Origin of the sequence: Photobacterium damselae, from assembly GCF_003026815.1 — a bacterium.
Classification (GTDB): domain Bacteria; phylum Pseudomonadota; class Gammaproteobacteria; order Enterobacterales; family Vibrionaceae; genus Photobacterium; species Photobacterium damselae.
The window spans coordinates 115,344-173,014 of sequence record NZ_PYOG01000004.1 but is presented as its reverse complement, the minus strand read 5'-3'; the positions used below and the strand labels follow the sequence as shown (position 1 = coordinate 173,014).

General features: G+C 44.1%; 46 protein-coding genes and 1 other RNA gene (1 of these 47 only partly in view). 30 read left to right on the top strand and 17 right to left on the bottom strand.

Annotation, left to right across the window (positions count from 1 at the left end; all coding sequences use genetic code 11):
- The 16 genes from rsmI to lpxC form a co-directional block, all read left to right on the top strand.
- On the top strand, window positions 1-845 hold the 3' portion of the coding sequence (rsmI, locus tag CTN07_RS06390) for a 16S rRNA (cytidine(1402)-2'-O)-methyltransferase (RefSeq protein ID WP_005303744.1). Its footprint begins 16 nt before the window's first position; only the last 845 of its 861 coding nucleotides appear in the window; its start codon lies off the left edge, out of view; it ends in the stop codon at window positions 843-845.
- A gap of 113 nt (window positions 846-958) precedes the next feature.
- An RNA gene (gene rnpB / locus CTN07_RS06385) (RNase P RNA component class A) lies at window positions 959-1,388 on the top strand.
- A 224-nt stretch (window positions 1,389-1,612) separates the two neighbouring features.
- Window positions 1,613-2,560 (top strand): 16S rRNA (cytosine(1402)-N(4))-methyltransferase RsmH, encoded by a 948-nt coding sequence (gene rsmH, locus CTN07_RS06380; RefSeq protein WP_005303747.1) that lies wholly within the window; start codon window positions 1,613-1,615, stop codon window positions 2,558-2,560.
- Window positions 2,557-2,880, top strand: a complete 324-nt coding sequence (gene ftsL, locus CTN07_RS06375) for a cell division protein FtsL (RefSeq protein WP_036764783.1) — start codon at window positions 2,557-2,559, stop codon at window positions 2,878-2,880. Before rsmH ends, ftsL begins: the two co-directional genes overlap by 4 nt.
- Before the next feature lie 2 nt (window positions 2,881-2,882).
- The gene (locus CTN07_RS06370; protein WP_005303753.1) at window positions 2,883-4,613 is read left to right on the top strand and encodes a peptidoglycan glycosyltransferase FtsI; all 1,731 of its coding nucleotides are present in this window, start codon (window positions 2,883-2,885) and stop codon (window positions 4,611-4,613) included.
- Window positions 4,614-4,637: 24 nt separating this feature from the next.
- Window positions 4,638-6,155 carry a UDP-N-acetylmuramoyl-L-alanyl-D-glutamate--2,6-diaminopimelate ligase gene (gene murE / locus CTN07_RS06365; protein WP_107183685.1) on the top strand — a complete coding sequence of 506 codons (1,518 nt, stop codon included), beginning with the start codon at window positions 4,638-4,640 and terminating at the stop codon, window positions 6,153-6,155.
- Window positions 6,152-7,534, top strand: a complete 1,383-nt coding sequence (murF, locus tag CTN07_RS06360) for a UDP-N-acetylmuramoyl-tripeptide--D-alanyl-D-alanine ligase (RefSeq protein WP_005297568.1) — start codon at window positions 6,152-6,154, stop codon at window positions 7,532-7,534. The genes murE and murF overlap by 4 nt, the downstream gene beginning before the upstream one ends.
- Entirely contained in the window at window positions 7,531-8,613 is a 1,083-nt protein-coding gene (gene mraY / locus CTN07_RS06355) for a phospho-N-acetylmuramoyl-pentapeptide-transferase (RefSeq protein ID WP_005297570.1), read from the top strand. The genes murF and mraY overlap by 4 nt, the downstream gene beginning before the upstream one ends.
- A 3-nt stretch (window positions 8,614-8,616) precedes the next feature.
- Window positions 8,617-9,960, top strand: a complete 1,344-nt coding sequence (gene murD, locus CTN07_RS06350) for a UDP-N-acetylmuramoyl-L-alanine--D-glutamate ligase (RefSeq protein WP_005297572.1) — start codon at window positions 8,617-8,619, stop codon at window positions 9,958-9,960.
- On the top strand, window positions 9,954-11,258 hold the full coding sequence (gene ftsW, locus CTN07_RS06345) for a cell division protein FtsW (protein WP_005297574.1): 1,305 nt from the start codon (window positions 9,954-9,956) through the stop codon (window positions 11,256-11,258). Before murD ends, ftsW begins: the two co-directional genes overlap by 7 nt.
- The gene (gene murG, locus CTN07_RS06340) at window positions 11,245-12,309 is read left to right on the top strand and encodes an undecaprenyldiphospho-muramoylpentapeptide beta-N-acetylglucosaminyltransferase (RefSeq protein ID WP_080551702.1); all 1,065 of its coding nucleotides are present in this window, start codon (window positions 11,245-11,247) and stop codon (window positions 12,307-12,309) included. The genes ftsW and murG overlap by 14 nt, the downstream gene beginning before the upstream one ends.
- Before the next feature lie 15 nt (window positions 12,310-12,324).
- Window positions 12,325-13,785, top strand: coding sequence for a UDP-N-acetylmuramate--L-alanine ligase (gene murC, locus CTN07_RS06335; protein ID WP_036763197.1), 1,461 nt, complete (start codon window positions 12,325-12,327; stop codon window positions 13,783-13,785).
- A 272-nt stretch (window positions 13,786-14,057) separates the two neighbouring features.
- Window positions 14,058-14,849, top strand: a complete 792-nt coding sequence (locus CTN07_RS06330; RefSeq protein ID WP_005297580.1) for a cell division protein FtsQ/DivIB — start codon at window positions 14,058-14,060, stop codon at window positions 14,847-14,849.
- The gene (ftsA, locus tag CTN07_RS06325) at window positions 14,849-16,108 is read left to right on the top strand and encodes a cell division protein FtsA (protein ID WP_005297582.1); all 1,260 of its coding nucleotides are present in this window, start codon (window positions 14,849-14,851) and stop codon (window positions 16,106-16,108) included. The genes CTN07_RS06330 and ftsA overlap by 1 nt, the downstream gene beginning before the upstream one ends.
- Before the next feature lie 35 nt (window positions 16,109-16,143).
- Window positions 16,144-17,292: a cell division protein FtsZ gene (ftsZ, locus tag CTN07_RS06320; protein ID WP_005297584.1), complete on the top strand. Its 1,149-nt coding sequence runs from the start codon at window positions 16,144-16,146 to the stop codon at window positions 17,290-17,292.
- A gap of 274 nt (window positions 17,293-17,566) precedes the next feature.
- Window positions 17,567-18,484: a UDP-3-O-acyl-N-acetylglucosamine deacetylase gene (gene lpxC / locus CTN07_RS06315; protein WP_036763200.1), complete on the top strand. Its 918-nt coding sequence runs from the start codon at window positions 17,567-17,569 to the stop codon at window positions 18,482-18,484.
- Window positions 18,485-18,589: 105 nt separating this feature from the next.
- Here lpxC and CTN07_RS06310 read toward each other — a convergent pair whose 3' ends face one another.
- Window positions 18,590-19,060: a DUF721 domain-containing protein gene (locus CTN07_RS06310; RefSeq protein ID WP_036763202.1), complete on the bottom strand. Its 471-nt coding sequence runs from the start codon at window positions 19,058-19,060 to the stop codon at window positions 18,590-18,592.
- 470 nt (window positions 19,061-19,530) lie between these two features.
- Between CTN07_RS06310 and secA the strand changes: the two genes are divergently transcribed.
- Complete coding sequence (gene secA / locus CTN07_RS06305; RefSeq protein ID WP_005297588.1) at window positions 19,531-22,251, top strand: preprotein translocase subunit SecA; 2,721 nt, start codon at window positions 19,531-19,533, stop codon at window positions 22,249-22,251.
- A 161-nt stretch (window positions 22,252-22,412) separates the two neighbouring features.
- On the opposite strand, the gene mutT is transcribed toward secA, so the two are convergent.
- The 8 genes from mutT to CTN07_RS06265 all read right to left on the bottom strand — a co-directional run bounded on the left by mutT (window position 22,413) and on the right by CTN07_RS06265 (window position 29,234).
- On the bottom strand, window positions 22,413-22,820 hold the full coding sequence (gene mutT, locus CTN07_RS06300) for an 8-oxo-dGTP diphosphatase MutT (protein ID WP_005297590.1): 408 nt from the start codon (window positions 22,818-22,820) through the stop codon (window positions 22,413-22,415).
- Window positions 22,821-23,046: 226 nt separating this feature from the next.
- Window positions 23,047-23,256: a DNA gyrase inhibitor YacG gene (gene yacG / locus CTN07_RS06295; protein ID WP_005297592.1), complete on the bottom strand. Its 210-nt coding sequence runs from the start codon at window positions 23,254-23,256 to the stop codon at window positions 23,047-23,049.
- Window positions 23,257-23,264: 8 nt separating this feature from the next.
- Window positions 23,265-24,002: a cell division protein ZapD gene (gene zapD / locus CTN07_RS06290; protein ID WP_005297594.1), complete on the bottom strand. Its 738-nt coding sequence runs from the start codon at window positions 24,000-24,002 to the stop codon at window positions 23,265-23,267.
- 67 nt (window positions 24,003-24,069) lie between these two features.
- Window positions 24,070-24,672 carry a dephospho-CoA kinase gene (gene coaE / locus CTN07_RS06285; protein ID WP_005297596.1) on the bottom strand — a complete coding sequence of 201 codons (603 nt, stop codon included), beginning with the start codon at window positions 24,670-24,672 and terminating at the stop codon, window positions 24,070-24,072.
- A gap of 1 nt (window position 24,673) precedes the next feature.
- Window positions 24,674-25,552: a prepilin peptidase gene (locus CTN07_RS06280; protein ID WP_005297598.1), complete on the bottom strand. Its 879-nt coding sequence runs from the start codon at window positions 25,550-25,552 to the stop codon at window positions 24,674-24,676.
- 182 nt (window positions 25,553-25,734) lie between these two features.
- Window positions 25,735-26,961 carry a type II secretion system F family protein gene (locus CTN07_RS06275; RefSeq protein WP_005297600.1) on the bottom strand — a complete coding sequence of 409 codons (1,227 nt, stop codon included), beginning with the start codon at window positions 26,959-26,961 and terminating at the stop codon, window positions 25,735-25,737.
- A gap of 65 nt (window positions 26,962-27,026) precedes the next feature.
- Window positions 27,027-28,718 carry a type IV-A pilus assembly ATPase PilB gene (gene pilB / locus CTN07_RS06270; protein WP_005297602.1) on the bottom strand — a complete coding sequence of 564 codons (1,692 nt, stop codon included), beginning with the start codon at window positions 28,716-28,718 and terminating at the stop codon, window positions 27,027-27,029.
- Window positions 28,719-29,234: a pilin gene (locus tag CTN07_RS06265; RefSeq protein WP_005297604.1), complete on the bottom strand. Its 516-nt coding sequence runs from the start codon at window positions 29,232-29,234 to the stop codon at window positions 28,719-28,721.
- A 387-nt stretch (window positions 29,235-29,621) separates the two neighbouring features.
- Between CTN07_RS06265 and ampD the strand changes: the two genes are divergently transcribed.
- From ampD to lpdA, 5 genes are all read left to right on the top strand, one after another.
- The gene (gene ampD, locus CTN07_RS06260) at window positions 29,622-30,200 is read left to right on the top strand and encodes a 1,6-anhydro-N-acetylmuramyl-L-alanine amidase AmpD (protein ID WP_005297607.1); all 579 of its coding nucleotides are present in this window, start codon (window positions 29,622-29,624) and stop codon (window positions 30,198-30,200) included.
- A gap of 359 nt (window positions 30,201-30,559) precedes the next feature.
- Window positions 30,560-31,333, top strand: coding sequence for a pyruvate dehydrogenase complex transcriptional repressor PdhR (gene pdhR, locus CTN07_RS06255; protein ID WP_005297609.1), 774 nt, complete (start codon window positions 30,560-30,562; stop codon window positions 31,331-31,333).
- Between the two features lie 80 nt (window positions 31,334-31,413).
- A complete protein-coding gene (gene aceE, locus CTN07_RS06250; RefSeq protein WP_005297613.1) occupies window positions 31,414-34,074 on the top strand; it encodes a pyruvate dehydrogenase (acetyl-transferring), homodimeric type in 2,661 nt (886 codons plus the stop codon).
- Between the two features lie 12 nt (window positions 34,075-34,086).
- Window positions 34,087-35,964 carry a pyruvate dehydrogenase complex dihydrolipoyllysine-residue acetyltransferase gene (gene aceF / locus CTN07_RS06245; RefSeq protein ID WP_005297615.1) on the top strand — a complete coding sequence of 626 codons (1,878 nt, stop codon included), beginning with the start codon at window positions 34,087-34,089 and terminating at the stop codon, window positions 35,962-35,964.
- 177 nt (window positions 35,965-36,141) lie between these two features.
- Window positions 36,142-37,572 carry a dihydrolipoyl dehydrogenase gene (gene lpdA, locus CTN07_RS06240; protein WP_005297617.1) on the top strand — a complete coding sequence of 477 codons (1,431 nt, stop codon included), beginning with the start codon at window positions 36,142-36,144 and terminating at the stop codon, window positions 37,570-37,572.
- Window positions 37,573-37,655: 83 nt separating this feature from the next.
- On the opposite strand, the gene CTN07_RS06235 is transcribed toward lpdA, so the two are convergent.
- The 3 genes from CTN07_RS06235 to CTN07_RS06225 all read right to left on the bottom strand — a co-directional run bounded on the left by CTN07_RS06235 (window position 37,656) and on the right by CTN07_RS06225 (window position 42,391).
- Window positions 37,656-38,201 (bottom strand): hypothetical protein, encoded by a 546-nt coding sequence (locus CTN07_RS06235; RefSeq protein WP_036763203.1) that lies wholly within the window; start codon window positions 38,199-38,201, stop codon window positions 37,656-37,658.
- Between the two features lie 12 nt (window positions 38,202-38,213).
- Window positions 38,214-40,280, bottom strand: coding sequence for an LruC domain-containing protein (locus tag CTN07_RS06230; protein WP_005297619.1), 2,067 nt, complete (start codon window positions 40,278-40,280; stop codon window positions 38,214-38,216).
- Window positions 40,281-40,471: 191 nt separating this feature from the next.
- Window positions 40,472-42,391 carry a methyl-accepting chemotaxis protein gene (locus tag CTN07_RS06225; protein WP_005297620.1) on the bottom strand — a complete coding sequence of 640 codons (1,920 nt, stop codon included), beginning with the start codon at window positions 42,389-42,391 and terminating at the stop codon, window positions 40,472-40,474.
- A gap of 400 nt (window positions 42,392-42,791) precedes the next feature.
- On the opposite strand from CTN07_RS06225, the gene acnB reads away from it, so the two are divergent.
- Complete coding sequence (gene acnB, locus CTN07_RS06220) at window positions 42,792-45,389, top strand: bifunctional aconitate hydratase 2/2-methylisocitrate dehydratase (RefSeq protein WP_005297623.1); 2,598 nt, start codon at window positions 42,792-42,794, stop codon at window positions 45,387-45,389.
- 110 nt (window positions 45,390-45,499) lie between these two features.
- Here acnB and CTN07_RS06215 read toward each other — a convergent pair whose 3' ends face one another.
- From CTN07_RS06215 to CTN07_RS06205, 3 genes are all read right to left on the bottom strand, one after another.
- Window positions 45,500-46,633: a glycerate kinase gene (locus CTN07_RS06215; protein WP_005297625.1), complete on the bottom strand. Its 1,134-nt coding sequence runs from the start codon at window positions 46,631-46,633 to the stop codon at window positions 45,500-45,502.
- A 10-nt stretch (window positions 46,634-46,643) separates the two neighbouring features.
- Entirely contained in the window at window positions 46,644-47,909 is a 1,266-nt protein-coding gene (locus tag CTN07_RS06210) for a GntP family permease (RefSeq protein ID WP_036763204.1), read from the bottom strand.
- 131 nt (window positions 47,910-48,040) lie between these two features.
- On the bottom strand, window positions 48,041-49,198 hold the full coding sequence (locus CTN07_RS06205) for a sugar diacid recognition domain-containing protein (protein ID WP_005297629.1): 1,158 nt from the start codon (window positions 49,196-49,198) through the stop codon (window positions 48,041-48,043).
- Window positions 49,199-49,253: 55 nt separating this feature from the next.
- Between CTN07_RS06205 and CTN07_RS06200 the strand changes: the two genes are divergently transcribed.
- The 6 genes from CTN07_RS06200 (at window position 49,254) to CTN07_RS06175 (ending at window position 55,460) form a co-directional block, all read left to right on the top strand.
- Window positions 49,254-49,622, top strand: a complete 369-nt coding sequence (locus CTN07_RS06200; RefSeq protein ID WP_036763210.1) for a YacL family protein — start codon at window positions 49,254-49,256, stop codon at window positions 49,620-49,622.
- A 181-nt stretch (window positions 49,623-49,803) separates the two neighbouring features.
- Entirely contained in the window at window positions 49,804-50,142 is a 339-nt protein-coding gene (locus CTN07_RS06195) for a P-II family nitrogen regulator (protein ID WP_005297633.1), read from the top strand.
- Window positions 50,143-50,205: 63 nt separating this feature from the next.
- Window positions 50,206-51,435 (top strand): ammonium transporter, encoded by a 1,230-nt coding sequence (locus tag CTN07_RS06190; RefSeq protein ID WP_005297635.1) that lies wholly within the window; start codon window positions 50,206-50,208, stop codon window positions 51,433-51,435.
- Between the two features lie 190 nt (window positions 51,436-51,625).
- A complete protein-coding gene (locus tag CTN07_RS06185; RefSeq protein WP_005297636.1) occupies window positions 51,626-52,639 on the top strand; it encodes a Fe(3+) ABC transporter substrate-binding protein in 1,014 nt (337 codons plus the stop codon).
- Between the two features lie 155 nt (window positions 52,640-52,794).
- A complete protein-coding gene (locus CTN07_RS06180; protein ID WP_005297638.1) occupies window positions 52,795-54,420 on the top strand; it encodes an ABC transporter permease in 1,626 nt (541 codons plus the stop codon).
- Between the two features lie 2 nt (window positions 54,421-54,422).
- On the top strand, window positions 54,423-55,460 hold the full coding sequence (locus CTN07_RS06175) for an ABC transporter ATP-binding protein (protein ID WP_036764789.1): 1,038 nt from the start codon (window positions 54,423-54,425) through the stop codon (window positions 55,458-55,460).
- A gap of 73 nt (window positions 55,461-55,533) precedes the next feature.
- On the opposite strand, the gene CTN07_RS06170 is transcribed toward CTN07_RS06175, so the two are convergent.
- Window positions 55,534-56,130, bottom strand: coding sequence for a TetR/AcrR family transcriptional regulator (locus CTN07_RS06170; RefSeq protein WP_005297642.1), 597 nt, complete (start codon window positions 56,128-56,130; stop codon window positions 55,534-55,536).
- 220 nt (window positions 56,131-56,350) lie between these two features.
- Here CTN07_RS06170 and hpt point away from each other — a divergent pair, with 220 nt between their 5' ends.
- A complete protein-coding gene (gene hpt, locus CTN07_RS06165) occupies window positions 56,351-56,887 on the top strand; it encodes a hypoxanthine phosphoribosyltransferase (protein ID WP_005297644.1) in 537 nt (178 codons plus the stop codon).
- A gap of 74 nt (window positions 56,888-56,961) precedes the next feature.
- On the opposite strand, the gene can is transcribed toward hpt, so the two are convergent.
- The gene (gene can / locus CTN07_RS06160; RefSeq protein ID WP_005297646.1) at window positions 56,962-57,633 is read right to left on the bottom strand and encodes a carbonate dehydratase; all 672 of its coding nucleotides are present in this window, start codon (window positions 57,631-57,633) and stop codon (window positions 56,962-56,964) included.
- Between the last annotated feature and the right edge of the window lie 38 nt (window positions 57,634-57,671).

Genomic DNA, 57,671 nt, shown 5'->3' with positions numbered 1-57,671 from the left:
CATGCTCGGTAGATGTTGCTACCTTGTACATTGTGCCGACGCCAATCGGTAACTTAGCTGATATTACACAGCGAGCTCTTGACGTATTGGCTAACGTAGACCTAATTGCAGCAGAAGATACTCGTCATACTTCGCGGTTGTTGTCCCATTTTTCTATCTCAACCCGCACCTTTGCACTTCACGATCATAATGAGCAGCAAAAAGCTGACTTTTTAATTGAGAAGCTTCAATCAGGAGTAAGCATTGCATTAGTATCGGATGCAGGCACTCCATTAATCAGCGATCCAGGATACCATTTTGTCAATCGTTGTCGTCAAGCGGGTGTTAAAGTTGTCCCACTTCCTGGACCATGCGCCGTTATTACAGCACTAAGTGGCGCAGGTTTACCATCAGATCGCTTCAGTTTTGAGGGTTTTCTCCCACCAAAAAGCAAAGGCCGTCGCGATTGCTTCCAAAACTTGGCTGATGATGAACGAACATTGATTTTTTATGAGTCACCACACCGAATCACTGATTCTTTAGCTGATATGTTAGCTGTGTTAGGCCCTGAACGCCAAGTAGTGTTAGCGCGAGAGTTAACAAAAACGTATGAAACGATTTATGGTGCGCCACTGGGTGAGCTAATTGAGTGGCTAAATCAAGATACCAACCGTCTTCGTGGTGAAATGGTGTTATTGGTTGCAGGACACCGTCCTCAAAAAGACGATTTACCGGCCGATGCTTTGCGCACGCTAGGTTTGTTAGTGAAAGAACTGCCACTTAAAAAAGCTTCGGCATTGGCGGCAGAAATTCATAACGTGAAGAAGAATGCGCTGTATAAGTGGGGTTTAGAAAACCTCGATTAAATATGTCGCTGTTTTGTGCAAATTTAAATCAGTTGGGTGTTTTTTGCTCTTACTGTGGATTTGCTTCGGTTTTCACTAGCAAGTGTGAACTAAGTCTTATACAATAGCGCTTCGGAGTTGGCTGGGTAATCGCTGCTTTGTTGCCGTCCTTCAGGAGACTGACATTGAGGTCCGCAAGGAAACTGATGTTGAAGTCCGATGGGAGACGAACAAAGGGGAGGAAAGTCCGGGCTCCATAGGGCAGGGTGCCAGATAACGTCTGGGGGGCGTGAGCCTACGACCAGTGCAGCAGAGAGTAAACCGCCGATGGCCTTTTTAGGTACAGGTAAGGGTGAAAGGGTGCGGTAAGAGCGCACCGCGCGTCTAGTAATAGTTCGTGGCACGGTAAACTCCACCCGGAGCAAGACCAAATAGGTCCCTACATAGCGCGGCCCGCGTTTGGGGACGGGTAGGTTGCTTGAGCCTGTGAGCAATTGCAGGCCTAGATGAATGATTACCACTGCGTAAGCAGAACAGAACCCGGCTCATAGGCCGACTCCCTTCATTCATGAAAAGCGGTGTTTGTATTTACAAGCACCGCTTTTTTTCTATCTGAAATTTCAATACTGTACTTATTCTGCTAGAAATATCAGAGCGATGTTATATCTCTGTGGGAAATACTGTCATATACTTGACAAATTTTTTATCGGATACGTACACTTCAATACAATTTCTGGCTAGGACCTTAGGTGTCTTAGTAAGACTTCACTTTTGCAGAATTTACTTATATGTCTGAACAATTTGAGCATGTATCTGTCTTACTTCACGAATCAGTAGACGGATTAGCAATTAAACCTGATGGAATCTATATCGATGGTACTTTTGGCCGAGGTGGTCACAGCCGTCTGATTTTATCTAAATTGGGCGAAAATGGTCGTCTTTATAGTATCGATCGCGATCCTCAAGCGATTGCTGAAGCTCAGAAGATCGATGATCCTCGCTTCAATATTATCCATGGGCCTTTCTCGGGCATGGAAAAGTATATGGAAGAGCGTGATCTTATTGGTCGTGTTGACGGCATTTTACTCGATCTTGGTGTGTCATCACCTCAGCTGGACGATGCTGAGCGTGGCTTTAGCTTTATGCGTGACGGCCCTCTTGATATGCGTATGGATCCAACTTCGGGTCAAGCGGCTTCTGAGTGGCTAGCAACTGCAGATGCATCTGATATTGCATGGGTACTTAAAGAGTTTGGTGAAGAGCGTTTTGCAAAACGTATTGCACGAGGCATCGTTGAGCACCGTGAAGATCCAGAGAAAGAGCCTTTAACTCGCACATTACAGCTGGCGAATTTGATTGCTCAGGTCTCTCCATTTAAAGACAAGCATAAGCATCCTGCAACTCGCAGTTTCCAAGCTATTCGTATCTATATCAATAGTGAGTTGGATGAGATTGCAACAGCCTTAAATGGTGCGGTGAATATTCTTGCTCCAGGTGGTCGTTTATCGGTAATCAGCTTCCATTCGCTAGAAGATCGTATGGTTAAGCGTTTTATGCGAAATAAGAGCAAAGGCCCAGAGATCCCAGCAGGTTTACCGCTTACTGAAGAGCAGATCAAAGCACTAGGTAGTGCCGATCTTAAATTAGCAAGTAAAGCGATCAAACCATCGCAAAATGAACTCGGTTACAATGCCCGTGCCCGCAGTTCAGTGTTACGTTTAGCTGAGCGTCTATGAATAAGAAAGAGACTGAAGCCTCAATAAATCTATCCAAAGTTATCGGTAAAGATTTAATCACAGTTGGATGTGTTCCTCTGGTTTTAGCCATTTGTATCCTAGCTTCTGCATTGGGCGTGGTATTAATCACGCACCAATCTCGTCAATTGATCTCGCAGCAAGAGCAACTCTTGATCCAGCGAGATCAGTTGGATATCGAATGGCGTAACCAGTTACTAGAAGAAAATGCTTTGGCTGAGCACAGTCGTATTGAGCGTTTAGCTGAGCAAGAGCTAAAAATGGAGCGTCCAACTACCACCAATGAAGTAGTTATTAAATAAGTATGAAGTTTTTTAAACGCTCAACGAGAAAAAATTCGAAAGCAAAGAAAGCGTCATCGGCATTTATTCCATGGCGCTTTGGTGTTATTTGCGGCTTCGTAATTTTAGGTTTAGCGGCATTGATTGCCCGTACCGCATACATTCAAGTTTTAGAGCCAGGTCGCCTGATCCAAGAAGGTGATATGCGCTCACTTCGTGTCAAACCTCTCCCTTCTGCCCGTGGCATTATTTCCGATCGAAATGGTGAACCTCTTGCCGTTAGTGTACCGGTGCAAGCGGTGTGGGCTGATCCGGTTAATATTTTTAAACACGGTGGACTAAGCGATGTCGACCGTTGGCATGCCCTTGCCGATGTTCTGGATTGGAATCGACAAGAGCTGATCCATTACATAGATAAAAACAAGAAGCGTCGCTTTATTTATCTTGCGCGCCAAGTTAGCCCTGCCATGGCAAACTATGTCAATAAACTGAAGTTACCTGGTATTGGTCTAAAAGATGAATCTCGTCGTTTTTACCCATCGGGTGAAGTTAGTGCTCAGTTAATTGGTGTGACGGGTATTGATGGTCATGGCCTAGAAGGGATTGAGAAATCTTATGATGGTTGGCTAACGGGTGAACCGGGTCGTCGTACCGTTCGTAAAGACCGTTATGGCCGCGTAGTTGAGAATATCTCGGTAGAAAAACGCCAGCCGGGTAAGTCTTTGCAACTGAGTATCGACCAACGAATTCAAGCTGTTGCTTACCGAGCAGTAAAAGAAGCAGTTCGAGATCTTCCCGCAACATCGGCCAGTGTCGTTATGGTTGATGTGCGTACTGGCGAAATTCTTGCCATGGTTAATGCACCGTCATTTAACCCCAATAACCGCAACGATCGTGAATCGTACAAGATGCGTAACCGTGTAATTACTGACTCCTTTGAGCCTGGTTCTACGGTAAAACCACTTGGTGTGTTAACAGCCTTAGATGCCGGCATTGCCAACGAACATACCTTGATAAATATTCCTGGTAAGCATTTCCGCCTTGGTAGTAAAACCATTACTGACGTATCGCGCATTGAACACCAGGCTACTATGGCGCGTATCCTTCAGAAATCCAGTAACATCGGTATGACTAAGCTTTCTTTGGCAATGCCGATTGAGAACTTAATTAGCATGTACCGTCGCGTCGGTTTAGATGAGCCGTCAGGTATCAACCTTGAAGGTGAAATTGTAGGTCACTTTCCAAATCGCCGACGTTGGTCTGATATTGAACGTGCAACTTTTGCCTATGGTTATGGTTTGTCCGTAACTCCAATTCAGCTGGTTCATGCCTACGCGACACTGGGGGCTTATGGTATTAAGCGTCCATTATCTATCTTGAAAACCGAGAAAGTGGTACCGGGTAAGCAAGTTGTTGATCCTCATCTGGTGAAAAAAGTCTTGCTGATGCTAGAAGGCGTTGCCGATAAAGCGGGTGGCGGTGGTGGCTGGCGAGCTTCGGTTCCTGGTTATCGCGTCGGGGTAAAAACCGGTACCGCGAAAAAGGCTATTGCAGGTGGTTATGGTAATGACTACTTCGCCTACACAGCAGGTATCGCACCGATCAGTAATCCTCGTTTAGCAGTTGTAGTGTTGGTTAACGAACCTAAAGGTGACAAATTCTATGGTGGTGCGGTTGCCGCTCCTATTTTGTCTAAGGTTCTTGGTAGTGCACTGCATATTTTAAATGTACCGCCAGATGCGGATACAAAATAGAATTAATTATTAGGAGCAGAGGGTATGACAACGATTTGTTCAGGTGTTCGAGTTAGCACCTTGTTGTCTCCATGGATTGCAGAATCTGACTTACCAGAAGCTCTTCAGCTTTTGGATGTGACTGAACTTACACTTAATAGTCGTAAAGTGACCATAGGTTCAGTCTTTGTTGCGGTAAAAGGTCATCAAGTTGATGGTCGTCGTTTTATTGATGATGCTATTGCCTCGGGTGCATCACTGGTATTGGCTGAAGCGGATGGGGTTGCCGAGCACGGTACGATTACTCGTAATCAGCAAGCGTATGTGATTTATCTTACCCAGCTAAACGCTATGCTATCTCAATTAGCAGGCCGTTTTTATCACCATCCTGATCAACAGTTGGCACTTTATGCTGTTACAGGGACTAATGGTAAAACCACCATCAGTCAGCTATTGGCGCAATGGGCTAATTTGCTCGGCTATCAAGCAGGAGTAATGGGTACAACGGGTAATGGTTTGCTCAATAACCTTCAGCCAGCGGCAAATACAACAGGCAGTGCGATTGAAATTCAGCAAACCTTAGCTCAGCTGGTTGACCTTGGTGCTGATTTTGCTGCAATGGAAGTCTCTTCTCATGGTTTGGTGCAGCATCGTGTGGCAGACCTGCACTTTAAAGCGAGTATTTTTACCAACCTGAGCCGAGATCATCTTGATTATCATGGTGATATGGCAAGTTATGCACAAGCGAAGCAATCTCTGTTTACCCAGCATGATTGTGGTAAAGCGATCATTAATGCCGATGATGCAGTTGGCCGTGAGTGGTTACTTTCTCTACCTAATGCGGTAGCTGTCGCAACAGATGCTGAAGCTGTTGTAGCACACGCAGGGCCTAAGCTTTGGGCGACAGCAGTTATTTATAGCACTCAGGGCGTAACGGTAAGTTTTGACTCAAGCTGGGGGGCTGGCGTATTTACCGCTCCTCTAGTTGGTTCATTTAACGCATCCAATCTATTATTGGCGTTGGCAACGTTACTGGCAACGGGACATGATTTGGCAAAACTTTTAGCAACAGCTGCAGAGCTAAGTGCTGTGATTGGCCGAATGGAAGTTTTTCAATCATCTGACAAGCCAATGGTTGTAGTTGATTATGCTCATACACCTGATGCTTTAGAAAAAGCACTTCAAGCATTACGAGTGCATTGTGATGGCAAACTGTGGGCAATTTTTGGCTGTGGTGGCGATCGTGATGCTGGTAAACGCCCGATGATGGCACAAGCGGCAGAACGTTTAGCGGATATTGCGGTATTGACCGATGATAACCCGCGTAGTGAACAGCCAAGTGCAATTATGAAAGATATGGTAGCTGGGTTAACTCAACCTGAACAAGCTCATATTATTCATGATCGTCGCAGCGCTATTGCGTTTGCTGTTGAGCAGGCTCAGACAAATGACATTATCTTAGTGGCTGGTAAAGGCCATGAAGATTACCAAATTCTTGCAGATCGCACGATTCATTACTCAGATCGTGAAACTGTGGCTGAATTGATTGGATTACCGCTATGATCTCTGTTTCTCTTGCCTCTCTCGCTCAAGCGGTTGAGGGGCAATTAATCGGTTCTGATACCACTATTTCAGAAGTATCAACCGATACCCGTAATATTGCAGCTCAGACCTTATTTGTTGCGTTAAAAGGTGAGCGTTTTGATGCTCATGATTTTTGTCAAACCGCAAAAGATAACGGTGCTGTCGCATTATTAGTTAGTCGTCACTTACCTGTTGAGCTGCCTCAGATCCTAGTTAAGGATACTCGCATTGCGTTAGGTTTACTGGGGGCTTGGCTAAAAGCACAATTAACCCAACAGTGCGGACTACAAACTCTCGCCTTAACAGGAAGTTGTGGTAAAACCACGGTAAAAGAGATGTGTGCTGCTATTTTAGCAACCAAAGGAAAGGTACTGGCAACGGCGGGTAACTTTAATAACGATATTGGAGCCCCTCTAACGTTACTTCGTTTAACGCCTGAGTATCAGTACGCCGTTATTGAATTAGGCGCAAATCACCTTGGTGAGATCTCATATACCACCAATTTGGTTAAGCCTGATGTTGCGCTGATTAACAATCTTGCCGCCGCACACCTAGAAGGTTTTGGCTCATTAAAAGGTGTAGCAAAAGCTAAGGGTGAAATCTTTGAAGGATTAGCCAAAGGTGCAACGGCTGTGATCAATTTAGCATCTAACGACCGTGAGCTTTGGGCCCCGTTATTGGCTGATAAAAATGTCATTACCTTTTCATCAGAAGAGCAAGCTGACTTTTTTGCTAGTGATATTGAGCTTGATAGTGACGGCTATCCGCATTTTGAGCTCCACTCTCCGCAAGGTTCGGTTGCCATTCACTTATCCCAGTTAGGATTGCACAATGTATCTAATGCGCTTGCTGCTGCCGCATTAACCTCAGTATTGGGGGCTACGCTCGCAGAAATTAAGCAAGGATTAGAAACTGCGACTAATGTTAAAGGTCGAGTGGCGGTTTCTCAACCAATGGTGGGTTTACGTGTTATCGATGATACCTATAATGCCAGTGTCGCATCGGTAAAAGCTGCCATTGATTTATTAGCAAGTTATCAAGGCCAACGTTGGTTTATTTTGGGTGATATGGCTGAGCTGGGTGAAGAGAGTGAAAATCTTCATCGTGAGGTTGGTTTATATGCGCAAACTAAAGGGTTGGATAAGGTAATGACCTTTGGTAAAGCAAGTGCCGTTGTGAGTGAGTTAAATCACGGCCAGCATTTTGCTGATAAACAACCATTAATCGCTATGGTTAATGAATTACTTAATGATCAAATCAATCAACAAAACCCTTTAGAGGTTACAGTGCTAGTGAAAGGAGCACGCAGTTCTCGCATGGAAGAAGTGGTTACCGCACTGCAGGAATATAAACAATGATTTATTGGTTAGCGCACGTACTTGAGTCTACGTTCCCGTTTTTTCGACTTTTTGAATATCTAACTTTCCGCGCCATTATGAGCATCTTGACAGCTCTTGTTCTATCGCTATGGATGGGACCGCGCCTGATTGCTCGTTTACAAATGCTACAAATTGGCCAGGTTGTTCGTAATGAAGGCCCTGAGTCTCACTTTAGTAAGCGTGGTACCCCGACAATGGGCGGGATTATGATACTGGCCGCAATTACCATTACGGTTTTATTGTGGGCGGATTTAAGTAATCCCTATGTTTGGGCCGTTCTATTTGTTCTGCTTGGCTATGGTGCAGTTGGTTTTGTCGATGACTATCGTAAAGTTGTTCGTAAAAATACCGATGGCCTGATCGCGCGCTGGAAATATTTCTGGCAGTCGCTGATTGCGATTATTGTCGCATTTGCACTATATGCCTACGGTAAAGATACTGCTGCAACTCAGCTAGTGGTTCCTTTCTTTAAAGATATTATGCCGCAATTAGGCTTGTTCTATATCATTTTGACCTATTTCGTTATCGTCGGTACTAGTAACGCGGTGAACCTAACGGATGGTCTTGATGGTCTTGCAATTATGCCAACTGTTATGGTTGCAGGTGGTATGGCCTTTATTGCATGGGCAACGGGTAACTACAACTACGCAGAATACCTTCATATCCCTTATGTTAAAGATGCCAGTGAGCTGGTTGTCGTATGTACTGCGATTGTTGGTGCAGGTCTTGGTTTCTTGTGGTTTAACACCTATCCAGCGCAAGTCTTTATGGGCGATGTAGGCTCATTAGCATTGGGTGGTGCTTTAGGTACAATTGCGGTACTTATCCGCCAAGAATTCCTACTAGTACTAATGGGTGGTGTCTTTGTTATGGAAACCGTATCGGTCATTCTTCAGGTCGGTTCATACAAACTTCGTGGTCAGCGTATTTTCCGTATGGCTCCGATTCATCACCACTACGAATTAAAAGGTTGGCCAGAGCCACGAGTTATCGTTCGCTTTTGGATCATCACTCTGATGTTAGTATTAATTGCGCTTGCTACTTTGAAGGTACGTTAAAAAATGAAAGGCTTGGTGGATGTGAACAAGGTTGTTGTTATCGGTCTTGGTATGACAGGACTGTCGGTGGTAAATCATTTGTTAAGGTTGCCGCAATCGCTTGATATCAAAGTGATCGACACGCGAAACACACCACCAGGTCATGATCAACTGCCTGCCGATGTTGAGCTGTGCTGTGGTCAATGGAATATGGAATGGCTATTGGCTGCCGATCTGATTGTTGCCAGCCCCGGTATTGCCTTGGCGACACCTGAATTGGTCACAGCAGCTCAAGCAGGCGTTGAGATTGTGGGTGATATTGAGCTGTTTGCCCGTGAGGTGACAAAACCTGTGGTTGCGATTACTGGTTCTAACGGTAAAAGCACGGTAACGAGCCTTGTGGGTGAGATGGCAAAAGAAGCGGGCATTGATGTCGGTGTTGGTGGCAATATCGGTTTTGCTGCGCTTGATATGTTGGCTCAAAATCATGAGCTTTATGTTCTTGAATTATCCAGTTTTCAGTTAGAAACGACCTCTTCATTACACCTTGCCGCCGCTGTTTATCTAAATCTTTCTGAAGATCATATGGATCGTTATCAAGGTTTAGAGGATTACAGTCAGGCTAAGATGCGTATTTTCCATCATGCCAATCTAGCCGTTTATAATCGAAATGACTTAGCGACAAAGCCAACCGATTTCACGGGGGCTATGACCAGTTTTGGCTTTGATGATCAAGATTATGGTTTGGTACTGATTGATGACCGTGAGTGGTTGGCAATCAATCAGCAGCCTTTGATGCCAGCTGATGAGATTGCTCTGGTTGGTCGTCATAATGTGGCAAACAGTCTTGCAGCATTAGCACTGGCCGATGCTGCAGGAATTGATCGCGAGGCCGCTTGTCGTGCTCTTCGCCGTTATACTGGTTTAGCTCATCGTTGCCAACTTGCCGTAACTAAGCATGGCGTTCGTTGGGTAAATGATTCCAAAGCTACCAATGTTGCCAGCACTGAAGCGGCACTTAACGGCTTAAACTTAGCTGGTAAGCTGCACCTATTGGTGGGTGGTGATGGTAAAGGTGCTGATTTTTCGGAACTAAAAACGGTTCTCGCTGACTTAAATGTACAACTTTATTGCTTCGGCCGTGATGGCTATCAATTTGCAGAGCTTGTTGATAACGCAATCTTGGTTGAAACTATGGCTCAAGCTATGGAGCTCGCTGCATCTACCGCACAATCTGGCGATATGATCTTGCTTTCTCCTGCCTGTGCAAGTTGGGATCAGTTTGCAAACTTCATGGCTCGAGGTGATGCCTTTATTGAACTTGCCACTGAGCTGCAAGATAAAGTAGCAGGAGCCGCTTCATGCTAAATATGATCCGTAATGGGATCTCCTCTGTCGGTGATTGGTTTGTCAAACCGGCAAAACCATGCCTGTATGATCGTCAATTAGTGTGGATTGCTATCGCATTGATGATCACAGGTTTGGTCATGGTAACATCCGCTTCCGTACCCGTTGCAACTCGTCTAACAGGGATGCCTTTTTACTTTGCATTTCGTCATGCTTTCTTCTTAGCGTGTTCGTTAGCTATCGCATCGGTTGTTATGCAAATCCCTATTGAGCGTTGGCATAAATACAGTATTCCTATGCTGTTAACCTCAATTTTCCTTCTTATCGTTGTATTGGCTATTGGTCGCTCTGTAAACGGTGCGGCCCGTTGGATCCCATTGGGTATCTTTAACTTACAGCCTGCCGAAGTTGCAAAACTCTCTTTATTTATGTTTGTCTCTGGCTATCTGGTCCGACAAAATAAACAAGTGCGAGAGACTTTCCTTGGTTTCCTTAAACCTTTACTGGTTCTCGGTATTCTCGGTTTCTTATTGCTGCAACAGCCTGACTTAGGTTCGTTTGTGGTAATGTTTGTCGGTACCGTTGGTATGCTATTTATTGCCGGCGCTAAGCTATGGCAGTTCTTGGTAATGATCGCATCAGCTTTAGTTGGTATTGGCTTGTTGATTGCCTTTGAACCGTATCGTATGCGACGCGTCACCTCGTTTCTTGACCCATGGCAAGATCCTTTCGGTAGTGGTTACCAGCTGACACAATCTTTGATGGCATTTGGTCGTGGTGAGTGGTGGGGCCAAGGCCTTGGTAACTCAATTCAGAAGCTTGAATATTTACCAGAAGCACACACCGACTTCGTATTTGCTGTTTTGGCTGAAGAGTTAGGTCTTGCGGGCGTTATTGTGGTCTTGCTCCTGCTATTTGCATTGGTTGCAAAAGCACTGATTATCGGTCGAAAGTGTCTTAAGTCTGGCCAGTTATTTGGTGGTTATCTTGCCTTTGGCTTTGCGTTTTGGTTTGCATTCCAAACCTTAGTTAACGTTGGCGCAGCCGCAGGTATGGTACCAACTAAAGGTCTAACCTTACCGCTTATCAGTTATGGTGGTTCGAGTCTGTTTATTATGGCGGCAGCGGTTGCTATCTTGATTCGAATTGATCATGAGCAACGTTTAGCAGAGCGCCTATCGCCAGAAGACACTGAAGAAGATGATCAGGTAATTTCAGAAGACAATCCGCAAATTGCTGATAATAATTTAGTGCTAGTAGATGAATCTGAAACCAAGTCTGAAGACCAGCAATTAAAGAAGAATGATGAAAAAAAATAAACGCTTATTAGTGATGGCTGGTGGTACTGGCGGTCACGTATTTCCGGGATTAGCTGTTGCCCAACGCTTACAACAAGAAGGTTGGGAGATCCGTTGGTTAGGCACCGCAGATCGAATGGAAGCTGATTTAGTACCTAAACACGGTATTGAAATTGATTTTATTAAGGTAAAAGGCCTTCGTGGTCAAGGTATTGCTCGTTTACTTACCGCACCATTTAAAATCGTTGGTGCTATTTTGCAAGCGCGCAAATACATTAAAGCTTGGCAACCTGATGTGGTTCTTGGCATGGGTGGCTATGTAAGTGGTCCAGGTGGTGTCGCGGCATGGTTATCGGGAGTACCTGTTGTACTGCACGAACAAAATGCAGTAGCTGGTTTAACTAACCAGTGGCTTTCTAAGATTGCCAGTGCGGTGCTGCAAGCTTTCCCTGGTGCCTTTAAAGATAAAGAAGTTGTGGGTAACCCGGTCCGTCATGATGTGACTGTTCTACCGCCGCCAGCTGAACGCTTTAGTGAGCATCAAGGACCTATTCGTATCTTGGTGATGGGGGGCAGTCAAGGTGCCCGAATTCTGAACCAAACTATGCCAAAAGTTGCGGCGCTATTAGGTGATAAAGTAACTATCTGGCACCAAGCCGGCAAAGGTGCTGCTGAGCAGACAGAAGCAGATTATCAAGCCAATAATGCCGGCTCACATAAAGTCACAGAGTTTATCGATGATGTCGCTGCTGCATATTCTTGGGCAGATATTGTCGTTTGTCGCTCTGGAGCTCTTACTGTTTCAGAGCTTTCTGCTGCAGGCGTTGGTGCTATCTTCGTACCGTTTATGCACAAAGATCGTCAGCAAGCGCTTAATGCTGAACATCTGGTAGAATGTGGCGCAGCAAAAATGATTGAGCAAATGGATCTGACCGCAGAAGGATTGGCTCAGCAACTTGAACAACTTGATCGCCCAGCCCTAGAGCAAATGGCGCAAGCTGCTCGTGATGCTGCCATCTTAGATGCTGATATCCGTGTCGCGAATGTAATTAAATCCCTAGCAAAAAATTAAGATGAGAACAGAGTGATGGGTAAACTGGATAACCAACAATTAGCAAAAATTCGAACTATGGTACCAGAGATGCGCCGTGTGGAGCGTATTCACTTTGTTGGTATCGGTGGTGCGGGTATGAGTGGCATCGCTGAAGTATTACTTAATGAAGGCTACTGTATTAGTGGCTCAGATCTGTCGGCTAATCCGGTAACAGATCGTTTAAGTGGCAAGGGTGCACAAATTTTCTTTGGCCATGCGGCAAGCAATGTTGAAGGTGCCAGTGTTGTTGTCGTTTCAACCGCTATCTCACAAGAGAATCCTGAATTAGTTGCTGCGCGTGAATTACGTATTCCTGTTGTTCGTCGAGCTGAGATGCTGGCTGAACTGATGCGCTATCGTCACGGTATTGCGATTGCCGGTACCCACGGTAAAACAACAACAACGGCTCTAGTGACACAAATTTATTCTGAAGCCGGTTTAGATCCAACATTTGTGAATGGCGGTTTAGTAAAAAGTGCGGGTACTAATGCTCGCTTAGGCTGTAGTCGTTACTTAATTGCCGAAGCCGATGAAAGTGATGCGTCATTTTTACATCTGCAGCCAATGGTGTGTGTAGTCACTAACATTGAAGCAGACCACATGGATACCTATGGCGGTGATTTTGAAGTGCTTAAGCAGACCTTCATTGATTTCCTTCATAATCTACCATTTTATGGTTTGGCTGTGATGTGCATTGATGATCCTGTGGTTCGTGAACTGCTACCACGTGTTGGTCGTCCAATGCTGACTTATGGTTTCTCTGAAGATGCTGATGTTCGTCTAATGGATTATCAGCAGTGCGGTCAGCAAGGTTTCTTTACTATTGTTCGTAAAGATAAGCCAGAGCTTAAAGTTACACTAAATGTTCCAGGCCGCCATAATGCATTAAATGCCACTGCTGCTGTTGCTGTTGCGACAGAAGAAGGGGTTGATGATGATGCAATTATCCGTGCTTTGGCTGAGTTCCAAGGTACAGGTCGTCGTTTTGATCATCTTGGTGAGTTTGAAACGGGTAACGGCACTGCAATGCTGGTGGATGATTATGGTCATCACCCAAGTGAAGTGGATGTCACTATTCAAGCAGCTCGTGCTGGCTGGCCTGATAAGCGCTTAGTGATGGTGTTCCAACCGCACCGTTATAGTCGAACTCGCGATCTCTACGATGATTTTGCTAATGTTCTTGAGCAAGTTGACGTTCTCTTGATGTTAGATGTTTATGCTGCGGGCGAAGCGCCGATTGCTGGTGCCGATGGTCGTGCGCTATGTCGAACGATTCGTGGCCGTGGTAAATTAGATCCGATTTTTGTTGCTAACAAAGAGGCATTACCTGCCGCTCTTGCCAATATTATTCAAAATGATGATTTGGTTTTGACACAAGGTGCGGGCGATGTTGGCAAAATAGCGCGTCAGTTAGCTGAATTAAAGCTCGATATCGCTGCAATGCAAGGTGAATAACTTCGCTTGTTGAGGAGAGTAAACCTCAATATTTATCGGTTTTAATCTGAATTAAGCGGTAATACAGGTGTCTTATCGCTTTCTTTCGGGAAAAATGAACAATTAATTGTTAGCTAGTATCAAGAAATGCTCTGATGAGTATTGGTTTGAAGCGGGTTGCTCGGTTATAATCCACTAACTTTGCTTGGTACTTCTTCATTTGAGTCTATAGCAAGAGTTTAAGAGCAGAACATGCTTGCTAGCGATAAATCGACAGGGCAAGTAGAGATATTATGACGGCAGCAGTCGTGAAAAGAATTTCGCTAAAATCGCCAAAAACGTTATTAAAGCGCTTTGGGGGTTTGGCTTTCTTTATTTCTGTCATTGCGTTTACGATTTGGCTGGTCACAGCAACTAAAGATTGGATGACAGATGCAAACCGCCTTCCTCTTTCACAGTTAGTTGTGCAAGGGGATTTGAAGTATCTAACCAATAATGATGTTAGAGAAGCGATTTTGCAAATGGGTCATATGGGAAGCTTTATGACTCAGAATGTAGACAGTTTACAACACGCTGTTGAAGAGCAACCATGGGTTGAGCAAGCAACAGTACGAAAGCAATGGCCCGATACCATTAAGACGTTTGTTATTGAGCGCCAACCTGCAGCTGAATGGGATGGCAAATATCTGGTTGATGAGCATGGCGTAGTATTTAAAGCGTTAGCCTCAACAATCAAAGATAAAACGTTAGTGGATCTGGTCGGCCCGGAAGGTAGCAGTGAAGAAATGCTAGCTGGACTTCGGGAAATGCAACCAGAATTACAACATGCTGGGTTTGATGTTGTTAAGATTTCGCTTAATAAACGTCGGGCATGGCAAATATTGTTATCAAATGGTATTCAGCTCAAGTTAGGGCGTGAAGCTCGAATGGAGCGACTTGAACGATTTATTCGTCTTTACCCAACCATAGAGAAACAGGGTAAGGATATCGAGTACATTGATTTGCGCTACGATACAGGCGCAGCAGTCGGTTGGAAAATGACTTCGGATCAAGAATCTCCGAAACGGAATGAGAGCGTGCGCTAATGACTAAGGCGGCAGATAAAAAACTCATCGTTGGTCTTGATATTGGTACCTCCAAAGTATGCGCTTTGGTGGGAGAAATTCTACCTGATGGTAATGTGAATGTTATTGGGGTGGGTAATAGTCCATCTAAAGGCATGGATAAAGGTGGTGTAAACGACCTTGAATCTGTGGTGAAATCAGTTCAGCGAGCAATTGATCAAGCTGAGTTGATGATCGATGACTTCCAGATATCTTCGGTTTATCTATCTCTATCAGGTAAGCATATTCGTTGTCAGACAGAGAAAGGTATGGTGCCGATCTCTGATAAAGAAGTGACCCAAGATGATGTCGATAATGTTATTCATACGGCAAAATCGGTCAAAATCAGCGATGAACATAGAACTTTACATGTAATTCCTCAAGAATTTGCTATTGATTATCAAGAGGGTATTAAAAATCCTGTTGGTTTGTCTGGCGTTCGAATGGAAGCCAGTGTTCATATGATCACCTGCCATAATGATATGGCGCGTAATATTGTGAAAGCAGTAGAACGTTGTGGTCTTAAAGTGGAACAATTGATTTTTTCAGGCCTTGCAGCAAGCCATGCGGTGTTAACGCCGGATGAGCGCGAACTGGGTGTTTGCGTGATTGATATCGGTGGCGGCACCATGGATATTGCAGTTTGGTCAGGTGGTGCATTGCGTCATGCAGAAGTGATTCCGTATGCAGGTAATGTTGTCACCAGTGATATTGCTTATGCTTTTGGTACACCGCCGGGTGACGCTGAAGAAATTAAAGTGAGATACGGCTGTGCACTAAGTGAATTGGTGAGCAAAGATGCGAAGGTGGATGTCCCAAGTGTGGGTGGTCGACCTTCTCGTAGCTTGCAAAGCCAAACGCTAGCGGAAGTAATCGAACCTCGATACACTGAGCTGTTGGGGTTAGTTAATCAGAAGCTCGTTGTAATACAAGAACAATTGCGAGAAACGGGTGTAAAGCACCATCTTGCAGCTGGTATCGTATTAACCGGCGGTGCTGCTCAGATGGAAGGCTTGATTGAATGTGCTGAACGGGTTTTCCGTAATCAAGTACGTATTGGTCAACCTCTTGAAATACACGGGTTGACTGACTATGTTCAGTCTCCGCATTTTGCGACTGCAGTAGGTTTACTGCATTACGGAAAGGACAGTCAGACATTTGATGATAGTGATGTTGAAACTAAGCGCTCAGTGACCGGTTTCTTCTCACGATTCAGTGGTTGGCTACGAAAAGAATTTTAAATACCTGATGCGAACAGGATAGACGGAGAGAACAAATGTTTGAACCGATGATGGACATCTCTGACGAGGCAGTAATTAAAGTCGTTGGCGTTGGCGGCGGTGGCGGTAATGCTGTCGATCACATGGTACGTGAATCAATCGAAGGCGTGCAGTTTATCAGTGTTAACACTGATGCCCAGGCTCTTCGTAAAAGCAGTGTAAGTACAGTTATTCAAATCGGTGGTGATATCACTAAAGGTTTGGGTGCTGGTGCAAACCCTCAAGTGGGTCGTGACTCTGCGTTAGAAGATCGTGAAGCGATCAAAAAAGAACTTGAAGGTTCTGACATGGTATTTATCGCTGCCGGTATGGGCGGTGGTACAGGTACTGGTGCAGCACCTATCATTGCTGAAATTGCTAAAGAGCTTGGTATCTTAACTGTTGCAGTTGTCACTAAGCCATTTAGCTTTGAAGGCAAAAAGCGTATGGCTTTTGCTGAGCAAGGTATTGAAGAGCTTTCTAAACATGTGGACTCGTTAATTACGATTCCAAATGAGAAGCTACTTAAAGTACTTGGTCGTGGTATCACTCTACTTGATGCTTTTGCTAAAGCAAACGACGTACTGAAGAACGCTGTTCAAGGTATTGCTGAGCTAATCACTCGTCCTGGTATGATCAACGTCGACTTTGCTGACGTTCGTACTGTGATGTCTGAAATGGGCCACGCAATGATGGGTAGTGGTATGGCATCTGGTGATGATCGTGCTGAAGAAGCGGCTGAAATGGCTATCTCAAGTCCACTTCTAGAAGATATCGATCTTGCTGGCGCTCGTGGCGTATTGGTTAACATCACTGCTGGTCTAGATATGCGTCTAGATGAGTTTGAGACAGTGGGTAATACGGTTAAAGCGTTTGCTTCTGATAACGCAACTGTGGTTATCGGTACATCTCTAGATCCAGACATGACTGATGAGCTACGTGTAACTGTTGTTGCAACAGGTATCGGCAAAGATACTAAGCCTGATATTACGCTAGTGACATCTTCTAAGCCGCAGCCAGTTGTTCAAGAGCGTCCAGCTCAAACAGCGGCTCCTGTTGTTGAAGAGAAGCCAGCTGTTGAAGGTCAAGCAGCAGCTCAGAAGAAACCACAGGCTGAACACGACTATTTAGATATTCCAGCATTCCTTCGTAAACAAGCAGACTAATTTTTAGCTCGGCTATTAACGAAAGATTGAGATATGCCGTTTTTCTTGCTTTAAAGAAAAACGGCAACTAGAACTAATTTGGATTTGTTTTTATTTAACTTGTTTTGCGCTATTAAAATAGTGTTATCAATCGATAAAACAAATTATTTGGGTTATTTCTAGAGTCGTGGTATAGTTTTCGTCCACTTAACATAATATCTATGTTAGGTCGAGGTTGTATTACCACAGAATAAGCTAAATAGAAGTCAGCTTATAACCGTTGAGAAAAAGGCAAATGATTAGACAACGTACACTTAAAAGCATTGTGCAAACGACTGGTGTGGGTCTCCACTCTGGACGTAAAGTTACGCTAATTCTGCGCCCAGCAGCAGCTAACACTGGCGTGATCTACCGTCGTACCGACCTAAATCCACCAGTAGACTTTCCTGCAAATGCCGACTCTGTTCGTGACACTATGCTATGTACAGCATTAGTTAACGAAGCAGGCGTTCGCATCTCAACTGTTGAGCACTTGAATGCGGCACTTGCTGGTATGGGTATCGATAACGTGATTATCGAGGTTGATGCTCCAGAAATTCCAATTATGGATGGTAGCGCAAGCCCATTTATTTACTTGTTGCAATCTGCAGGTATTGAAGCGTTGAATACGCCAAAACGTTTTCTTCGTATCAAAAAACCTGTTCGCGTTGAAGATGGCGATAAGTGGGCGGAATTGGTTCCTCATAACGGTTTCCGCTTAGATTTTGCTATCGACTTTAATCACCCTGCGATTGGAACAGATCAGCAGCGTTTAACGTTTGATTTCTCAAGCAAGTCTTTTGCAAAAGATGTCAGTCGTGCACGTACTTTTGGCTTTATGCGTGATATCGAGTACCTACAGTCACAAAACTTGTGTTTAGGTGGTAGTTTCGATAATGCTATCGTGTTGGATGAATATCGCATTCTAAACGATGATGGCTTGCGTTTTGATAATGAATTAGTGACTCACAAAGTATTGGATGCCATTGGCGACCTTTATATGTGTGGCCATAATATTATCGGTGAAATGCGCGCTTATAAGTCTGGTCATGCACTAAACAATAAGCTCCTTCGTGCAGTACTAGCTGACCAAGAAGCTTATGAGTGGACAACATTCGAAGACGAAAAAGAAGTGCCTGTTACGTTTGCTCAACCAGGAATGGTATTGGCATAACTGTAATGCAGAATTTAAAAAAACGCCGAGCTTAGCTCGGCGTTTTTGTTTCTACCTATCTGTCTTTCCAAGTTACCTTGTCGCTATAACGCTTATCGCGATGACCTAGTTAGAACCTTCTTTATTTTTCTTAGCCAATTGTGCCAATCTTTCTAATCGTGCTTTTACTTTCTCTGACGCATGTTCAGCAGCTTGTAACAGATGACTAGCGGCTACATCACTAATGGGTTTTTGAACAATATCTGGCGTTTTGTTGTGCTTAGCAACTTGAACTGCCGCAAGGTTAGGATTGACCTTAACTTGAATATCAACCAAGTTGGGCAACAGCTTTTCACGTAATTTAGTGATGAGGCTATTTCGCTCGTAATTAAGACGCATAGACCAAGCTGCAGAGGCGATTTCTATAATGAGTATCCCTTGGCGATAATTACTGACTCGGCAGTGCTCGGCACAATTTAAATGAGCTTTGACGGCATCATTTAAGCGACTTAATGCAAGGGCTCGTTCTTGAATATTGCCAACCAACTGGTTGCTATCAAGTAAGTCGGCGGCTGTTTGCGGGCGGTGATCTCTCATTGATAGGTCATTCCTGAATGAAAACGAGGATAGGCTCTAATTTTTCGTGACATTAAGCAAGTCAGTTACTTTTATCATAGTCGATATAACGAATTTGCCTTATCATAACGGTTTAAGAGAAAATCTGCTGTTAATTCTTATTGGACTCAGATATCGAACACCAAGGTGAAAGATAAGATTTCAAGCCATTGAAGCGATTTTCTCTGTGATATTGTGGTCAATCCCCTTGAAAATAGGGGGTATAGGCACAATATCAATTTTTAATTGTCTAAGCTGCTTCAAGATGCAATTATTCAATATGAACCTTGTATCTTGAAGTTGCTCGGGTATACACACTTGTTTCAGGTATAAGCCTCGGATTTATTAATGCCGATTTTGTGGGATATGGATTTATTGTCCCGAATGAATGAAACCTTATTTAGCGACTCAGCAATATAACGCTGACATAACAAAGAGAAAACGGCATCGCCATGTTATCAAAACTACTGACAAAAATTATCGGTAGCCGTAACGACCGCACTCTGCGTCGTATGCGCAAAATTGTTGATCAAATCAATAAGCTAGAACCTCAATTTGAAAGCCTACAAGATGAAGAATTAAAAGCAAAAACTGCTGAATTCCGTTCTCGTCTTGAACAAGGTGAAACCTTAGACCAACTACTTCCTGAAGCCTTTGCGACGGTACGTGAGAGTTCTAAGCGTCTATATGGCATGCGTCACTTTGATGTGCAGCTTATCGGCGGTATGGTTCTTAACGATTGTAAAATTGCCGAGATGCGTACAGGTGAAGGTAAAACACTAACGGCAACATTGCCAGCTTACCTTAACGCGCTAACAGGCAAAGGCGTTCATATCGTAACTGTGAACGACTACCTTGCTTCTCGTGACGCCGAAACTAACCGTCCACTATTTGAATTCCTTGGTATGACTGTTGGCGTAAACGTGCCAAACATGCCTCCTCATGCGAAAAAAGAAGCGTATGAAGCAGACGTTTTATACGGAACAAACAACGAATTTGGTTTTGACTACCTTCGTGACAACATGGCATTCCGTCCAGAAGATCGTGTTCAACGTGAGCGTTTCTTTGCCGTAGTCGATGAGGTGGACTCCATCCTTATCGATGAAGCTCGTACTCCTTTGATTATCTCTGGTCCTGCTGAAGACAGTTCTGAGCTGTATATCCGCATGAATACACTGATCCCTAACTTGGAAAAACAAGATAAAGAAGACAGTGAAGAGTACCGCGGTGAAGGTCACTACACAGTAGATGAAAAATCAAAACAAGCGCACTTAACTGAAAACGGTCAAGAATACGTTGAAGAGCTATTGATCAAAAATGGTCTAATGGCTGAAAACGATACACTGTACTCACCGGCTAACATCAGTTTGCTTCACCACGTTAATGCCGCATTGCGTGCACATGTTCTGTTTGAACGTGATGTTGACTATATCGTACAAGATGGCGAAGTGGTTATCGTTGATGAACACACTGGCCGTACTATGCCAGGTCGTCGTTGGTCTGAAGGTCTTCATCAAGCTGTAGAAGCGAAAGAAGGCGTTAAGATCCAAAACGAAAACCAGACTTTGGCATCTATTACATTCCAGAACTACTTCCGTCTATACGAGAAGCTATCTGGTATGACAGGTACTGCAGATACTGAAGCGTTCGAATTCCAGTCAATTTACGGTCTAGATACCGTGGTTATTCCAACCAACCGCCCAATGGCTCGTCTTGACCATGGCGACTTGGTGTACATGACCGAAGCAGAAAAATTTGCGGCAATTGCGGAAGATATCAAAGAGCGAGTCGCTAATGGTCAGCCATGTCTAGTGGGTACTGTATCGATTGAAAAATCTGAGCTACTGTCTAACGCGCTGAAAAAAGCGGGTATTAAGCACAATGTCTTGAACGCTAAATTCCACGAAAAAGAAGCGGAAATTGTTGCTCAAGCGGGTTACCCAGGTGCCGTAACGATTGCAACTAACATGGCGGGTCGTGGTACCGATATCATGCTTGGTGGCTCTTGGAAGGCAGAAGCTGAAAAGTTAGAGAACCCAACAGATGAGCAGATTGCGAAACTAAAAGCGGATTGGCAAGTACGTCACGATGCAGTACTCGCATCTGGTGGTCTACACATCATCGGTACTGAGCGTCATGAATCTCGTCGTATTGATAACCAGCTTCGTGGTCGTTCTGGTCGTCAGGGTGATGCAGGTTCTTCTCGTTTCTACCTATCAATGGAAGATGCTCTAATGCGTATCTTTGCTTCTGATCGTGTATCTAACATGATGAAGAAGTTAGGTATGGAAGAAGGCGAAGCGATTGAGCACCCATGGGTAACTAAAGCTATCGAGAACGCACAGCGTAAAGTTGAAGGTCGTAACTTCGATATCCGTAAACAGCTACTTGAATTTGATGACGTTGCCAACGATCAGCGTAAAGTTGTATACGAACTTCGTGATGAACTAATGTTTGCTGATGATATCAGTGACATGATCGAGCATAACCGCGAAGACGTACTGAATGCGATCATTGACGCTTACATTCCACCGCAATCTCTAGAAGAAATGTGGGATATCGATGGCCTAGAAGATCGTCTACGTACAGATTACGATCTGGATCTACCAATTAAACACTGGCTAGAGACAGAAGATAAGCTGTATGAAGAAGCACTTCGTGAGCGTATCGTTGAGAAAGCGGTTGAGCTATACCGTGAGAAAGAATCTGTTGTTGGTCCTGAAGTTCTACGTAACTTCGAGAAGACTGTGATGCTACAGAACTTAGATACTCTGTGGAAAGAACACTTAGCAGCAATGGATCACCTACGTCAGGGTATCCATTTACGTGGCTATGCACAGAAGAACCCTAAGCAGGAATACAAGCGTGAATCGTTTGAACTGTTTGAAGAGATGCTTGATAACCTGAAGAGTGATGTGATCTCTATCCTTAGTAAGGTTCGCGTTCAGCAGCAAGAAGAAGTTGAACGTATGGAAGAAGAGCGTCGCCAAATGGCAGAAGCACTAGCGCAAAAGCAGCAATTCCATCACCAAACTTCAGATGAAGCATTAGCGGATGAAGAAGACGGTACTCAAGGTACTTACGAGCGTGAAGAGCGCAAAGTAGGTCGTAATGAGCCTTGCCCATGTGGTTCTGGTAAAAAGTACAAGCAGTGTCACGGTAAGATCAACTAAGATCGAGTGAACAAACAAAAGGCCGCGTAAGCGGCCTTTTTTGTCTTTATCTATTGTCATTCCACGCGTAGTAAAACGAAATTGATAATAACTAGGGTCATTGAAATAAGAGATTCCCTATCTCACTCGTTTGCACTCGCGGTAGGGAATGACCTTTAACCTTAGCCCAATACGGTTAGAATCTTCTCTAATACCACATCATTTGCTGCTGGGAACGGGTAGTCTTTAAGCTCAGAAATGGCAACCCATTGTCCAGGTTGGCCTTCTTTACCATATGCTTCTCCGCTGAACTGGCGGATCACAAAGAAATCAAAAGTGAGCGCTTTGTCGGGATAGTCATGTTCTAAGGCAATAAAAGGCTCAATATGGGTTGCAGTGATACCCACTTCTTCTTGTAGCTCTCGAATTACCGCTTGTTCTGCCGTTTCATTGGCTTCTACTTTACCGCCTGCAAATTCCCAAAAACCACCTTGATGGGCATTGGCTGCGCGACGAGTAATAAAGATCTTATCGCCTGTTGGATTTAAGATGATGCCCGCTGCAATCCAAACGCGTTTTTTATCTGTCATAAAAGGTCCTGATATATTTTAGAAGGGAAGAGCAGGAAAAGAAGGAAAATAAGGTTTTAGGGAATAGGAAAGCTGGGAAAGAAGGGGCTAGGTTCTAGTAAGAGCAAAAAGCTTGACATCAAGAGTATGAGATCAAAATTTTTAGCACCTAGCACCTAGCACCTAGCACCTAGCACCTAGCACCTAGCACCTAGCACCTAGCACCTAGCACCTAGCATCTAGCACCTTAATACATATCCTCAGACCAACCGTCTGAATCTGACATATCTGGCGCACCAGGAATTGCTTTTTCTTCATCAGCCCATTCACCAAGATCAATCAACTGACAGCGCTTAGAGCAGAACGGGCGGAAAGGGCTTTGCTCACCCCAAACTACGTCTTCTTTACACGTTGGGCATTTCACCACAGTGACGGGCGCTTCTTTTTTCTCTGTCATGGTTTTCCTCAGCAGATGGCGAGTTTAAATTCGATAGTTTCGGCCACTTTTCCCTCTTCTGTGAATGGCAGAAAACGGATAGCGAAGCGGCTACGATGGCCCGATATCATAGGGTAAACATCATAGCTTGGGCAAATTTCTAAGCGAAGTAAGTTTGCATCTGAGGTGTCGTACTGGAAAAAACCATTACGAGATACTTGTGGCTTATATTGGCTTGAATCTCGAATTAAGCGCAGCCACAGGTTAAGAGCTTGGCTTAAACAAGAGAGATGACCTAACCACTGTTTTAAATCTTGTTGGCGACGCTCCAATGGTAGATGAAGCCAATGGTGCAGTGTTGGCAGATCAAAGCTACAGCTACCACCGGGAATAGAAAAACGCTGCTTAATACCACTTAAGAAACGGTCATCTCTAAGCTCTTGGCCTAAACGACAGGATGCCAGCAATTTGCGTTGGATCTGCTCCATTTCATCGATCACATTTTGCAGTGCTTGTTGATCAACGCCATCGAGATTCAGCCAGTTTTTGAATTTGTTACGTTGCTTTTCCAGATCTTTAGCGAGATCAGCTTTGACTTGTACTTGATCTAAAATTTCAAGTAACTCAAATAGGGCGCGAAAGAAAATTTGGTGTTGCCATGGGTCATGCAATTGACAGCTATGAGTCATTTGATGAAGCAAAAACTCAAGGCGTAAATAGATGCGTACTTTTTCATTAAGAGGGTGTTCAAATCGGGTATTTTGCATACTATTGCCATCAGGTCATGAGACCATAGTGATATAAACAAAAGAGACTAAGCTTAGTCACGAAATCCTACTGTGACTGGCTCAGAGCTAAATAATATTGATGTAGTTTTTCTACTTGTGGATACAGGGCTTGTTCATCGTCATTATTGGTGATCACATCATCGGCTGCCGCTAATCGTTCGCTGCGACTGGCTTGTGAGGCTAAGATCTTTTTCACCTGTTCCAATGGCACTTTATCACGTTGCTGGGTGCGTTGTATTTGAACTTGCTCATCAACATCAACAACCAACAAACGCTGAGTCAGTGCTTGTAAATTATTTTCTACCATCAACGGCACAATCAATAAACAGTATGGCGAGGTCGAGGCTTGGATTTGAGCCAGCATTTGTTGCCGAATCATAGGATGCAACAGCTGGTTTAGCCATTCTTTTTGTTCGGGTTTACTGAAGATCAATCGGCGCAATTGGGCTCGATCAAGCTCCCCGTTTTCTAATGTAATATCAGCGCCAAATTTATCGATAATAGCCGCTAGACCTATACTGTTAGGCGCAACAACATCTCGGGCAATCATATCGGCATCAATCAAGTCAACACCATAGCGGGCAAACAGATTGGCAACCGTAGTTTTACCGCTGCCGATCCCGCCTGTTAAACCAACCACAAAGCTCATATTACATTCCTAAAATATTGCTGACATACCAAGTGATGATCGAGTGTCCCCACAATAGACTGATCCAGCCTGCAATCGCAAGATAAGGACCAAAGGAAAATGGGGTTTGGTGATCACTTTTTTGTACTTTCAATAAGATAATGCCACAAATTGCACCGGCAAGAGAGGATAGCAGAACCACAACAGGTAGCATTTGCCAGCCAAGCCATGCTCCTAAAGCGGCTAACAGTTTAAAGTCGCCATAACCCATACCGTCTTTTTTGGTTAATAATTTAAAGATCCAAAAGACGCTCCACAAACAGAGATAGCCTGCAATTGCACCAATCACAGAATCTTGTAGCGATACAGGACTAATGCCTAATAGAGCGAGAAAAATACCAGCCCAAAGTAGTGGTAGGGTGATTTGATCGGGCAGTAGCATCTTATCAATATCGATAAAAGTCAGAGCAATTAAGGCGAAAGTGAAAAAGATTACTGCAACCGCCCACCAAGTTGGCGGAAATAGGATCGCAACCGTACCACACAATGCTGCAGTTAACAGTTCAATCATCGGGTAACGTCGGCTAATCGGCGCGTGACAAGATTTGCACTTCCCCTTTAATGCCAGCCAACTAATAACAGGAATATTTTCTACAGCACTAATGAGATGACCACAATGAGGACAACGAGAACGCGGCACGCTTAAATTAAATGTGTCGGTATTTAGCTTCGCATCGGCTTTGATTAAATCCGGAAACGCTTCGATACATTCGTTACGCCATTGACGCTCCATCATAATGGGTAAGCGGTAGATCACCACATTGAGAAAGCTGCCTACCAATAAGCCAAAAATGGTAGCAAAAACAGGAAATAGCCAAGGGTAGTAACTGAAAATAGCCATGGAAAAAATCTCATTAACGGTGAATGGAACATTGTAAGAAAAATCTTGCAAGCTGCCTAGCAATGGCGGGGATTTATCTTATCTCAATGCTTGCTTACTGGCTGAAATAAAATAAAAAAATGCGGCAAAACAGAAATAACCGTGTTTGCCGCAATACTAGGTAGAACAAGAAGGAATAGGAATTAACCAATAACGCTCATTAGGGTGAAGATCGGCATATACATTGCCACGAGTAAACCACCGATCAGAACGCCAAGCACAATGATGATCAAAGGCTCTAAAATTTGGCCGAGGTTATCAACGATATTATCGACATCGTTTTCATATAGGCTTGCCATTTTATTGAGCATATCATCAAGAGAGCCAGACTCTTCCCCGATCATGGTCATCTGCAACATAAGCTCTGGAAAAACATTGCATTGGCGCAAAGATAAATAGAGTGGCATCCCCGCCGCTGCACTGGTATGCGCTTCCATAATGGCCTCTTCAATATGTAAGTTGCCTGCGGTTTTTCCAGCCGACTGTAGCCCTGTTAGTAGGGGAATACCGGCACTAAAAGTGGTTGCAAGGGTTCGAGCAAAACGGGCAATAGTTGCTTTGAGTATGACGTTACCGATAATGGGCAGGCGTAAGCTTAACCGAGCAATACGTAACCGAAACGAATAGGACCGTTTATAGCTATAACGATAAAGCACGAGAGTAAGCAGCAAACCTACAGCTAAGTATCCCCCATAGTTAATTAGGAAATCCGAGGCTTTTAATACTTGGCGAGTAAACCAAGGAAGTTCAGCGCCAAAACTGCCAAAAATAGCGGCAAATTGAGGGATAACGAAGACCAGCATTAAGATAGTGACACTGATGGCCGTTAGCATCACCATGGATGGGTAAATCATCGCCTTAATCACTTTTTTTCGCATCGCCTCGCTTTTTTCTCGATACGTGGCTAAGCGAACAAATACTTGACCAAGATACCCGGTTTCTTCCCCGGTTGCGACTAAGTCACAGTAGAAATTATCAAACAGCGGCGAACTTGATTTTAGCGCTTTTGACAGTGAGGCACCGGCTTCTACTTGGGTGTTGACCTGAGTTAATACCGCGCGCACTTCTGCTTTATGATGGCTACTGGCCATTAGCTTCAGAGCTTGCACTATCGGAACTCCAGATTCGATCATGGTCGCAAGTTGGCGAGTAATGGCCGTTACATCGCTGCTTTTCATCTGATTGCGGATTTTATCGAGCGTAGAGGGATTGGTGCGCTTGATCTTTTTTACTTGGATCATCTGCTCGGTCAGTTGCGCTCGCACTTCTTGTTCTTGAAAACCTAGGGTTACGCCTGTGATTTTCTTGCCGCCTTGGTTTACTCCTCGCCAGCGATAATAACGGATTTTATTAGCGGCTAACTGTGCCATAGCGCTCCTTCCTAACGATATTCAATAGAGATTGGCTTCCTGCAATACAGTTCTTTTTATCAAGATTAAAAATGCAGGACGCGCTGTAATTCTTTTAAACTGGTGATGCCAAGACAGAGCTTTTCTATTCCCGATTGTTGTAGCGTTAGCATCCCTTCTTCTACTGCGATATTTTCTAGCTCCAAGGTGGTCGCGCCATCAACCAGAGCTTGAGCCAGCCGACGACTAAACGGCATCACTTCATAGATACCGACGCGACCTAAATAGCCTTTATTGCAGTCATCACACCCTGCTGGATTGGCTTTATATAAGGTAGTGCCAGTCGGAATGCGCAGTTTGTCTTGCATAAAGCCGTCAATCTCATCCACTTGTTTACAGTGAGGGCAGAGCCGACGACCTAAGCGCTGAGCAATAATCAGAGTCAGTGATGAGGCTAGGTTAAAGTCTTCAATGCCCATATTGGTTAAACGGGTGATGGTTTCGGCAGCAGAATTGGTGTGCAAGGTCGATAGCACTAAGTGTCCAGTTTGCGCTGCTTTAACGGCAATAGAGGCAGTTTCCAGATCGCGGATTTCACCTACCATCACTACATCGGGGTCTTGACGTAAAAATGAGCGCAACGCTTCAGCAAACCCCAATCCTGCTTGATTGTTAATGTGAACCTGATTAATGCCGGGTAAGTTGATCTCTACCGGATCTTCTGCGGTAGAAATATTGCGCTCTTCGGTATTTAAAATGCTAAGGCCGGTATAAAGCGAAACGGTTTTGCCACTGCCCGTCGGCCCTGTCATTAAGATCATCCCTTGCGGCTGTTGCAGTGCATTAAGATAAGCGGCTTTTTGTTGTTGGTTGTAACCTAAAATATCAATGTCTAAGTTGGCACTGGAGCTATCTAAAATACGCAGTACCACTTTTTCACCCCATAAAGTGGGCAGGGTAGAAACCCGCAGATCTACGGCTAAATTGGCTGTGAGCTTGAGTTTTATGCGTCCATCTTGCGGTTGGCGTCGCTCGGCAATATTTAGGCGCGACATCACTTTGAGTCGGGTAGAAAGACGACGAGAAAGATGGGCTGGTGGTGTTGCGTGCTGGTGTAAGATGCCATCACAACGAAAGCGGATCCGATAGCTGGTCTCATATGGTTCAAAATGGATATCGGAGGCTTTTTTACGTACTGCATCGAGCAGTACTTGGTTGATATAGCGAGTAACAGGTTCGTTTTCTTGGCCTAGATCTGTGGTTTGATCCAGCTCATCATCACCAATATCGACTAAGTTATTCAGATCATCATCGCTGACATCACGACTGGCCATGTTGGTGGTTTCGCCCAACTCGCGGCCATAAATACGACGGATAGCCGATTCGAGCTGTTTGTTTTCTAGCAGTAGCGGTTCAATATTACGTCCGGTGGCAAAACGGAACTCATCTTGCCCGTCGATATTGCATGGATCGCTGACCCCTAAAAACAGTGTGTCCACATTTTGGGCGAGGGGCAGTGCGCGATGACGTAATACCAGATCGCGTTGATAGACCGCTTTACAACAAGCTTCAAAATCGTAGTCATGGACTGAAACGAGGGTGAGACCAAATATGTGGCTAAGGTGTTGGGCCAGTTCACGATCGCTAAAGATGCCCAGATGGATCAGTGCGGAGGGAACCGTGATCCCCTCCATACTGACACTGTCTTCGACTTGTTGCTGCTGCACCGAGCTGATCAGATCAGCCTGGTGCAGAATCGAGGCGAGAGTAGTGTGCATTTAATTTACAGGGCAGAAGTCAGTTGATGATCCAACATCTGTTGAACAAGTTACACCCCATGTCACCCCACTGCTTGTAATTGTTGGCTTTAATAAAACTTTGGCATCAGTTGGTAAGCTTCCTTTAGCTCCCTTAACTTGAGCTGTAATATATCCAGACTTGTATTTTGCTATTTTTTTACCTGGATTATTAGGGTCATTATCTAGCTCAGCTATTACGTCTGAAGTTATAGTAAACGAATCTCCAGAATTTTTTGTAAATTCTTGCTGTTTTGGGACTCCATTTTTACTTTCTCCGCAGTCGATTGTTGTGGATGATCCTGATGTAGACCAATTACCATTTAGTAAGCAAACGCCAACAGATGTTTTAAAGGCGCTACTTGCATTTAGCATCTCACTTGCGTGAGTTCTCGCGGTATAATTTTGGTAAGCAGGGATTGCAAATGCCGCTAAAATACCAATGATCGCTACTACAATCATCAATTCAATTAAAGTAAAACCCTTTTGTCCTTTCATCTCTCTTTTATCCTTTAAAAAAATAGCGCAATAAAAATGGGGTGAGTCAGTATCTGTGATGACCCATCTATACTTGGTGCATATTAGGATAATGGAGTTTGTCAGCGGGCAAATGGCAAACAATAGGTTGCTCGGCGCACTCGATGAAAATTTGCTTTAAGTTGCAGATGTTGCAGGAGAAATTTGGAAATGGTTCAAGGCTAATAAGATGTCATTCCGAAATTGAGGAACGAAATATCCGGAATCTCATTCAGCGTGTAGTAAAACAAAATTGATAATAACTTAGAGGGGCATAGAAATAAGAGATTCCCTATCTCACTCGTTTGCACTCGCGGTAGGGAATGACAGATAATTTCATTACCGAAACCTAAACTAAACGAGATCCCCATGTCGCTTTCAATCAACTCAACCCATTGGCTCAACGAGGCACAACATTTGCCTTCGCCATTTTATGACACGCGCCCCGATGGCACCGATATCTCCTTGCTGGTAGTTCACAACATCAGTTTACCGCCGGGTGAATTTGGTGGTCCTTATGTTGAACAACTCTTTACCGGACAACTGGATCCTGAAGCACATCCTTATTTCGCTACGATTTATAAGTTACGTGTTTCAGCTCACTGTTTCATTCGCCGTGATGGCAGTATCATTCAGTTTGTGCCGTTTAATGGCCGCGCTTGGCATGCTGGCGTTTCTCAGTTTGCTGGGCGAGATAAGTGCAATGATTTCTCAATTGGGATTGAATTGGAAGGAACGGATACCCTCCCATTTACCCAAGCTCAATACGACTCTTTGATTGAGCTGACTCGGGTAATAATGCAAACCTATCCAGCGATTGATACATCCACCATCACCGGGCATGAGTTTATAGCGCCTGGCCGTAAAACCGACCCTGGTTTGGTATTTGATTGGGTGAAATATAAGTCAGCGCTGCTGGTAAGCGATCAAGACAACGAATTGTCATAAAAATCTCATCGCGAACTCACAATGAAATGTCTTAATAAGCAAAAAGTTGGGCAAGTTTTGCATAAATTTACTACAACGAATTGGTTATACCAATGAAGCTTTTTTGAGCATTTCGTTGCTTTTCAATGTTTCAAAAAATAAATAGTAATTGTTGAAATAAGTTTTCACGAGTTGAAATAATTGTTAAATCAGTATTCATTCTATGATTTCAATCAAGTTGCGTGTGGACTTCTATAATTATTTCTGTAGAATTTGCCTTAGTCAGTAAATTGGTAATACCAATTATCCGCATTTGCAAAAGCGTCTTATGACCATTTGCGGGAACTTAAATAAGTGATAATAACGAATAATAACCAACGATGACTTATAAACGAATTCGCCAACCTAAGCTGTCTGATGCGATAGAGCAGGAGATAGAGCAACTGATTCTCGACGGTATCTTATCGCCGGGTCAACAGTTGCCGCCAGAGCGTGAGTTGGCTAAGCAATTCGAAGTTTCCCGACCATCAGTACGCGAAGCGATTCAGCGACTGGAAGCAAAACATTTACTGACTCGTCGTCAAGGTGGCGGCACTTTTGTGAGTGAGAAGTTATGGCAGAGCTTCTCTGAGCCATTATTAGATTTATTGGCATCACACCCAGAGGCTCAACTGGATTTACTTGAGTCACGCCATGCACTAGAAGGGCTTGCCGCTTACTATGCCGCTCTTCGTGGTAATGAAGAAGATTTTAACCGTATTCGCCACTGCCATCAGCGGATACAGGAAGCTCAGCAGCAAGGCGATTTACCTGCCGAAGCGAGCGCAGTGATGCAGTACCTGATAACGGTCACCGAGTCAGCCCACAATGTGGTGTTACTGCACATCATTCGTAGCCTTGCCCCATTGCTAGAGCAAAACGTATTACAAAACTTTGAGCGCCTTAATCGAGATCCAAAGATTGTCGAAAAGGTGCGAAATCATCGAGCTAACATTGTGCATGCGATCGTTTCTGGTTTGCCAGAGCAAGCAAGGGAAGCATCTCATGCACATTTAGCTTACATCGAGGAAACCTTGTTGGAGCTAACTCGACAGGAAAGCAGACGTGAACGCTCTCTTCGTCGAATCCAACAACGCAAGGAGAGGCTGGATTAATTACTTCAAGTCAGCCCGAAGTAATTAGACGGCCGCGACCATTGTTAGTTTTGTAGATTATCAACGAAAGGATAGATCGCATGTCTGAAGTCATGAAGCATGACGTGGACGCACTTGAGACTCAAGAGTGGCTAGCAGCCCTAGAGTCAGTCGTTCGTGAAGAAGGTTTAGAGCGCGCACAATACCTATTAGAGCAAGTACTAGACAAAGCTCGCCTAGACGGTGTAGATATGCCAACTGGCATCACTACTAACTACATCAACACCATTCCTGCAGATAAAGAGCCGGCGTACCCAGGTGACACGACACTTGAGCGTCGCATCCGTTCTATCATCCGTTGGAACGCAATCATGATCGTATTGCGTGCTTCGAAGAAAGATTTAGACCTTGGTGGCCACATGGCTTCTTACCAGTCTGCATCTGCTTTCTACGAAGTATGTTTTAACCATTTCTTCCGTGCTGCGAACGACGTAGACGGTGGTGACCTAGTTTACTATCAAGGCCATATCTCTCCAGGGATCTACTCTCGTGCTTTCGTTGAAGGTCGTTTAAGTGAAGAGCAACTTGATAACTTCCGTCAAGAAGTTGATGGTAAAGGTATCCCATCGTACCCACACCCTAAACTAATGCCTGAGTTCTGGCAGTTCCCAACGGTATCTATGGGCCTAGGTCCAATCTCTGCTATTTACCAAGCTCGTTTCTTGAAGTACCTAGCAGGCCGTGGTCTAAAAGATACTTCAAATCAGCGTGTTTATGCTTTCCTTGGTGATGGTGAGATGGATGAACCAGAATCACGCGGTGCGATCTCATTCGCTGCTCGTGAAAAACTGGATAACCTATGTTTCCTAATCAACTGTAACCTACAGCGTCTAGATGGCCCTGTAATGGGTAACGGTAAGATCATTCAAGAGCTTGAAGGTCTATTCAAAGGTGCTGGTTGGAACGTAGTTAAAGTTATCTGGGGTAACAACTGGGATTCTCTACTAGCAAAAGATACTTCAGGTAAGCTACTTCAGCTTATGAATGAAACTATCGACGGCGACTACCAAACATTTAAGTCTAAAGACGGTGCTTACGTTCGTGAACACTTCTTTGGTAAATACCCTGAGACTGCAGCGCTGGTTGCTGATATGACTGATGACGAAATCTTCGCTCTTAAGCGAGGTGGTCATGACTCATCTAAGCTATTTGCTGCATTTAATAACGCAAAAGAAACTCAAGGTAAGCCAACTGTAATCCTAGCTAAGACCATCAAAGGTTACGGCATGGGTGATGCAGCAGAAGGTAAGAACATTGCGCACGGTGTTAAGAAAATGGACATGACTCATGTTCAACACCTACGTGATCGTCTAGGTCTACAAGATCTTGTTTCTGATGAAGATATGAAGACTCTTCCATATCTAAAACTGGAAGAAGGTTCTGCTGAATACAACTACCTACACGCTCGTCGTGATGCACTGCACGGCTACACTCCTAAGCGTCTACGTAACTTCACTAACGAGCTAGCAATTCCAGCTCTTGATGAGTTTAAGCCGCTATTGGATGAGCAAAAGCGTGATATCTCAACAACAATGGCGTTTGTTCGTATCCTTAATATCCTTCTTAAAGATAAGGGTATTGGTAAGAACATCGTACCAATCATTGCTGATGAAGCGCGTACTTTCGGTATGGAAGGTCTATTCCGCCAAGTAGGTATCTACAATCCACATGGTCAGGAATACACTCCAGAAGACCGTGGTGTTGTGTCTTACTATAAAGAAGCAACTTCAGGTCAGGTTCTTCAGGAAGGTATCAACGAACTTGGTGCTATGTCTTCATGGGTTGCAGCAGCAACATCATACAGCACTAACGATCTTCCAATGATCCCATTCTACATCTACTACTCAATGTTCGGCTTCCAACGTGTTGGCGACATGGCGTGGATGGCGGGTGACCAACAAGCTCGTGGTTTCCTACTTGGTGCTACAGCAGGTCGTACAACGCTTAACGGTGAAGGTCTACAGCACGAAGATGGTCACAGCCATGTTCTTGCAAACACAGTTCCTAACTGTATCTCTTACGACCCAACGTTTGCTTACGAACTAGCGGTTATCATGCAAGACGGTATTCGTCGTATGTACGGTGAACAAGAGAACGTGTTCTACTACCTAACTACGATGAACGAAAACTACGCAATGCCAGCAATGCCAGAAGGCGCTGAAGAAGGCATTCGTAAGGGTATCTACAAGCTAGAATCTTACGCTGGTAACAACAAAGTTCAGCTAATGAGCTCTGGTACTATCATGAATGAAGTACGTAAAGCAGCGCAAATTCTAAGTGAAGAATATGGCGTAGCGTCTGATGTTTACTCTGTAACATCATTCAACGAACTGACTCGTGATGGTCAAAATGTTGAGCGTTTCAACATGCTTCACCCAGAAGCTGAGCAGCAAGTTCCTTACATTACTCAAGTGATGGGTACTGAACCTGCAATCGCTGCAACTGACTACATGAAGAACTACGCAGAACAGGTTCGCGCATTTATGCCAAGCGAATCTTACAAAGTTCTTGGTACTGATGGCTTCGGTCGTTCAGACAGCCGTGAGAACCTACGTCGTCACTTCGAAGTCAATGCAAGCTATGTTGTAGTAGCTGCACTAAATGAATTAGCTAAGCGTGGTGATATTGAGAAATCTGTAGTAGCTGATGCTATTAAGAAATTCGATATCGACACTGAAAAGATGAACCCGCTATACGCGTAAGAGGCAATAAAAATGGCAATCGAGATTAATGTTCCTGATATTGGTGCCGATGAGGTTGAAGTAACTGAGATCCTTGTTAGCGTTGGTGACAAGGTTGAAGAAGAGCAATCTCTAATTACTGTAGAAGGCGATAAAGCTTCTATGGAAGTACCAGCTTCTCAGGCGGGTATCGTTAAAGAAATCAAAATCGCTGAAGGCGACAAGGTTTCTACTGGTTCTCTAATCATGATCTTCGAAGCCGAGGGTGCTGCAACTGCAGCACCAGCTCCTGCGGCAGAAGCAGCTCCAGTAGCAGCTTCAGCTCCAGCAGCAGCGGCTGAGCTGAAAGAAGTTCATGTTCCAGATATCGGTGGTGATGAAGTAGAAGTTACTGAAATCATGGTATCTATCGGTGATAGCATCGAAGAAGAGCAATCTCTACTTACTGTTGAAGGCGATAAAGCATCAATGGAAGTACCGGCACCATTTGCAGGTACACTTAAAGAGATCAAAGTAGCAACTGGCGATAAAGTATCAACTGGCTCGCTAATTATGATTTTTGAAGTTGCTGGCTCTGCACCTGCGGCAGCTCCTGTTGCACAAGCTGCGACTCCTGTTGCAACGGCATCAGCAGCAAAAGAAGTGAACGTTCCAGATATCGGTGGCGACGAAGTAGAAGTTACTGAAATCATGGTTGCAGTTGGCGATACAGTAGAAGAAGAGCAGTCTCTAATTACTGTTGAAGGCGACAAAGCATCAATGGAAGTACCAGCTCCATTTGTAGGTACAGTAAAAGAGATCAAGATTGCAACAGGCGATAAAGTATCAACTGGCTCTCTAATCATGATCTTTGAAGTAGCAGGCTCTGCTCCAGTAGCAGCACCGGTTGCACAAGCTGCGGTTCCAGCACCAGCGGCTGCACCAGCTCCTGCGGCAACAAAAGCAGAAGCTCCAGCGGCAAGCAGTGAGTTTGTTGAGAACAACGAATATTCACACGCATCACCTGTAGTTCGTCGTCTTGCGCGTGAATTTGGTGTAAACCTTGCGAAAGTAAAAGGTACTGGCCGTAAGAACCGTATCCTAAAAGAAGACGTACAGAACTTTGTTAAAGATGCACTTAAGCGTCTTGAGTCTGGTGCGGCATCTGGTAAAGGTGACGGCAGCGCTCTGGGTCTACTACCTTGGCCAAAAGTTGACTTTAGCAAGTTTGGTGAAACTGAAGTTCAGCCACTATCTCGCATTAAGAAGATCTCTGGTGCTAACCTACACCGTAACTGGGTAATGATCCCGCATGTTACTCAGTGGGATAACGCAGATATCACCGCACTTGAAGCGTTCCGTAAAGAACAGAATGCGATCGAAGCGAAGAAAGATACTGGCATGAAGATCACACCACTTGTGTTCATCATGAAAGCAGCGGCAAAAGCACTAGAAGCTTTCCCTGCATTTAACTCTTCTCTATCAGAAGACGGTGAAAGCCTAATTCTGAAGAAGTACGTAAACATCGGTATTGCAGTAGATACACCAAACGGTCTTGTGGTTCCTGTATTTAAAGACGTAAACAAGAAAGGTATCTACGAGCTATCAGCAGAACTTGCTGAAGTATCGAAGAAAGCACGTGCTGGTAAGCTAACTGCTGCAGATATGCAGGGTGGCTGTTTCACCATCTCAAGCCTTGGTGGCATCGGTGGTACTGCGTTCACTCCAATCGTGAATGCACCAGAAGTAGGTATCCTTGGTGTATCTAAGTCTGAAATGAAGCCAGTATGGAACGGTAAAGAGTTTGAAGCTCGCCTACAGCTGCCACTTTCTCTATCATACGACCACCGTGTGATTGATGGTGCAGAAGGTGCACGTTTCATCACTTACCTAAACGGCTGTCTATCTGATATCCGTCGTTTAGTACTATAAGGTTTATATCCGCAACGCCATGCCTAGTTGCTTACTAGGCATGGAATTGTTGTGTAGCTCACAGGCTAAGGCATTTAACTTTTCAGTTTGTTAGTGAAAATGTAACATAGTTGTTGAATCAAAGAGAGAAAGCAACACGTTAGCCTGTTAGGGATAAAAGACTTACAAGAGGTCATGATGAGTAAAGAAATTAAAGCCCAGGTAGTGGTGTTGGGTTCAGGCCCTGCTGGTTACTCTGCGGCGTTCCGTTGCGCTGACTTAGGTCTAGACACTGTTCTTATTGAAAAATACAGCACACTAGGTGGTGTATGTCTAAACGTGGGTTGTATTCCATCTAAAGCGCTTCTTCACGTAGCTAAAGTGATTGAAGAAGCAAAAGCGATGGCTGCTCACGGTGTGGTCTTTGGTGAACCACAAACCGATATCACTAAGATCCGTCTGTGGAAAGATAAAGTTATCACTCAACTTACAGGCGGTCTTGGCGGTATGGCTAAGATGCGTAAAGTGACAGTAGTAAATGGCTACGGTAAATTCACAGGTCCTAACTCGATCCTAGTTGAAGGTGCTGACGGCGAACAAACGACTGTTAACTTTGATAACGCAATCGTTGCTGCTGGCTCTCGTCCAATTAAACTACCATTCATTCCACATGAAGACCCACGTATTTGGGATTCAACAGACGCGCTTGAACTAAAAGAAGTTCCTGAGAAGTTGTTGGTTATGGGTGGCGGTATCATCGGCCTTGAAATGGGTACGGTATACCACGCACTAGGTTCTCAGATCGACGTTGTTGAGATGTTCGATCAAGTGATTCCTGCTGCTGATAAAGATATCGTTAAGATCTTTACTAAACGTATTGAGAAGAAATTCAACTTGATGCTAGAAACTAAAGTAACCGCTGTTGAAGCGCGTGAAGATGGTATCTATGTATCAATGGAAGGCAAGAAAGCGCCTGCAGAACCAGTTCGTTATGATGCGGTTCTTGTTGCTATCGGTCGTGTACCTAACGGTAAATTACTGGATGCTGAAAAAGCGGGTATTGAAGTTGATGAGCGCGGCTTTATCCATGTTGATAAGCAGATGCGTACCAACGTACCACACATCCATGCGATTGGTGATATCGTTGGTCAACCAATGCTGGCGCACAAAGGTGTGCACGAAGGTCACGTAGCGGCAGAAGTTATCTCTGGTAAGAAGCACTACTTTGACCCTAAAGTTATTCCTTCAATTGCTTACACTGAGCCAGAAGTGGCTTGGGTTGGTAAGACTGAGAAAGAAGCGAAAGCAGAAGGTATCAACTACGAAGTCGCTACATTCCCATGGGCTGCTTCTGGTCGTGCAATCGCATCTGACTGTTCAGATGGTATGACTAAGATGATCTTCGACAAAGATACTCACCGCGTTATCGGTGGTGCTATCGTGGGTACTAACGGTGGTGAACTACTGGGCGAAATCGGTCTTGCAATCGAAATGGGTTGTGATGCAGAAGATATCGCACTAACTATTCACGCTCACCCAACGCTACATGAATCTGTAGGTTTGGCAGCTGAAGTATTTGAAGGTTCTGTTACTGACCTACCAAACGCAAAAGCGGTAAAGCGTAAATAATTACGATAAAAACTGAATAATAAAAACGCCAACTTGAGCTTCAAGTTGGCGTTTTTTCGTTATAACCAAAGAGAAAAATGTTGTTATGGGTAGCTTAGCGTCGTATCTGGAGCAAGCTCAAAGACATGTTTAATTGGCTTTAAACTTGGGTCCATAAATAACACGACCATCAGTAACTGAGTTTGATGCTTACCAATTGTTAGAGGTTGATTAAATATCCCATCATCAACTGCCTGCAGCAGCAGTTTGCTAGCTGGGTTAGGGATTAAATCTCCTGACTTATTACTCCATTCTTCATAAAAGCCAATAAATGCGCGTTGACTGGTAATTCCACCAAGATCGATTGCGGTGTTGATCTGATAACTAGTGGTGAAGTCGTAATTTTTATCGACGCTAATGTCCGACATCTTGTAAGGACTAGGATCATCGGCAAATTCACCATCGGTTAAACCATCAAGATCATTATCATCATCTGTAGGTGGATCGGTTGCTGGTGGATCATCTGCAGGTGGTGTTGCAGGAGCTGATGGTGTCGATGGCGGTGCATCATCATCACCTCCGCCACCACCACAGCCTTGAACATTGAGCATCAGCAGTGAAAGTGACAGTAGTAAAATAAGATATTTCATAAACCCTCCTGATTATTCCACTGCAAATAGGAAACTGTTAACACGCTTACCTGGGGTGAACCAATCATTATGAGTACCTTTGGTGGCGTAATCGAAGAATTTAGGATAAGCATTTAATACATCGGTTCGTTCACGAGGATGAACCCAAGTATCAGAGATGAGTAAACCCCATGGTAAGCCACTGGATGCTCGATAAGCGCTCCCTGAGGCTAAATCACTGCCATCATTTACCGTTCCCATCAAGGTTAAACTGGCACTGCCTAAGTCTGTTGGCTCATAGTCATCCAGATGAATTTCTAATGCTCGACCTGTCACTGCACCATCACCATGGTATTGGCCTTCAGCGGCAAAAATGAAAGGATCGTAAGGAGCTGGAGGGAGAGCCCATAGCTTGGTACCCGCAACGAGTGGAACCGTCACCGAGAAATTAAAGAGATCAACTTCTTGGCAATCTTCTTTGGTACGGTAATAAGGACAATCAGAGCCGATATCCAAATAGAGATCCGGTGATATCATGAGTACCGCATTAGTTTGTCCCGCCTCTAAAGGGGATGCGGTTTGCAGTTCGCCATTTTTTACAAAGACAATATTACTTTCATCAACACTTTCTCGGGCCAGTTCTGGTAGATGAATGGCAAAACCATTGCGGTAATCGGCTCCCATAGCTTTTAAAGAACCGCTAATTTGAACCTGTTTTACATCGTAATTGACCGCAGCTTTGACCACGATATTGTATTCAACGACCACATCATTGAGATCATAATCCCCTGTTTTTGGCCAACTATCTTCAAAAGCGGCAGTATAAGGGCCATAGTTATAGGTGCTAAGGTTACTGTTCTCTAAGGTAACCGGATAGTCCTCGACTTCACCATCTGAGGCGCCACCGTAGTAATCCAAATTTTGGGTGCTACTAAAACGAAAGCGAGCCCAAGTATCTCCTTCTGATATGTAATCTGGTACTGAAATATAAGCAGTGGTCATGCCCGCAGAAAGACTCGTTCCGCTAAATACTTTTTCTCCATTATCGGCAAAGTCACCATCTTTATTCCAATCGATCCAACCATTGAGATAACCTGAAGTACTGGCCGTTATGGCGATAAGAGATGTTTGTCCTTTCTCTAAAGAGGTGAAAATAATACCGTCTTCATCATCAAAACCGTCGCCATCATCACTGGCAGCAGGTGCAGTTTCAGCATCTCCAGGAACGGCTCCTAAGTAGTAGTCGGTATTGGTGAGATCGTGACGGGGGCCATTACTGGCGATGGTAGTTTTATAGGTGTTAGGGGCGTCACCAAGATCAAGCGCATCAAGTTGAGCTGCGGCAGATGCACAGCGAACCCCATCGTTTTGTCCAGAAAGAGGACCGACGGCAAATAGGGTGGCAATGGGGATAATATTGTTAGGATCGGTAATATCTATTTTGAATATATGACCGTCTTGATTACGACTCAAATAGAACATACCGTCACTTTCAAAATAGGCCGCACCAAAGGTTCCTTTGACACCGGTATTTCCTAAGCTGGTACGGACTCCCGTTGCGGGGTTGATTTGATATAGCGTACCAAATTTGCCATCAACGGCGTAAATATTGCCGTCGCTGGGATGGAACGCAAAATCGTAGATACGCATATTGGTGGTGCCACCGACTGCAGTTAAAGCCAGATAGTTAGGATCGGCACTGTCGAGGGGAACTTTGTATAGCCCCGCACCGTAGCGATAGAGATATAACGTGTTATTACTGACATCACCAACATAAAAAGATTGGGTACCAATACCAGTAACAGCAAGCTCTTGAGCATTAAAGTTTTTGTCTACTTTAACCACTTTTTTGTTGGTGGTATTAAAGGCATAAATGTAGTTGTCGGTTTCATTAAATCCAACCGCATTAAGGTTACCCGGCATTCCAACATCGGTTTGTAAGGTTTGACTGGATCCTGTAGTTAGGTTGACACCATAGACGGTGGTTGGCGTACCTTGCATAAGAAAAGCGGTACTGGGGCATGAGTCAAAAGCTTCACCATAACTGGCGTGTGCAATACTCCCTAGCCCAAATAGTAGTGCGATATGTAGTTTTGACATAAATGCATCTCCCTTTGGTTAAGGAAAATCCATCAATTTTAGTGCCAAAATTTATAGTGAAAAAAACGAGTTCTAACTGCCATGTTGCAAATTTAAGAATGCATTCTGCAAGATTGCATCGCACAATACAAAAATAGAGAGCCGAAGCTCTCTATCAGTATTTAGTTCCATCGTACAATGAGAAATATGGCTTAAAGTTTGAAGCTTCCAACCATGACTTCTAATCGGTGAGATAATTGCTGCAATTCAAGGCTCGCTTGCGCAAGATCTTCGGCCGTAGTCGCTGTACGCTGAGTGGTTTCGTTGATCACTTCGATATTGCAGTTGATGTCGTTAACCACCGTTGATTGTTCCTCTGTTGCCGTTGCAACTTGCGTATTCATATCTGCAATTAAGGTGATACGTTCGGCAATAGAAATCAACGCGCTGCTGGCTTCATCAGAGGCTGAAACCCCATTAGAACTTAACAGGCGACTTTGCTCGATAGCCGCTACGGCATTGCTGGCCTCTTGCTGTAAACGGTTGATCATAGTTTGGATTTCATCAGTTGAAGCCGCTGTTCGACTAGCAAGACTGCGCACTTCATCAGCAACAACGGCAAAACCACGACCTTGCTCACCAGCACGAGCTGCTTCAATGGCTGCGTTCAATGCCAATAAGTTCGTTTGTTCTGAAATACCACGGATCACATCCAAAATGCTGCCAATGGCTTGGGTGTTATGGGCCAAAGATTCAATTACTTCACTTACTTGGGCCACATCATGAGACAGTTGTGAAATGGTTTCTCTTGCTTGCCCAACAACCTGTTGACCACTTTGAGCTTCAGTTTCTGCTAGGTGAGTGGCGTCAGCGGCTTGAGCAGCATTACCTGCAATTTCATTGACGGTTGCCCCCATCTCATTAATCGCGGTTACCACTTGAATGGTGCGATCGCGTTGGCTTTGGCTGTTATCTAAGGTCGTTTGTGCTTGTTCCGCTACCGATTGAGAGGCGTGACGTAGGGCATTTCCTGTTTCCGCAACTTCTTTTACCGAGTTATGGATTTTGCTAATAAAACCATTAAAGCCTTGGGACAGTTGGGCAATTTCATCGTTACCTTGAATGTCTAGACGGTGACGTAGATCGCCTTCACCTTCTCCAAGATCTTTAAACATTTCGGCTAAACGAGCGATTGGACGGGTAATGGAGCTCGCAAGCCAAATCGCTAACGCAGTAAAGCCAAGCGCAATGATGGCAGTCCAGATTAAAATTTGATTACGGGCATGGTTGAGGCTCGCAAACGCTTCATTTTTAGGTAATTGGGCGATGACATACCAATTCATCGTTGGGATATAACTTGAAGCAACAAGATTTTCTTGGCCTGCAAGATCAAGATCAAGATCCACGATTTCGATTTTGCCTCGTTTTAACAGTTGGTTTGCCACCTTGCTACCGTATAAATCGGTTAAGCTTGCTTTTCCCATCAACTGGTTATCATTATGAATTCGCACAATACCTTTATCATCAACCAGATAAACAAAGCCAGTTTGCTCAAGTTTAAATTGATTAATAAATTGCACCATTTCATCTAACGATTTAGACAAGCCCGCTAGCCCTTTACCATTGAGTTGTTGGTAATTAACAAACAGTTTTACATCACCATTGGCTTCACGAAAGACATTGAGCATCTTAGCGTTGCCACTGCGGACAAAGTTGTAGAACCAGCTATCTTGTTGGTGGTTAAGCTGGCGTAAAAAACCGTCTTGGTTCCAGTAGTTTCCCGTATTTCGATCCGCAATAGAGGCATCAAATAGATGATATTGCTGCTTGATCTCGTTAAGTAAGGTAACGAGCTGGGTGTTATCTTGAGGCAGCGTTGCGGTGAGTGAATCAATCACTAACGGGTTGGTTGCCAGTTGTTGTGCCGCTGCTTGCAACAAGGAAACTTCTTTATCGATTTGGTTGCGAATCTGCAGCAAAGTCGCAGGAATTTCCGATTCAAGTAAGCGAGTTTCAATGACTTTTCGTGCTTGCTGTTGGCTTAAAATACCAACAAGAGCAGTAGAAAATAGTACCGCACTGATCATGGCGAGGATCAGCTTTTTCTTAATACTTAAGTGATTTAAATTCATGGCGTCATGCTTTTGCAATAAATGAGCTAAATGCGATAGAAGGTGAAATGGATAAGATTAATATCGCAAGGATGTGTAGGTTATCTGCCGTTGGTATACATTCTTGAGTGATGCTCGTCACAAAATAAGCGTATTTAGCCTCAGTTGAATGATTTATTGACATTTTTCTCACTGGTTTACAAAGTTGGGGCTGGTAGTAAAAAATTTATTAAAATGTGAATGTTGTAAAAATAGGGTGGATTTTAATTTTAAGTTAACAGTGGTATGGTGTAGTTACAGTTTGTTCTCTCTATCTGCTGTGAGCACCTCAATAACAAAAGGGTTTTGGTATTGAGTAGAGAGCAAAGCTTTCCAAGGATGTTTGGTTATTGCAACCGAACCGAAGAATGAGGAATTTGTCGTGCTAGATGCCTACCGTAAACACGTCGCAGAGCGTGCCGCTGAAGGGGTCGTACCTCAACCACTTAATGCAGAACTCGTGGTCGCATTAATTGAGTTATTAAAAAATCCCCCCGCAGGTGAAGAAGCGTTTTTAGTCGAGCTACTGGAAAATCGCATTCCACCGGGTGTCGATGAAGCCGCTTATGTGAAAGCTGGATTCTTAGCGGCCATTACTCAAGGTGAAGCTCAATCTCCTTTAGTCAGTAAAGAAAAAGCCGCAGAGTTATTAGGTACAATGCAGGGCGGTTATAACATTGAACCGCTTATTCGTTTACTTGACGATCCAAGTTTAGCGCCTATTGCTGCAACAGCGTTGTCGCACACCTTACTTATGTTTGATGCTTTCTATGATGTTGAAGAGAAAGCAAAAGCTGGCAATGAGTTTGCACAACAAGTTCTTCAATCATGGGCAAATGCTGATTGGTTCTTACAAAAGCCGGCGCTAGCGGAAAAGATCACCTTAACCGTATTTAAAGTCAGCGGTGAAACCAATACCGACGATCTGTCTCCGGCTCCTGATGCTTGGTCACGTCCTGATATTCCGCTTCATGCTTTAGCGATGTTAAAAAATGCCCGTGAAGGGATCGAACCGGATCAGGCAGGAACAGTAGGACCGATTGCACAAATTGAAGCGCTAAAAGCTTTAGGTCATCAACTGGTTTATGTTGGCGATGTGGTCGGTACAGGTTCATCGCGTAAATCAGCCACTAACTCAGTCTTGTGGTTTATGGGGGATGATATTCCTTATGTGCCAAATAAACGTGCAGGTGGCTATGTACTAGGTGGCAAGATTGCGCCTATCTTCTTTAATACTATGGAAGATGCAGGAGCGCTACCGATTGAAGTGGATGTCAGTCAATTAGCCATGGGCGATGTGATTGATGTCTACCCATTTAAAGGTGAAGTGCGTCGTCATGATAGTGATGAGTTGGTCGCCACCTTTAAGTTAAAAACTGATGTCTTAATTGATGAGGTTCGTGCTGGTGGTCGTATTCCATTGATCATTGGCCGTGGACTAACTGATCGTGCCCGCCAATCTTTGGGTCTACCTGCATCGGATGTGTTCCGTCGTCCAGCGCCTGTTGCCGATTCTGGTAAAGGTTATACATTAGCTCAGAAAATGGTAGGTAAGGCCTGTGGTGTCGAAGGGATTCGTCCGGGAACCTATTGTGAGCCTAAGATGACAACGGTTGGTTCGCAAGATACTACCGGACCTATGACCCGAGACGAGCTGAAAGATCTTGCCTGTTTAGGCTTTTCAGCCGACTTGACCATGCAGTCTTTCTGTCACACTTCGGCTTATCCAAAACCCATTGATGTTAATACTCACCATACGCTGCCTGATTTCATTATGAATCGAGGTGGGGTGTCATTACGTCCGGGTGATGGCGTGATCCACTCTTGGCTTAACCGTATGTTGCTTCCTGATACAGTCGGTACCGGAGGTGATTCTCATACCCGCTTCCCGCTTGGCATTTCTTTCCCAGCCGGATCGGGCTTAGTGGCTTTCGCCGCTGCAACGGGGGTGATGCCTCTAGATATGCCAGAATCTATTTTGGTTCGCTTTAAAGGCGAGATGCAGCCGGGTATTACTCTGCGCGATTTGGTACATGCGATTCCGTATTTTGCGATTCAGCAGGGGCTCTTAACCGTTGAGAAAGCAGGTAAGATCAATGAGTTTTCTGGTCGAGTGTTAGAGATCGAAGGGGTTGAGCACCTCACGGTTGAACAAGCATTTGAACTCTCTGATGCCTCAGCTGAGCGAAGTGCCGCTGGCTGTACGGTCAAACTGTCACAACAATCGGTTAGCGAATATCTTGAATCCAATATCGTGATGCTGAAATGGATGATCTCACAGGGTTATGGCGATCGCCGTACGCTAGAGCGCCGTATTACTGCGATGCAAGAGTGGTTGGATAATCCAAGCTTAATGACCGCCGATTCGGATGCAGAGTATGCGCATATTATTGAAATAGATCTTGCTGAGATCAAAGAACCTATTTTGTGTGCACCAAACGATCCCGATGATGCGCGTCTGCTATCAGAAGTACAAGGTACGGAAATTGATGAAGTCTTTATCGGTTCCTGTATGACCAATATTGGCCACTTCCGCGCAGCAGGTAAACTGTTAGAAAAATTTGGTGGACAGCTCAATACTCGAATGTGGGTTGCACCGCCAACTAAGATGGATAAAGACCAACTAACCGAAGAGGGTTACTACGGTATTTTCGGTCGTGCTGGAGTTCGTATTGAAACGCCGGGATGTTCACTTTGTATGGGTAACCAAGCCCGTGTAGCTGATAATGCCACTGTGATGTCAACTTCGACGCGTAACTTCCCTAACCGTTTAGGTACGGGAGCCAATGTGTATCTTTCATCGGCAGAGTTAGCCGCTGTGGGCGCCGTATTAGGTCATATTCCAACAGTTGAAGAGTATCTTGAGTTTGCTAAGCAGATTGATGCGACGGCGGCAGATACTTATCGTTATCTGAATTTCCACCGTATGGAACAGTACACGAAACCTGCGGCAGAAGTGATTATGGTTCAACCAGCCTAACTTAAGGTTTGAGTTCCAATTAATTGTTTCAGTCTCACGATAAAAAAACGCCTTGGTTTTCATTTAAACCAAGGCGTTTGTATTATCTGTTTAGCTGTTACTTTTTGTTATTAGCGACTCAAGCGATACATAGCAGCCACATTACGAGCCGTTAATTCCACATTAAATGCCGCATCCCGTAGAGCTTCAGCCAAAGTTACAGAGCGAGGAACAACACTAAATACAGCATCAATACCGTGTTCATGGACCACATCGCAATCGTTAGATAGACAGCCTGAAATACCAATCACCGATTTATTGAAGCGCTTTGCTGTACGTGCAACGCCAATCGGGGTTTTTCCGTGAATAGTTTGACTGTCGATACGACCTTCACCTGTGATCACTAAATCAGCATCTTGAACAACGTCAGCAAGATTAACCGCATCCATCACAATTTCAATCCCAGGTCGTAAGCGAGCTTGCAGTAGACCCAGTAGCGCTGCGCCTAAACCACCAGCGGCACCTGCGCCGGCCATCTCTTTTACATCGGCACCTAATTGAGTTTTGATAAGTTCTGCATAATGGGCTAGGTTGGCATCAAGTTGAGCGACCATCTCAGGTGTTGCGCCTTTTTGTGGGCCAAAGACTTGCGATGCACCTTTTTCACCACACAGAGGGTTATCCACATCACACGCAACTTCTAATTCAACTTGCGCTAAACGAGGATCAAGGCCAGACATATCAATAGTAGCAAGACGAGCCAGAGCACCACCGCCATAACCAATCTCTTTACCTTGGCTATCAAGCATACGGATACCAAGCGCTTGCGCCATACCGATACCACCATCATTGGTTGCGCTGCCACCGATACCAACGATGATATGTTTTGCTCCTTGGTTAAGGGCGGCAAGAATCAATTCGCCAGTACCAAATGTTGTGGTTTGCAGTGGGTTACGTTGCTCGGGAGCGACTAAGTGCAACCCGGATGCCGCCGCCATCTCAATTACAGCGGTATGACCGTCTCCCATAAGACCGTAAAATCCATCGACTTGTTCGCCTAGAGGTCCAGTTACACGGGCGGTAATAATTTCGCCACCTGTAGCATCAACCAAGGATTGCACCGTACCTTCGCCACCATCGGCCATTGGTAGCTTAATGTATTCGGCTTCTGGTAATACTTTGCGAAAACCCGCTTCAATCGCACAAGCCACTTCCATTGCTGTTAGGCTTTCTTTATAAGAATCTGGAGCAATAACAATTTTCATCATGAGCCTCTTAAACAAATAGACCGAATACACCGAAGATTAAGGTTGAAACGACAGCAATCATTAAGCCAACTGCCGATTCGTAAGGGATTAATTTCAAACGCTCTTTCATATCCATGTGGACAGAACCACCTGTTGCATGGAAGAAACTACCGTGTGGCATGTGGTCAAAGACCGTTGCACCGGCATGAATCATCGCAGCACCAGCAAGGGCAGGAACGCCTAAATCTAAAATCGTTTGGCTAAAGACGCTTGATGCCACTGCGGTACCAGCCGTTGTTGAAGCGGTTGCTAGCGACATCATGGCACCAGAAACTGGCGCTAATAAATAAGATGGCAAACCTGAGGCCGTCAGAACTTCAATTAAGCCATTTTTTAGACCTGAGTTAGCAATAATACCTGCTAGTGTACCTGTACCGAGTAACATCACGGCCACAGGTGCCATGCGGGTTAATCCTGATACCGCAAAGTGGTTGGTATCACGGTGGCGTTTCATGGCAATCGCACCTAATAGACCACCTAGAGGCAGTGCAATTAATGGGTCGATATTAATACCAGCAATAGGACGAAGGGATAACAGAGCAATAGCCACTAATGGGGCAACAATCGCGGCTTTAAAGCTCGGTAAGCGACTCATATCAACTGCTACTACTTCGTGTTCTTGAACTTTACTGCCTTTGTTCACCAGTTTTTTGGCAATAAAGTAAGCTAAAATCATACCGCACAAGCCTGGGATAACACCTGCTGCCATCACGGAAGTTAGGGGAACGTTAAAGGCATCAGCTGCCGCAATGGAGTTTGGGTTTGGTGACATCACATTACCGGCTTTACCGCCACCCACCATCGCAAGCAAGATTGCCATTTTTGAAATATCGGCACGACGTGCAATAGCCAGAGCAATAGGTGCAACGGTAATAACGGCAACATCAACAAATACACCAACAGCCGTTAGAATCATGGTTGCAAGAGCCAGAGCTAATAGAGCGCGAGTCTCACCCACTTTTTTGACAATGGTTTCGGCTATTGAGGTAGCAGCGCCAGATTCAATCAATACGCCTGCCAGCACACCGGCGGCAAGGATTCGCAATACCGCAGTGACAATACCTTGTGCGCCACCAATCATTAGGGACACGGTATCGGTTAACGAAACGCCACCAATAACGCCACCTACTAGGGCACCAATAATCATGCCGTAAGCAGGTGGAACTTTTCGTAATATCAGAGTGATAGCTACAATTAATGCGGCGATTGCGCCTAATGTGGATACTTCTACCATTGTCCTTTCCAGTCAGAGGTGATTCAGTGGCTGCGACTGTACTTGGCATCGATAAATTAAGCTTTAGGCGAAACAACAAAAATAACCCAGAGAAAGCAGCTGTTTTTGTGCATATGCACAGTTTGTGGTTTTTATGCTTGTGACAAAGTTGCTAAATAGAGTCGGGTTTTATCTGCTATGTTGTTGAAATTTAACTTAGTTTCTTGTTCTATTTTTTCAAGACGATAACGAAGAGTATTACGGTGAATATGTAGCGTTTGGCAGGTTTGAGCTAAATCACAATTTTGATCAAAATATACCTTGAGAGTTTTGAGTAGAGTCCCTCGAAGGTCATGTTGCGCTAATAACTCCAGTGGAGCGCTTAACTGTTGGTAGCGCCAAGTATCGTCTTTTAACCCACTGAGTAACACTGGCAGAATGTTGTCTTGGTAAAAGAGCACTTGGTTACTGTTATGGGAAAAGTCAGCTGTTTCCATGGTTGCTTTGGCTGTCATAAAGGATTTCGCAAGCCCATTAAGTCCTGCAAAATAATCACCGAGGGCTATTCGAATAGTAAAATTGCCTTCTTTGGCGATACGACGGATCAGCTTATCAACTCGTTTTTGTTCGAGATCCCGCGACCAACCTTTGTGATCACTATCGAGTTTGATTGGCTTTAGCACAACGACTTCATTTCGAGACACTGAGGCTATCCCCACCAGGTTATCACGTTCTGGATATTCAAGAAGATGAACCAGATGTTGCAGGTGTTCAAGGGAGAGCTGTTTCCCCGCTTGCGGAACCACTTTCACAAGAGCTGCAATTCGTGGCTGGTTTAAATCCAGTTCAAGGCGTTCGGCGATAGTGAGCAATTGTTCTTCATTAAGTTCTGTTTGCTGAATCAGCTGTAAGACTAATTCTTCGCGATGACGTTTATTCCATTGGATTTGTGACATCAATGCCGCTTGTTCGACAATCAACTCGGCGGTCATTTTAACCAGTTCACCGTAGTTACGTACGTCATCGGGTTGACCTGAAATGCCGACTACGCCAATGACATGTTGCTTAAATAAGATGGGAAGATTGATCCCCGGTTTGACCCCTTTGAGTTGTATTGCTGTGGGAGCATCAATTTCAACCACACGATTATCATTCAGTGCTAGAATTGCGCCTTCATGTCGTTGCGCGAGACGAGATGGGTCACCTGAGCCTATAATTCGTCCGTGCTCGTCCATTACATTGACGGAATGGTGAATGATTTTCATCGTACGTTCGACAATTTGTCGTGCAATCGTGGCATTTAGTTGCATGGCACAAGATCCTGCTGGTTGAGGTAGGGCATAAAGATAATACAAGAGGATAGCTATGGATTACGACTTTAAAAAAAATACCTTGGATGGTAGCTATCACGCCGTGTTCTCAATGGGACACGAAGTACTTGGACGTTGGTTAAGTGAAGAGATTGAAAAAGATTGCGATAAAATCGATGAAATTGTCGCCCAGATCCATCAGTTAAAAAATACCACGGCAGAGTGGCGTCTAGTTGGCGATGAGTTAACCTTAAGTTTGCAAGATAATGAAGCCTTGGTTCAGGCAAATTACCTCTTCTCAGAAGATGACACTGAGCTTGAAGAGGATATGAATTTTTATGATGAAGAGAATATTTCTGTCTGTGGCTTTGAAGATTTAGAGCAAGTGCTATTGGCATGGCAGGCGTTTGTGAAGCGTTTTTAATATCATCTTATAACGTTAATATTGCGTTATTTTAGGGAAAAGGGTGCACTGTAATGGTGCACCCTTTTTCGTTTAAGGGCTCTGTTTTTTCTAACGTAATGAAATATATAAATAAAAAAACTTGGCATAGTCATTGTTTGTTAAATAACTGTAAACAACAAAAACAGTCAAGGAGCGAGCAATGAAAATCATCAACGCAATCATTAAGCCATTTAAGTTAGATGATGTTCGTGAAGCATTATCGGATGTCGGAGTTGAAGGCATGACGGTGACTGAAGTAAAAGGATTTGGTCGTCAAAAAGGGCACACCGAACTTTATCGTGGGGCGGAATATCAAGTGGATTTTCTACCCAAAGTAAAACTAGAAATAGCCACCCAAGCAGATAATTTAGACGCCATTGTTGAAGCTATTGCTAAAGCGGCTCAAACGGGAAAAATCGGTGACGGTAAGATCTTTGTCTATGACCTTGAACATGCCGTACGTATTCGAACCGGTGAAATTGATATGGAAGCGCTATAAGCCGTTACGGATTTGGCTCAGCTCAATGTAACCTTGGAATTAACCGTTAATAGGGAATGTATTATGGAATTATCACTGACAGTAACCGAACTACGTTATGCATTAGATACGTTTTTCTTTTTGATGTCCGGTGCCTTAGTGATGTGGATGGCGGCAGGATTTGCCATGTTAGAGGCGGGACTGGTTCGCTCAAAAAACACCACAGAAATCTTAACGAAAAATATCTGTTTGTATGCCATTGCTTGTACCGCTTTTTTGGTCGTCGGCTACAACATTATGTACGTCAATAATAGCGAAGGGGGCTTTTTCCCATCGATTGGTACGCTAATCGGTTCGCAATCTCCTGATGCTGATCACTCGCTAGAATCTGACTTCTTCTTCCAAGTTGTGTTTGTTGCAACCGCGATGTCGGTGGTTTCTGGCGCAGTAGCTGAACGTATGAAGTTATGGTCGTTTTTAATTTTCTCTGTGGTGATGACTGCCTTTATTTACCCGGTAGAAGGGTATTGGACATGGGGCGGTGGGTTTTTATCTGAATCTGGATTTAGTGACTTTGCCGGCTCTGGCATTGTGCATATGGCTGGTGCTTCTGCAGCTTTAGCAGGGGTATTATTGCTAGGATCTCGTAAAGGTAAATACGGTAAAAATGGTGAAATCTATCCAATTCCCGGTTCGAATATGCCATTAGCAACCTTGGGTACCTTTATTCTGTGGTTTGGTTGGTTTGGCTTTAATGGTGGTTCTCAACTGATGATTTCCGACTTTGAAAATGCAACGGCGGTCGGGAAAATTTTCTTAAATACAAATGCAGCTGCAGCAGCTGGTGCAATAGCAGCACTATTAGTATGTAAAACTACTTGGGGAAAAGCAGATCTAACCATGATTTTAAATGGGGCACTGGCAGGTTTGGTTGCTATTACCGCCGACCCGCTTTCTCCATCGCCGTTAGTTGCCGTGGCCATAGGTGTAGCAGCAGGAGCTTTAGTGGTCTTTAGTATCGTGGCTCTTGATAAAGTTAAAGTAGATGATCCTGTTGGTGCTATTTCAGTACATGGTGTATGTGGTCTGTTTGGTCTGTTAGTTGTGCCATTTAGTAATGGTGATGCCAGCTTTATGACTCAGCTATTTGGTGCTGCTGTTATCTTTGGTTGGGTATTTGGAATGAGCTTTGCTGTATGGGGCATTTTAAAACTGACTTTAGGTATTCGAGTTTCAGAAGATGAAGAGCTTGAAGGTATGGATGTTCATGATTGTGGTATCGACGCTTATCCGGAGTTTGTGAGCGTTAAATAGTATAAACAATAAGGTCTTATAGTCACTCTATAACATATATACAGATCACAACTTTGAAAAGCACGGCTTAAAATGGTCGTGCTTTTTTGTGTTTAAATGTTTCTGAGTCTTGTTTTGCATTTTCGGCTAAGTATAATCGGACAGAAATTGATAACTATTATCATTACATTTTGCATTAAGGGATTTCTCAATGAAAAAACTGTTAGCTTCTGCGATTCTGGCTGGTCTAGCTGTACCACAAATGGCAACAGCAGCCGAAGAAGTCAATGTTTACTCTTACCGTCAGCCATTTTTGGTTGAGCCAATGTTTAAAGAATTCACTAAGGAAACAGGCATTAAAGTTAATGTTAAGTTTGCAAAAGAAGGATTGGCAGAGAAACTACAGCAAGAAGGTGAATACAGCCCAGCAGATGTGGTGTTAACAACAGATATTAGTCGTCTGGTTGAACTGTCTGATAAAAAGCTAGTTCAAGCGGTTGATAATAAAGTGATTGAAGCAAATGTACCGGCACAATACCGAGACTCTGAAGATGAGTGGTTTGCGCTTACATTACGTGCTCGTAACGTGTACTCATCAAAAGATCGTGTCGGTCAATTACCTGAATCTTTTGATTATCTCGATCTTGCAAAACCAGAATGGAAAGGGAAGATTTGTACTCGCTCAGGTAAGCACCCTTACAATGTATCGTTAGTTTCTTCTATGATTGCTCATTATGGCGAAGCAGAAACTAAGCAGTGGCTAGAAGGGGTAAAAGCAAATCTTGCGCGTAAACCTCAAGGTAATGACCGTGCTCAAGTAAAAGCGGTAAAAGAAGGTTTGTGTGACCTTGCGATTGGTAACAGTTACTACCTAGGCAAGATGATCAATGATCCTGAGCAAAAAGCATGGGCAGAAGCGGTATACATTGATTTCCCAGGTCAAAAAGCGAATGGTACGCATGTTAACGTTAGCGGTATGGCAATGGCGAAATACGCACCAAATAAAGCCAATGCGACCAAGCTAATGGAGTTTTTAACTGGTGATAAAGCTCAGCAGATGTATGCTGAAGTGAACTATGAATACCCAGTTAAAAATGGTGTGAAGCGTTCAGAGTTGGTTGAGTCTTGGGGCGAATTTACAGCGGATACATTACCGTTAGAGAAAGTGGCTGAATATCATAACAGTGCTATTAAGCTGTTAGATGAAACCAAGTTCGATCTGTAATTTGTTACAAAAAAGAGGAGTGTTTAGCTCCTCTTTTGCGTTTTTTCAGTCTTATAAAAACAGAATAATATGATAGGGTCATCCATGCGATAAGTGGCCATAGCTAAGGGATAGGTTAGTGCTGCGATGGTTCAATAAGACATAAGTTGTTTGCAATGAAAGAAAAATTTTTATTCTGGCAGACCAGCAGTTGGAGCTTATCTCTACTGCTGGTTTTGCCTATCTTGGCAATTTTTTTTACCGCACTGGGTCAATCGGACCAAGTTTTCTCTCATCTTCTTAATACGGTTATGCCGACTTATCTTGCCAATACGTTTTGGGTCGTAGTTGGTACCGTTGTTCTTGCTTTATTATTTGGTGTGCCATCTGCTTGGATCATGGCAATGTGTAAGGTGCCTTCAGAAAAGACTCTGCAGTGGGCTTTGGTCTTACCGCTTGCGATGCCAGGCTATATTGTTGGCTATATTTATACTGACTGGTTTGATTACGCAGGACCTATTCAGATCTTTTTACGAGATCTCTTTGGTTGGCAAACCGCGGCCGAATATTGGTTTCCAAATTTTCGCTCCATTGGTGGAGCGTGTTTTGTTTTAGCGTTAGTGCTGTATCCGTATATTTATTTGTTAGTACGCGCAGCTTTTATGGAGCAGAGTGTTAGCTTATTACAATCTGCCCGCCTATTGCGTTGTAATCCGTGGCAAAGTTTCTGTCGAGTCTCTTTACCTTTGGTTCGTCCTGCTATTGCGGTTGGTGTTTCTTTGGTTGCGATGGAGACGCTAGGGGATTTTGGTACAGTTAGCTACTTTGCAGTTAACACGTTAACAACTGCGGTTTATGACACCTGGTTGGGATACTCGAATCTTCATGCGGCAGCAAAAATCTCAGCACTGATGCTGGTGGTTATTTTTATTTTGATCAGTGCAGAGCGTTTTAGTCGCCGTAAGCAAAAACTGTTTCAACAGCAGCTAAATGGTAGTGATAGTGTTCGCTACACATTAACCGGATGGAAGAAGTGGTTAGCGGTTATTTGGTGTTGGGGATTGGTCACCGTTGCTTTTATTCTGCCAATGCTACAGTTAGCCGACTATGCATGGACCTATTTCGGTCAAAGTTGGACAGAGGCATTTCGGCAGTACAGTATTAACAGCTTCGTCGTCTCTATTGTGGCTGCAGTGATTGCTCTGTTTATTGCTCTATTGGTGAACTTTTCTCATCGTTTGGTACCGAGTAAATTTAATACGGTTCCAATTCGTCTTGCTTCTATGGGATATGCTGTACCCGGGACCGTGTTAGCCATCGGCGTTATGATTCCTCTCACAGGGGCGGATCATTTTATTAATGATGTTGCAAAATCGCTGGAATGGGGACGGCCAGGGCTTATCTTATCGGGGTCCATGTTTGCAATGATTTTTGCCTTTGTGGTGCGCTTTTCCGCGGTGGCGATTGGCAGTATTGAAAGTAGTTTAGCGAAAGTCTCACCATCTTTGGATATGGCATCAAAAACCATGGGTGTGGCATCATTTAAAATGTTACGACGTGTTCATTTTCCTCTGGTTCGTCGCGGCTGTTTGATTGCCGTTATTTTGGTTTTCATTGAGTCGATGAAAGAGTTGAATGCAGCACTATTATTGCGTCCTTTCAATTTTGAAACCTTGGCGACTTATGTCTTTAATTACGCTTCTGATGAACATTTGGAGCTCGCTGCGTTGCCCGCAATTTTGTTAATTTTAGTAGGGTTAGTCCCGCTTATTTTGGTTAATCGATCCCTGGAGCAGAAGTGATGATAAATCCAGCCTTAACTATTGAGAATTTAACCTGTTGTTACCATGGTCAGGCTGTGTTGCAACAGCTTTCTTTGGAGGTAAAGCAGGGAGAGATTGTCTGTCTATTAGGGGCTTCAGGTTGCGGTAAAACAACCCTACTTAAGTCTATTGCTGGCTTATTACCGCTATCATCAGGGAAAATGGTGATTGGTGATACCGTTGTGGCAGACAGTGGCGTTTGGCTTCCTCCTGAGCAGCGCAATATCGGTATGATTTTCCAAGATTATGCGCTGTTTCCTCATCTAACCGTGGCGCAAAATATTGCGTTTGGGCTGCATGACTGGAGCAAAGATCGTGTGACTGACAAGGTCGCACAAATGCTGGAATTGGTGCATTTGCAAGGACTTGATAACCGTTATCCCCATCAACTCTCTGGTGGCCAGCAGCAGCGTGTTGCTATTGCGCGTGCTTTGGCCCAAGAGCCTGACTTAATCTTACTCGATGAACCTTTTTCTAATATTGATACGCAAGTACGTCATGGTTTAATCCGTGATATTCGCCAGATTTTCAAACAGCAAGGGGTGACTGCGATTTTCGTTACTCACAGTCGAGAAGAAGCTTTTGCGTTTGCTGATCGTATGGCGGTGATGAACCACGGTATTATTGAGCAATTTGGCCCGGCAACTGAACTGTACTATCGTCCAAGCAGTCGATTTGTGGCTGAGTTCTTGGGGACTGGGTCATATCTACCAGCTCAAGTGACTGCCGATGCGCTGACAACGCCATTTGGTCATGTACCTACATCTTCTTTAGCTGTGATGCAGCAGGGAAGTTCAGTTGATTGGTTACTGCGACCACAAAATATTAGCTTGGCCCCAAATTTTGATGGTAAAGGGATCATCATTGAACAGGTATTTATGGGGGATTGTTGCCGTTACACAGTTGATTATTTAGGTCATCAGTTAGTGGTCAATTCCCATCATATTTTACAAGTGGGAGAGCGAGTTGATATTGCAATCGAGCCCCATGAACCAGTTGTTTTTGCAAAGGCTGTTTAAACATTTGTATTGGCATAGATGAGATAAAAAAAGACCTGCATAGTGAACAGGTCTTTTTTATTTAGCTGGTGTCTTACAGGCTCTGTAAATAGCTATCAGCTTGTCGCTGCATAATTTCAGGGTCTAAGGTTAGGTGCGTTTGTAAGTACAGCACATAACAGGTACCGTGAAACATATGCGCTAAATCTGATGCAGATTGAGAGCGGCTAAATTCTCCAGCCGTTAATCCCTGTTCAAAAACCGAAGTTAACTTTTGTAAGTTATTTTTATTGGTTTTAATAAACAGCGGCCAAATATCATCACGTACTGATGTACTCCATTCAAACCAGACTTTTAGCCAATCGTGCTGCTCTATAACAGCTTTAATTAAGCAATCGGTAAGGTTAGTTAGTTTGGCTTTTGCTGTTGGCATTTCATCGTTGAGAGAGTGTGTCAGTAGTTTATTGAAACGAGATTCAACGTGAATTAATACCTGTTCTACTAAATCTTCGCGAGTTGGAAAATAATTGAAAACGGTCGCAACAGAGACATTTGCCATTTCCGCGATATCTGCGTGGCCCCCTCGGCCAATACCACGACGAGCAAAAACATCCAGTGCGCTATTGAGTAGCTGCTCTCGACGTTTTTCTGGAGATAAGCGAGTACGAGTACGCTTAATCACCATGTCCATATTGTTATTCATTCCTAGCCCTATTTGTATTAATTAGTATTTATTTTTGTACTGAATAACTTTACCTAACCCATAAAAGGTGTCAAACAGAACCTTGACTGTGCGAGTCATTTTTTTGACATAGTGTGATAGAAATAACGTTTGCGTAGAATGAGTGGTACAATGTTTAATGGACTTGGTTAGATAAATAGCCTGTACGATCGTATTTGTGGAGAGGAATATGAAACAACACACCATCGAAGTGATGATTAGTGAGCAAGAAGTTCAAGAGCGTATTAAAGAGTTAGGTCAACAGATCACTGAGCATTATAAAGACTCAAAAGATTTAGTGTTGGTTGGTCTACTTCGTGGTTCATTTGTATTTTTAGCGGATTTAGCTCGTGCAATTAATCTAACTCATGAAGTTGATTTCATGACTGCTTCAAGCTACGGCAATACCATGGAAAGTAGCCGTGATGTGCGTATCTTAAAAGACCTTGATGATGACATTAAAGGTAAAGACGTACTGATTGTTGAAGATATTATTGATACAGGTAATACGCTAAGTAAAGTTCGTGAGATTTTAGAGCTACGTGAACCAAACTCCATTCGCATTTGTACTCTGCTTGATAAGCCAGAGCGTCGTGAAGTGAATGTACCTGTAGAGTGGTATGGCTTTGTGATTCCAGATGAGTTTGTGGTAGGTGTTGGTATCGACTATGCACAAAAATACCGTCATTTACCTTACATTGGTAAAGTGACACTACTTGAAGACTAAGATTTTGGTCTAGTTAGAAAGATAAAGCGACTTAATGAAGTCGCTTTTTTTATCACTGAAATAAATATTATGAATTACAGTGATTTTTCTAACGCTTCAACCGCAGGTAAAATAGCAGACATAGCCGCTTGGTAAGAAACTTCGAGGCTTTCGCGGCTGGTTGCGGTGACGCCAAGATCTCTGAGGACGCCATCACCAATCCCGTAGATCCAGCCATGAATTTTCACTTGCTGACCACGCTCCCAAGCTTGCTGCATAATGGTGGAGTTACCTAGGTTATAAACTTGAGAAGCGACATTGATTTCACAGAGCTTATTATCCCAATCTTCGCGATCGAGAGCCCCTAAATCGCTACGGTGCTTAAGATACAGATCGCGAATGTGTAGAAGCCAGTTATTGATCAAGCCTAGCTGCGGATTCTCAATTGCTGCTGTTACACCACCACAGCCATAGTGACCACAAATAATAATATGGCGAACCTTGAGAACATCGACTGCATATTGTACAACTGATAAGCAGTTAAGGTCGGTATGGATAACTTGGTTAGCAACATTTCGGTGAACGAAAAGCTCACCAGAATCTAATCCAGTTAGGCGCTCAGCTGGAACTCGGCTATCGGAGCAGCCAATCCAAAGGTACTGAGGGTGTTGAGCTTCTGCTAGGTGGGAAAAAAACTCAGGGGTTTCTTCCTTGATATTTTCCGACCAAGCTAGGTTATTTGCGAATAACTGTTTTATATCTGCCATGATAATACCTTTTGTTGATATGTCCCTTAATATACACA

Excerpts from the sequence above, each read along its gene's own strand:
- CTN07_RS06230 (WP_005297619.1), bottom strand. The coding sequence starts at position 40,280 with ATGTCAAAACTACATATCGCACTACTATTTGGGCTAGGGAGTATTGCA.
- CTN07_RS06310 (WP_036763202.1), bottom strand. The coding sequence starts at position 19,060 with ATGAGAGATCACCGCCCGCAAACAGCCGCCGACTTACTTGATAGCAAC.
- murF (WP_005297568.1), top strand. The coding sequence starts at position 6,152 with ATGATCTCTGTTTCTCTTGCCTCTCTCGCTCAAGCGGTTGAGGGGCAA.
- yacG (WP_005297592.1), bottom strand. The coding sequence starts at position 23,256 with ATGACAGAGAAAAAAGAAGCGCCCGTCACTGTGGTGAAATGCCCAACG.
- aceF (WP_005297615.1), top strand. The coding sequence starts at position 34,087 with ATGGCAATCGAGATTAATGTTCCTGATATTGGTGCCGATGAGGTTGAA.
- secA (WP_005297588.1), top strand. The coding sequence starts at position 19,531 with ATGTTATCAAAACTACTGACAAAAATTATCGGTAGCCGTAACGACCGC.
- ftsW (WP_005297574.1), top strand. The coding sequence starts at position 9,954 with ATGCTAAATATGATCCGTAATGGGATCTCCTCTGTCGGTGATTGGTTT.
- ftsZ (WP_005297584.1), top strand. The coding sequence starts at position 16,144 with ATGTTTGAACCGATGATGGACATCTCTGACGAGGCAGTAATTAAAGTC.
- rsmH (WP_005303747.1), top strand. The coding sequence starts at position 1,613 with ATGTCTGAACAATTTGAGCATGTATCTGTCTTACTTCACGAATCAGTA.
- CTN07_RS06180 (WP_005297638.1), top strand. The coding sequence starts at position 52,795 with ATGAAAGAAAAATTTTTATTCTGGCAGACCAGCAGTTGGAGCTTATCT.
- CTN07_RS06225 (WP_005297620.1), bottom strand. The coding sequence starts at position 42,391 with ATGAATTTAAATCACTTAAGTATTAAGAAAAAGCTGATCCTCGCCATG.
- zapD (WP_005297594.1), bottom strand. The coding sequence starts at position 24,002 with ATGCAAAATACCCGATTTGAACACCCTCTTAATGAAAAAGTACGCATC.
- CTN07_RS06190 (WP_005297635.1), top strand. The coding sequence starts at position 50,206 with ATGGAATTATCACTGACAGTAACCGAACTACGTTATGCATTAGATACG.
- CTN07_RS06275 (WP_005297600.1), bottom strand. The coding sequence starts at position 26,961 with ATGGCACAGTTAGCCGCTAATAAAATCCGTTATTATCGCTGGCGAGGA.
- murG (WP_080551702.1), top strand. The coding sequence starts at position 11,245 with ATGAAAAAAAATAAACGCTTATTAGTGATGGCTGGTGGTACTGGCGGT.
- CTN07_RS06185 (WP_005297636.1), top strand. The coding sequence starts at position 51,626 with ATGAAAAAACTGTTAGCTTCTGCGATTCTGGCTGGTCTAGCTGTACCA.
- CTN07_RS06215 (WP_005297625.1), bottom strand. The coding sequence starts at position 46,633 with ATGAAAATTGTTATTGCTCCAGATTCTTATAAAGAAAGCCTAACAGCA.
- aceE (WP_005297613.1), top strand. The coding sequence starts at position 31,414 with ATGTCTGAAGTCATGAAGCATGACGTGGACGCACTTGAGACTCAAGAG.
- ampD (WP_005297607.1), top strand. The coding sequence starts at position 29,622 with ATGTCGCTTTCAATCAACTCAACCCATTGGCTCAACGAGGCACAACAT.
- CTN07_RS06265 (WP_005297604.1), bottom strand. The coding sequence starts at position 29,234 with ATGAAAGGACAAAAGGGTTTTACTTTAATTGAATTGATGATTGTAGTA.
- lpdA (WP_005297617.1), top strand. The coding sequence starts at position 36,142 with ATGAGTAAAGAAATTAAAGCCCAGGTAGTGGTGTTGGGTTCAGGCCCT.
- CTN07_RS06210 (WP_036763204.1), bottom strand. The coding sequence starts at position 47,909 with ATGGTAGAAGTATCCACATTAGGCGCAATCGCCGCATTAATTGTAGCT.
- CTN07_RS06200 (WP_036763210.1), top strand. The coding sequence starts at position 49,254 with ATGGATTACGACTTTAAAAAAAATACCTTGGATGGTAGCTATCACGCC.
- pdhR (WP_005297609.1), top strand. The coding sequence starts at position 30,560 with ATGACTTATAAACGAATTCGCCAACCTAAGCTGTCTGATGCGATAGAG.
- CTN07_RS06170 (WP_005297642.1), bottom strand. The coding sequence starts at position 56,130 with ATGGACATGGTGATTAAGCGTACTCGTACTCGCTTATCTCCAGAAAAA.
- CTN07_RS06370 (WP_005303753.1), top strand. The coding sequence starts at position 2,883 with ATGAAGTTTTTTAAACGCTCAACGAGAAAAAATTCGAAAGCAAAGAAA.
- CTN07_RS06235 (WP_036763203.1), bottom strand. The coding sequence starts at position 38,201 with ATGAAATATCTTATTTTACTACTGTCACTTTCACTGCTGATGCTCAAT.
- ftsL (WP_036764783.1), top strand. The coding sequence starts at position 2,557 with ATGAATAAGAAAGAGACTGAAGCCTCAATAAATCTATCCAAAGTTATC.
- coaE (WP_005297596.1), bottom strand. The coding sequence starts at position 24,672 with ATGAGCTTTGTGGTTGGTTTAACAGGCGGGATCGGCAGCGGTAAAACT.
- CTN07_RS06280 (WP_005297598.1), bottom strand. The coding sequence starts at position 25,552 with ATGGCTATTTTCAGTTACTACCCTTGGCTATTTCCTGTTTTTGCTACC.
- mraY (WP_005297570.1), top strand. The coding sequence starts at position 7,531 with ATGATTTATTGGTTAGCGCACGTACTTGAGTCTACGTTCCCGTTTTTT.
- lpxC (WP_036763200.1), top strand. The coding sequence starts at position 17,567 with ATGATTAGACAACGTACACTTAAAAGCATTGTGCAAACGACTGGTGTG.
- murE (WP_107183685.1), top strand. The coding sequence starts at position 4,638 with ATGACAACGATTTGTTCAGGTGTTCGAGTTAGCACCTTGTTGTCTCCA.
- mutT (WP_005297590.1), bottom strand. The coding sequence starts at position 22,820 with ATGACAGATAAAAAACGCGTTTGGATTGCAGCGGGCATCATCTTAAAT.
- pilB (WP_005297602.1), bottom strand. The coding sequence starts at position 28,718 with ATGCACACTACTCTCGCCTCGATTCTGCACCAGGCTGATCTGATCAGC.
- murD (WP_005297572.1), top strand. The coding sequence starts at position 8,617 with ATGAAAGGCTTGGTGGATGTGAACAAGGTTGTTGTTATCGGTCTTGGT.
- CTN07_RS06205 (WP_005297629.1), bottom strand. The coding sequence starts at position 49,198 with ATGCAACTAAATGCCACGATTGCACGACAAATTGTCGAACGTACGATG.
- ftsA (WP_005297582.1), top strand. The coding sequence starts at position 14,849 with ATGACTAAGGCGGCAGATAAAAAACTCATCGTTGGTCTTGATATTGGT.
- murC (WP_036763197.1), top strand. The coding sequence starts at position 12,325 with ATGGGTAAACTGGATAACCAACAATTAGCAAAAATTCGAACTATGGTA.
- can (WP_005297646.1), bottom strand. The coding sequence starts at position 57,633 with ATGGCAGATATAAAACAGTTATTCGCAAATAACCTAGCTTGGTCGGAA.
- CTN07_RS06195 (WP_005297633.1), top strand. The coding sequence starts at position 49,804 with ATGAAAATCATCAACGCAATCATTAAGCCATTTAAGTTAGATGATGTT.
- CTN07_RS06330 (WP_005297580.1), top strand. The coding sequence starts at position 14,058 with ATGACGGCAGCAGTCGTGAAAAGAATTTCGCTAAAATCGCCAAAAACG.
- hpt (WP_005297644.1), top strand. The coding sequence starts at position 56,351 with ATGAAACAACACACCATCGAAGTGATGATTAGTGAGCAAGAAGTTCAA.